This is a genomic window from Neorhizobium sp. P1_A6 (assembly GCF_056406795.1).
The window spans coordinates 222,161-276,155 of record NZ_JBFTZM010000007.1; the positions used below are offsets into that span (position 1 = coordinate 222,161).

Here is a 53,995-nt window from a genome sequence, read left to right on the forward strand (position 1 = left end):
TCGATTTCAATCTGACCGCGATTGCCGCGGTACTGACGATGGTCGGTTATTCGGTCAACGACAAGGTCGTCGTCTACGACCGCATGCGTGAAAACATGCGGCTCTACAAGTCGATGCCGCTGCGCGAACTGATCGACAAGTCGATCAACGAGACGCTGGCTCGAAGCCTCTACACCAACGCCACCGCCTTCCTGTCGCTTCTACCGATGGCGATCTGGGGTGGCAGCGCGGTCGAAAGCTTCGCGGTCCCGATGGCATTCGGTATTCTCGTTGCCGGCGCATCGTCTGTCTTCATCGCGGCCCCGATCCTGCTCTTCCTCGGCGACTGGCGTAAACGCCACGCCAAGGCGGTGGAGGCGGCTGCGGAAGAGGTCGAAAACGCCAAAAAGGCCTGATTGACGACCCAGCAATACAGGAAGGGCGGGTTTTCATCCGCCCTTCTTCATTTGGCTCCGCTATAGGTCGATCATGCTCGATTTTGCCGCCTATGCGGGACTGTTCTCCGCCGCCTTCATCGCCGCCACGATCTTTCCGATGCAATCGGAGGCGATCCTCGTCGGGTTGATTCTCTCCGACCGGTATTCGCTCATCGCCCTACTGCTGGTCGCGTCGGTCGGCAACACGGCGGGGGCCGCCGTGAACTGGCTGCTCGGGCGTGGTGTCGAACGTTTTCGCGACAGCCGATGGTTTCCGGTGACCCAGGAAAAACTGGACAAGGCACAGGCTTGGTACCAGAAATACGGAAAATGGTCGCTGCTGCTGAGCTGGCTGCCGATCGGCGGCGACGCAATCACGGTCGCGGCCGGCGTGCTCAAGGAACCTCTACCGACCTTCCTGATCCTGGTTTTTATCGGCAAGGCGGTCCGCTATGTGGTGCTCGCCGCCGCGACACTCAGCGTGGCCTGATCAGAGGTCCTGCCCCTCGTAGCCAAAATCGGCAAGTGTCTTCCAGAAATCGCCGAAGAACCGATGCGCGAAGGTTTCGAGCGAAGTGCCCGGCGGCTGTTCGTTCCACAGTTCYCCGCCTGCCCGCAAGGCGCCTATGACCACGGCGGCCAGCAGGCGCACGCGCAGCCTTTCTTCGTCGCTTCGGCTTCGAGCCTTCAGTGCCTCGGTGAGCTTCAGTTCGAGCTTGGCATATTTGAGCTGGTCTCGGGCTTTCAGCGCCGGCGTACTGCGGATCAGTTCGCCGAGCGCCATCGCTCTTTCGTCGGCTGCCGAGACGATGGCGCTGACGAGGCCGTGTTGCACGGTCTTGACCGCCGGCTCGTCCGCTGGCCTCGACGCGATCGCCGCCATCAGATGATCGGCAAAACCGTCCTGCCAGGCGAACACGACCTCTTCCTTGGACGGAAAATAGTCGAAGAAACTGCGTTTCGAGACCTCGGCGCGTTCGGCAATTTCCTCGACCGTCGTGGCATCGAAGCCGCGCTCGAGGAACAGGCTCATCGCCGCTTCCTCGATGCGTTCGCGGGTCTGCCGACGCTTGAGCTCCCGCCGGCCTGTCGTCGCGCCATCAATCGCCTTGGTCATTTCATCCGATTTTGTTCAGGCGCCCGCGTCGTCGGCTTGGACCGGGCTGCCTTCTGCCTCGGCACGATATCTGGAACGCTCCCGTGTCAGATCCAGCGGCTTGCGGCGGGAAATCCGGTAGACGGCGGCGGGCGGCAGGTTGCGCACGGTGTGGCCGATATGCACGGCCTTCAGACCCAGCCGGTCGAGGATCGGCCGCGGCACGGGGCAACGCGGGCCATAGGTGAACTGGTAGAAGGAACCGCCCGGACGGATATAGGTAAAGGCTCCGCCGAGGATCGCGGTAATCTTGCGCGGCGACATGGAGAGCAGCGGCAGGCCGCTGACGACCGCGCCGACCGGTTCGCCCTCGAAAATATCCTCATGGGCGAGCTTTGCCGCATCCATCTGCAGGATCCGCGCGTCTGGAAAACGCCGCTGCAGGCCGGGAACGAATTCCGGACCGTATTCGATCAGGGTGAGGTCGGATTGGGCAACGCCGCGCGCCAAAAGCGCACGGGTGAATACCCCGGTCCCCGGACCGAGTTCGATGACCGGGCCGTCCAGCGGCGCGATCTCCTGGGTCATCAGTCGCGCGAGCGAATCCCCGGAAGGCGCCAACGCCGCAACCCGCAATGGATTGCTGATCCAGGAACGGAAAAAATGCCAAAAATCCGAAAATGCCGCATCTGCTGTCATGGTCAGAGACTCACCGGTTTGAAAATGCGATCGAGTATTCCGCCGACCTTCACAGCCTGCATGGCAATTCCAAGGCATGGGAACCTCCGCTCAAGAAAAATACGCACATCGGCCGCAGAATTGTGCAGTGCGGCGGCTACACCGTCGTATTTAGAGGATTTTTGCATCGAGTGCAAGTTTTTACGATATTTTCGCCATACCCCTTTTTCCAGGCCGGAACGGGCTGAAACTTCCGCGTTTTTTGGGAACAACCGGCGCTTGTTCTCATTGAACACTCTTCCGGAGGGAATCGATAACATCAGGAGGAGTTTATGAAAAAGCCGGTCACTGAATCGGGCGAACAGAAGACGGAACTCCACCGGGTGATGGGACCCGGATTACTGCTGCTGTTTATCGTCGGGGATATTCTCGGGACGGGCATCTATGCCCTGACCGGCCAGGTGGCCAAGCAGGTCGGAGGGGTGGTCTGGCTGCCCTTTCTGATCGCCTTCGTCGTCGCCCTCCTCACCGCCTTCAGCTATCTCGAACTGGTCACCAAATATCCGCGCGCGGCCGGCGCAGCACTCTATACCCACAAGGCCTTCGGCATCCATTTCGTCACCTTCCTGGTGGCCTTTGCGGTGATGTCGTCGGGCATCACCTCGGCGGCGACCGCATCGCGGGCCTTTGCCTCCAACTTCGCGACCTCTCTCAGCCTCGATCTCGGCGCCTGGGGCGTACCGCTGATCGCGGTTGGTTTCATCGCGTTGGTCGCTGCCGTCAATTTCCGAGGGGTCGGCGAGAGCGTCAGGCTGAACGTTCTGTTGACCGTCGTCGAGCTGACCGGCCTGCTGATCATCATCGGCATCGGCTTCTGGGCGATCGCCGGCGGCCAGGGCGACGTTTCCCGCGCCTGGACATTCGCGACCCCGGAGAACAGCGGCGTCTTCTGGTCAGTCGTCGCGGCCACCACCCTCGCCTTTTTCGCCATGGTCGGCTTCGAGGATTCGGTCAACATGGCCGAGGAATGCAAGGAGCCGAGCCGGATGTTCCCGAAGGTGCTGCTAACCGGCCTTGCCCTCACCGGCGTCATCTACGTTCTGGTGGCCATCTCTGCGATCACGCTGGTACCGGCCAATGAACTCGGCCAGGGCGAGACCCCGCTGCTGAAGGTGGTGCAGGCCGGCGCGCCGGGCTTCCCGATTGGCATCTTCGCGATCATCACCATGTTCGCGGTGGCCAATTCCGCACTGATCAACATGATGATGGCGAGCCGCCTGATCTACGGCATGAGCCGCGAAGGGGTTCTGCCGCAGGTGCTCGGCAAGGTCCATTCGGGCCGTCGCACACCCTATATCGCGATCGGCTTCACGTCACTGCTGGCGGTCGCGCTGATCCTGTTTGCCGGCGGTGTTCCGGCGCTCGGCGGTACCACGGCGCTGCTGCTTCTCTGCGTCTTTGCGATCGTCAACGTCGCGGTGCTGGTGCTGCGCAAGGATACGGTCGAGAACAAGCATTTCCGCACGCCGACCATCCTGCCGGTACTCGGTGCGATCTCCTGCGCCTTCCTCGCCGGCCCCTGGACCGGCCGGGATCCGGTTCAGTATCTGATTGCCGCCTGCCTGCTCGGCCTCGGCGTCGTGCTTTGGTTCGCAACCGTCAGCATCATGAAGGCGTCGACCCAGCCTGTCTGATATTCACTCCTTGCGGCGGATCGACAGCCGTCCGTCTTCGCCGATATGCGGCACCACATCGAGATAGCCGGGTATTTTCGAATGCCCGGTTTCGATCGGATGGGAATGGGTGGCGGTGATCACCATCACGTCGGCGCCTGCCGCCTCGCCCGCCTGGATGCCGGCCGGCACATCCTCGAACACTAGCACCTCCGAGGGGCTGACGCCGAGCCGTTCCGAGCCAAGGATATAGCCCTGCGGATTGGGCTTGCCGACGGTGACGTCTTCGGCGGTCACCATGTAGCGCGGCTGCGGAATTCCGGCGGCGGCAAGCCGGACCTTGGCGAGTTCGATCGGCGACGACGTGACGATCGCCCAGCGTTCAGGCGGCAGCGCGGAGAGGAATTCCACCGCGCCCGGGATTGGCACCACGCCCTCGACATCCTCGATCTCGCCGCGCAGGATGCCTTCGGCTTCCGAGGCCGGATCGATGCCCGGCAGGTTCAGTGCGCTGATCGTGTCGATCCCGCGCTTGCCATGCATGGTCGGCAGGAATGCTTCCACATCGAAACCCATCTTTGCCGCCCAGCGTCCCCAGACGCGTTCGGCGGATGCGATCGAGTTCAGGATCGTGCCGTCCATGTCGAACAGGAAAGCAGCATAGGTTTTTTCGGGAAGGGAGATGTCGGCGGCGGGAAGAGGCACTGAAAGTTCCTTTAGCGTCGGATTCCGACTCGGGGAGATGGCCGGAAACTGCCCTCTTCCGAGTAAATGCAATGACGCAGGAAGGCAATTCCCGGCAAAGGCATGCGACCGCCTTCGGGCTATTTCGATCGCGAACGCAGGAATTGAGACAGAGCAACGCCGATCGCGATGCCCACGGCAACACCGATACCGATATTGTCGAAAACGACTGTCCCGAGCACCGTGCCCAGCCCGACGCCGACGGCTATTCCTGTCGCAATGGTCATGTCGGGACCATTGCGCGCCTAGATGGCGAGAGTTTGTCGCACATCCTTGTCTTCCCGCATCGAAGCGATAGAACTTGGCGACCAAGCCGGACAAGGAGGGTGTTTTGGCCAATATTTCTGTACGGCATGCGGACCTTGCCGATTGCGGCGTGCTGATCACCGGTGGCGGTTCTGGCATCGGCGCCGCCTTGGTGGAAGGTTTTGCGGCACAGGGTGCCAAGGTCGCGTTCATCGATATTGCCGACGAGCCGAGCCACGAATTGGTGGAACGTCTTTCCAAGACCGCCCCCCATCTGGTCCTCTACCTGAAAGCCGATCTGCGCAACGTCGCGGAAACGAAAGCCGCCGTCGACAGGGCCGCGCAGCAACTCGGATCGCTCTCGGTGCTGGTCAACAATGCCGGCTGGGACGACCGCCACGAGTTCGAGACGGTGACCGAGGAATACTGGGACAACGCCCAGGCCATCAACATCAAGCAGATGTTCTTCGTCACCCAGGCTGCTGTCCCACACCTGCGCAAGGCCGGCGGCGGCGCGATCGTCAATTTCTCCTCGATCGCCTATCTACTCAACATGGGCGGACTGCCCGCCTATGCGACCGCCAAGGCCGGGATCATCGGCCTGACCAAGAGCCTCGCCGGAAAGCTTGGAACAGAAAACATCCGCGTCAACGCCATCCTGCCCGGAATGATCGTCACCGAACGGCAGAAGAAACTCTGGCTGAATGACGACAGCATCACGGCGATGGTCGCCCGCCAGTCCCTGAAGCGGGTGCTGGTGGCTGAAGACCTTGTCGGCCCCTGCCTGTTCCTCGCCTCGAATGCATCCGCGGCCATGACGGCCCAGACCCTGATCATCGACGGCGGTGCTCTCTAACGCGTGTCGTACCTCTGCAAAACAAAGATCTAAAGACAAAAACCTAAAATGGTCGAGCGCATCCCAAAAGGATGCGTTCGACCATTTTAGACATAAGAATACCGCGCGGGTTCCCGGTGGAAAGAACCCGCGCGGCGCCGGAGGTAGACCTTACTCCGCTGGAGAGAGAGCGGGAGCCGCCTCCTCCGTACCGTGCTGCCGCAGAGGACGGCTGCCGGTTAGCAAACGTGCCAGCAGGTAGAAGACCGGCGTCATGAAGATGCCGAAGAAAGTCACCCCGATCATGCCGGAGAACACGGCGATACCCATGGCGGAGCGCATTTCCGCACCCGCACCGGTCGATACCACCAGCGGCACGACACCCATGATGAAGGCCATGGACGTCATCAGGATCGGACGCAGGCGCAGCCGGCTCGCCTCGACCGCTGCCTGGAACGGTGTCCTCCCCTGGAACTCCAGTTCTCGGGCGAACTCCACGATCAGGATCGCGTTTTTCGCCGAGAGACCCACCAGCACCACCAACCCGATCTGGGTGAAGATGTTGTTGTCTCCACCGGTGAGCCACACGCCCGTCAAGGCGGCAAGCACACCCATCGGCACGATCATGATGATCGCGATCGGCAGCGTCAGGCTCTCATACTGGGCGGCGAGCACGAGGTAGACGAGCAGCAGCGCCAGCGGGAAGACGACGATGCTCGAATTGCCGGCAAGGATCTGCTGATAGGTCAGGTCCGTCCACTCGAACTCGATGCCGGAAGGCAGCGTCTCGTCGAGGATTTTCGTAATCGCAGCCTCTGCCTGGCCAGACGAGAATCCCGGAGCCGGAGCGCCGTTGATATCGGAGGACAGGAAACCGTTGTAGCGGGTCGCCCGTTCCGGACCGGTCTGAGCATCCACCTTCAGCAGAGCCGAGAGCGGGATCATCTGGCCGGACTGCGAACGGACCTTCAATTGGCCGATGTCTTCCGCCTTGGCGCGGAACTTGGCGTCCGCCTGCACCCGGACGCTGTAGGTGCGGCCGAAGGCGTTGAAGTCGTTCACATAAAGCGAGCCGAGATAGATCTGCAGCGTTTCGAAGACGTCCGTCACCGAGACGCCGAGCTGTTCGGCCTTGGCGCGGTCGAGATCGGCATAGAGCTGCGGCACGTTAATCTGGAAACTCGAGAAGATGCCGGCAAGTTCAGGCGTCTGGTAGGCCTTGGCGATCACCGCCTTGGTGGCCTCGTCGAGCGCCTGGTTCCCAAGACCTGCACGGTCCTCGATCTGCAGCTTGAACCCGCCCGTCGTTCCGAGGCCGTTGACCGGCGGCGGCGGGAACATTGCGATATAGGCGTCCTGGATGGCGCCGAACTTCTGGTTCAGCTGCATGGCAATCGCGCCGCCCGAGAGCTCCGGCGTCTTGCGGTTTTCGAAGTCGTCGAGAACTGCGAAGACGATGCCGGCATTCGAGCCGATCGTGAAACCGTTGATCGACAGGCCCGGGAAAGCGATGGCATGTTCGACGCCAGGCTGTGCCAGGGTGATCTCGCTCATCCGCTTGATCACGTCTTCGGTGCGGTCCAACGTGGCGCCGTCCGGAAGCTGGGCAAAGCCGATCAGATACTGCTTGTCCTGTGCCGGCACGAAGCCGCCCGGCACCGCATTGAACATGCTGTAGGTCGCACCGACCAGAGCCAGATAGATGATCATCACCAGGCTCTTGCGCGAGAGCAACCCGCCGACCGTGCGGCCGTAGCCGTTGGAAGCCGCACCGAAGACGCGGTTGAAACCACGGAAGAACCAGCCGAAGATCGCATCCATGAACCGGGTCAGCCAATCCTTCTTGGCGTGATGGTCCTTGAGCAGCAAGGCAGCAAGTGCCGGCGACAGCGTCAGCGAGTTAATCGCCGAGATGACCGTCGAAATTGCGATCGTCAGCGCGAACTGCCGGTAGAACTGCCCGGAAAGCCCGCTGATGAAGGCGAGCGGCACGAAAACCGCGACCAGAACCAGCGCGATCGCGATAATCGGACCGGAGACTTCCTTCATCGCCTTGTAGGTCGCCTCACGCGGACTTAAGCCGCCCTCGATATTGCGCTCGACGTTTTCCACCACGACGATCGCATCGTCGACGACGATACCGATCGCCAGCACGAGGCCGAACAGTGTCAGCGCGTTGATTGAGAAGCCGAAGGCATACATGACCGCAAACGTGCCGATGATCGAGACGGGAACGGCGATCAGCGGAATGATCGAGGCACGCCAGGTCTGCAGGAAGATGATGACCACGAGCACGACGAGCGCGATGGCTTCGAGCAACGTGTCGATGACCTTCTCGATCGATGCGCGCACGAATTTGGTCGTATCGTAGACGATCTCGTATTTCACGCCCTGCGGCATCGCCAACTGCAGCTGGTCCATGGTCGCCTTGACGTTGTCGGCGATCTCGATCGCGTTGGAACCGGGTGCTTGAAGAACGGCAACGGCGACGGCCGGCTGACCATCAAGCAGCGAACGCAGGGTATAGTCTGCTGCGCCGAGCTCGATACGCGCGACATCCCGCAACCGGGTGATTTCACCGTTCTGACCGCTCTTCACGATGATATTGCCGAACTCTTCCGGGGTGCGCAGGCGCCCCTGGGCATTGACGTTGAGCTGCAGGTCGACACCCGGCTGGGTCGGCGAGGCACCGATAATGCCCGCCGCCGCCTGGACGTTCTGGCTACGGATGGCGTTCGAGATGTCGCTTGCGGCCATCGAATGCTCGGCAGCCTTCTGCGGATCGATCCACACGCGCATCGAATAGTCGCCGGCGCCGAACACCTGCACCTGGCCGACGCCCTGGATGCGGTTCAGCCGGTCCTTGACGTTGAGCGTTGCATAGTTGCGCAGGTAGGTGATGTCGTATCGGTCGGAGACGAGATTGACCACCATGATGAAGTCCGGCGAGCTCTTGACGGTCGTCAGACCGATCGAACGCACTTCTGCCGGCAGGCGCGGTTCGGCCTGGCTCACGCGGTTCTGAACGAGCTGCTGCGCTTTGTCCGGATCGGTGCCGAGCTTGAAGGTGACGGTCAGCGTCATCACGCCGTCGGAGGTCGCCTGGCTGGACATGTAGAGCATGTCCTCGACGCCGTTGATCTGCTCTTCGAGCGGCGTCGCGACCGTTTCGGCGATGACCGTCGGGTTGGCGCCAGGATAGACGGCACGCACGACGATCGAAGGCGGGACCACATTGGGATATTCGGAAATCGGCAACGACCGCATGCCGATCAGGCCCGCGACCACGATGAGGATCGACAGCACGGCCGCAAAGACCGGCCTGTCGACGAAAAACCTGGAAATATTCATGTCAAAGCCCTCTCTCCGGGGTTGAACAAGAGGCGAAACGGCCCCGGCTCGCGGCCGACAAGGCCGCAAGCTCCACGAACCGGAACTGGATGAGTGTGGGGAAGCGGCGGACTAGCCGCCGCTCAGAGCGTTACTTGTTGGCGACCTTCGCCTCGTCCTGCGGCTGGACCACAGCACCCGGACGGATGCGCTGCAGGCCGTTGACGACGATCCGGTCGCCCGGATTGAGGCCCTTCTCGACGATCCGCATGCCGTCGACCGCCGTGCCCAGCTCCACCTGCCGGTACGCAACGGTATTGGCCGCATCGACCACGAAGACGAACTTCTTGTCCTGATCGGTGCCGACAGCCTTTTCACTGACCATCAGGTGATCCTGGGCCTTGGGCTGGCCCATGCGAACCCGCACGAACTGGCCCGGGATCAGCTTGCCGCCCGGATTGTCGAAGACGGCGCGCACGCGGATCGTGCCGCTCGAGGCATTCACTTCGTTGTCGATAAGCTGCAGCTTGCCACGGATCGGCGTGCCGTTACCGGCGAGCGTGCTGACCTCGACCGGTACCTGTTCGATCGCCGGCACACCGTCGACGAGCGGAAGGTCGTTGAGCGTACGGGACACCAGTTCTTCGCCGGCGTCGAAGCTCGCATAGATCGGATCGGCCGAAACGAGTGTCGTCAATGGGGCGGAGGCGGAACCTGCCGCTACCAGGTTGCCGACCGTGATTTCCAACTTGCCGGCCCGGCCGGCGATCGGTGCCCGGATCTCGGTATAGTCGAGATTGAGCTGCGCCGTCTTCAGGGCCGCCTTGGCGGACTGGAGGTTGGCCAGCGCCTCACTCTGGGCGCTCTGGCGCTGGGCGAGATCGCTCTGAGAGATGGTGTTCTTGGAAGCGAGGTTCTTGCCGCGATCGAGTTCGGTATTGGCAAGCTCGACCTTCGCCTGTGCCGATGCCACCTGGCCTTCAGCCTGTGCGACCGCCGCCCGGTAGGGCTCCGGATCGATGCTGACGAGCAGGTCGCCCTGCTTCACCAGTCCGCCTTCGCGGAAATGCACCGCCTGGATGGTGCCGGTGACGCGCGGCCGGATCTGGACGCGGTCGACGGCTTCCAACCTTCCGGAAAATTCCTGCCAGGTGGAAACATTGCGTGGTTCGACAGTGGCAACCGTCACGGGAACGGCCGGAGCCGCAGCAGCCGTCGCAGGCGCGGCATGGGCGCCCTGCGGCAGATCGAGATAGACCGAGGCACCCGCAATCAACGCAGCGGTGCCCAATCCAGTGCCCCACAGGGCCCAGCTTTTGATCTTCGAGGTCATTGGTAGTCTCCTTACGGCCTTGGGAATTGGCCGTTATTTGCCTTCAAAATAAATCATGCTATTAAGTTAACTCTCGGACGAAGCTCGTGAATTCGGCACAAAGTGCTGTCATCCACTCGCCGTCGCCCTCTCTGTAAATGCCCGTCCAGCCGCAGCTGGCAGGGAAGATCTTCCGCCTGACCGAAACACCGGCCTCGCTCAGGCGCGTTGCATAACCTACCGTTTCATCGCGCAGCGGATCGTCTTCCGATGTCACGATGAGAGCCGGCGCGACACCCGAAAGCCGCGAACAGAGGCAGGGTGCCGCATAAGGATGCTGGAACCCGCAATGGGAGCCGAGATAATGGCTCCAGCCTTCCGCCCAACGTTCGCCCATGCCGATATCATCCGCCTTGCGAAACGATCGGGTGGCCATCATCGGGTCGATCATCGGCGACAGCAGGATCTGGCCGTTCAGCTCGCCGGGCATCAGGTCGCGCGCCTTCAGCGCAACGCCAGCCGCAACATTGCCGCCCGCCTCGTCGCCCGCGACAAAAAGCTGGGACTTGGCACTGCCGAACTGTTTGCGTCGGCCGGCAAGGCACTGGAGCGCTGCAAACGCGCATTCCATAGCCTGCGGAAACATGTTGTGCGAAACGCTGCTGTAATCGGCTTCCAGTACCACGGCGCCTGCTTCCGCCAGCGCCTTGGCGACCGGACGTTCGTTTTCGCCGCGCTCTTCATTGAGAAACGCACCGCCGCGCAAGTAAAGCACCAGCGGCGGAACCTTGCCCTTGGCAGCGCCTTCATAGACGCGCATGGGGACAGCCGGCTTGGCCGACTTGTCAAATGCGATATTTTCCCACTGCGCAATCATTGAAAAACCCTCGGGCAAACCCCTAGTAAAAGCGGGGTGCTTGCCGTCAATCTTGAACCTGATATTATTATTCGGGTGAAAACATACAAGTTAACGGCATTCGACAACACTATTCCATATTTCGGAACAATGTTGCGGCGCAGCAGGAATCAAGACAATGGATCAGCTTTCGGCAATGCGCGTATTCGTTCGCGTCGTGGAAACCGGTAATTTCACCCGGGCTGCGGCCACTCTCAATATGCCCAAAACGACGGTGACCAATCTCGTCCAGAGCCTCGAAGGCCATCTGCGCACGACGCTGCTCAACCGCACCACCCGCAAGGTGATGGTGACGACCGACGGCGCGCTCTATTATGAGCGCGCGATGCAGATAATTTCCGAACTCGACGAACTCGACGGCAGCATGTCGAATTCGCAGAGCCAGCCATCCGGCCGGTTGCGCGTGGAGATGGCCGGCGCCTTCGCCGATTTGCTGGTCATTCCGAATTTATGTGATTTCCATAAGCGTTTTCCGCAGATCAGGCTCGATATCGGCGTCGGCGACCGGCTGGTCGACTATATCGCCGAAAACGTCGACTGCGCCCTGCGCGCCGGCACCCCGACCGACCAGTCGCTGATTGCCCGCAAGGTCGGCGAGATCAGCATGTCGGCCTATGCAGCACCTCTCTACATCCGCAACTTCGGCGCCCCTGAACGCCCGCAGGACCTGCAGGAAGACCATTTGGCCGTCGGTTACCTGAACGCCCAGTCCAGCCGGGTGAGATCCATGGAATTCCGTCGCGACGACGAAAACCTGGAAATCACGCCCCGATACGTCGTCTCCGTCAACGATGCCCGGACCTATGTGAACGCAGCGATTTCCGGCATGGGCATCATCCAGTCGCCGCGCTTTATGGTGAAGGAGACGGTGGAGAAGGGCGAATTGGTCGAAGTTCTCTCCGACTGGCACTGCGCGTCGCTACCCCTCTACATCGTCTATCCGCAGACCCGCCACCTCTCCAACAAGGTGCGGGTCTTCGTCGATTGGCTCGCCAAGCTGGTTCAGAACCTCAAGGTCGAGGAAAGCCGCGAGCAGATGCGCAAGGCAAGCTAGGCCCGTTTTACCAACGAGGCACGAAAGCCCGAATGTCAGGCGACGTCTTGAGAACTGAGTATCACTGTCCCAGCGAGGCGTCGCCCGAAAAGGCAATGAATGCCACCCTTTCCGTCATCGTCTGCTGCCTAGGCCAAGAAATCATGCCGTCCGCGACGGAATTTATGCCTCGGTTCGTACGGGGGTGATAAAGCGGTCGGATGTTTGTTCGATGATTGGAATAGAGTCAGCATGACGCGTTGGGGACATGTCACAATCGCCGTTCTGGGCGGCATCGCCGCGGCCCTGCACGTCGGCAAGGTACCGCCAGCCATCCCCATGCTGCGCTCCGAACTCGGCATCGATCTCGTGGCTGCCGGCTGGCTAATGGGCTTGGCAAGCGCCCTCGGCGCCGCCTGCGGCATCCTGATCGGCCGTTTCACCGATTACCTGACCCATCGGCGCGCGATGATCCTCGGCCTCGCGTTGCTGATCGCAGGCAGCCTGATCGGAGCCCTCACCCATTCTGAAACGGTGATCTTCGCCAGCCGCGTGCTCGAAAGCGTCGGCCTCATCATGGTCTCGGTCGCAGCCCCCGGCCTGATTGCGGCCTCGGTCGAACCGCGCGACACCGGCCTTGCCTTCGCGCTCTGGGGTATCTGGATGCCGGTCGGCGTTGCGGTGATGATGATGATCTCGCCCTTCCTGCTGCCGAGCTTCGGCTGGCAGGGTTCCTGGATTTTCGCCGCCATGCTCAGCGTCATTCCGATGGTGGCCCTGCTGACGATGCGCCTTCCAAAACCACAAACTGCCGGACATCCGACGACGTCGCTGCTGACGGCCGTCAAGCTCACCGCGTCCCGGCCGATGTCTTGGATACTCTCCGGTATTTTCGCCGCCTACAGCGCCAGCTTCATGTCCGTCTTCGGTTTCCTGCCGACGCTGCTGATCGAGGAAATGGGAACCGGCCTCGCGGCTGCGTCCATCATGACCGCGCTGGCAGTGCTCGCGAACGGCGTCGGCAACATATTCGGCGGCGTCTTCGCGCGTTGGGGTGCCCCGCGCTGGGTGCTGATCGCCGGTCCCTGCGTAATGCTGACGCTGACCGCCTTCGTCGTCTTCGGCCATAGCTTTCCGCTCTGGATGCGCTACGGTGCCTCGGTGCTCTACGCGGTGTCGGGCGGCGTCCTGCCGGCGACCCTCATGGGCTCGTTGCCCGTCTATGCACCGCGCCGAGACCTCGTCGGAACATTCAGCGGCTTCGTCATGCAGGGCTCTAATATCGGCCAGGTCTTCGGACCAATGCTGCTCGCTTCGATCGTTGCAGCATCCGGCTGGCAGGGCGCACCGTTCTACATCGCCGCCGCAACAGGGCTCGGCCTGGTCCTGGCGCTCTGCCTGCGCCAGACCGAACGCCGCATGGCAACCACGAGACCGGAGGCCGCCGGAACGGCCTAAGACTTGCGGCAACGGCCCAACTAGCAAATCAATCGTCGCGAACTGGGCTGGATTTGCGGACTGGCGTGCAAAGTAAAATCGGCTAGTCTCTCCCCGGATCAGATAAGCGAGCCCGGCCATGCAACATCACGTCTCCGCCTCTTCCAAAACCTGCGCCTGGGGTTATTTCGACGCCGCCCGCGAGCCGGTGCTGACGATCGACAGCGGCGACACGGTGGTGATCGACACGGTCTCCGGCCCTGCGGAAGTTCTGCCGAAGGAAGGGTTCACCATCCTTCCCGAACATCTCGAAATTCACGAAAACTGCCGGCCGATCATGCAGGGCCATATCCTGACCGGCCCGGTCGCCGTGCGCGGCGCCAGGCCCGGCCAGGTGCTGGAGGTGAAGATCCTCGATGTCGAGCTGCGCCAGGACTGGGGCTATAACGTCATCCGCCCGCTCGCCGGCACGCTCCCTTATGATTTCGAGACACCGCGGATGATCACCATACCGCTCGACAAGCGGAGGAATGTCGGGCGCCTGCCCTGGGGGCTTGACCTGCCGCTGGCGCCCTTCTTCGGGGTCATGGGCGTCGCTCCGCCGCCGAACTGGGGCCGCATCACCTCGATCATGCCGCGTTCGCACGCCGGCAATATCGACAACAAGGAACTGGTCGCCGGCACCACGCTTTATCTGCCGATCTTCAACGAGGGCGCGCTGTTTTCCTGCGGAGACGGCCATGGTGCGCAGGGCGACGGCGAGGTCTGCATTACCGCCATCGAGACGGCGCTGCGCGGCACCTTCCGGCTTACCGTGCGCGACGATCTTGATTTCGTCTATCCACGGGCTGAAACGCCGACGCATTACATTACCATGGGCATGGATCCGGATCTCGACCAATGCGCTGTCATGGCGCTGCGCGACATGATCGTGCTGCTCGGCGAAAAAGGCGGCTTGTCGCGGGAAGATGCCTACACGCTCTGCAGCCTCGCCGGCGATCTGCGCATCACCCAGACCGTCAACGGCTGCAAGGGCGTGCATATGATGATGGCAAAGGCCCTCGTCGACCGCGCTATCTGAAGCTGGTGGTCAGCCGAAAGGCGATTGGCATTGGCGGCGCGGGCCGCCTGCCAGGGGTTGATAGCTGTTGTCCTCGGCCTGGTAGGACCGATATCGGGCAAAACACCATTCCTCATGGGATCCGGCAGGAGCGTCGGCCTCGATCGCCCGCGACTGTGCGTAGCCTACCGCTCCGTCATTCGCCCGTTGATTGGCGCGGGTAGCCGGTCTTTCTGGAAGCGGCTGCAATTCATCCTGCATCTGCAGAGCTTGCGGCTGATCAGGCATCGGTGCCGCGGCAACGGTCCCGGTCGCGGCAGCGCCCGGTGCCCGGCACTGCCGGCGGGAGCCGCCGCTGAAAGGCTGGTAACTGTTGTCTTCGGCTCGATAGGATTTGTATCGCGCGGAGCACCAGTCGGCCTGGGCGGGATCGAGCATGGCTTTCCTCTCGTCCTGCGACTGCGGCACTGTAGCCGGCTGCTGCGGATTGATGGACCCGGTCACTGTATTGTCGACGGCTACCCCCGTGGCGGTCTGCTGGACAGCGGGCGTTTCCCGCGTATCAGCTGCAACCGAAGCCGGAGGCGTCGCAGCGGGCGGGCGCTGATAATCCTGGCCGGCGGTGTCGACGGCCTTCGGTTTGGAGGTCCACAGGTCCGGCGTATCCATATTGGCGAACTTATGGGGTTCGGGCACGGCGATCACGTTCGCGGTAATGATCACGCCGCTCAGGAACACCAGAACGAGCAGGACAAGGCTGCCCAAAAGCAAGAGGATTGGCTTCATGACCGCGCTCCCATTTCGTCTTGCAGACCAAATGCCGATCAGGCGCCGGAGTTCCCGTCGAGGGAGCAAAAGAAACGGGATTGGGGATGAAAGTAGCCCTGCCGGCGGAGAGCGGCAACAAGTGCGGCCGTTGTTGCGTTTTGGCGGAAACGTAACAACGAGTTCGGAAAGGTTGATGCGCTGATAATCGTCGGGAAAGTTTTCTACGTATACGCGAAATTCTTCCGCAGCTTTTCCGGTCTATGGTCGCCCCCATCGACGACCATCTTCAATCCGGAAAACATTGCTATGCCACTTTTGTCCGCAGCCATTTTCTTATCCGCGACCATCCCTTCAATGCCGCCCGCACCGATCGGTGACGAGTACCCTTTGTTTAAGCAGACGACCACTGCGATCATCACCGAGGCCACCGATTACGGCGGGACAAAGTCCACGATGAAGGCGAAGGTCACACCGGAGTCGGCGAAATCGTGGTGTGGGAACTGGTATCCTGGAAAGAAGAACTGCGTATCCGACGCGCTTGAATCGTCCGCTGATCATGTCTACGAAGCCACCGCCAATTGCGAGACGGGCCATCTCTGGACTGATGGCAAGCATTACCTCTTCGACGGCCCCGAGACCAAAAACCAGAATTTTCAGGGGTATGTCGGCGTCAAAGACGCTGCGACAGGCAAGCGTCTCGGTATGTCGGATGCCGATCGAGGCCGTGAGTTCGGTGGCCTGTGGCTTACGCTATGTCCGATGGGATGGCCTTACAAAACCGTTCCGGTCGACCAGACGTTTAAGCTGGGCCCCAACGACGAAAAGTATGGAGAACACATCGGCCACAACAAGTCGGTGATGTTCAATCACCAGCGCCAGCACATCATCGTCTATGCAGAGCCCAAACAGTCTCTGGCCGGAACGGTCACGGAAGACACCGTGCTTGTCCGTGGCTGGGAGGTTCCGAACGAGTGGTTCTCGGGGATCGCCTACACCTATAAGAAAGGCTGCGCTCCGGCGCCGTACCTCGTCAGCGGCCATTACCAAGGCGGAAATTTGACGCTTTTGGGCAAGGCGCCTGTCAGGGAAGGCTGCAACGTCGTGGGATACAGCGACAAAGGTCCGAATACCAGGCTCGTTTTCGATCTGTCCGAGTGACGGATTGCAGTAAATTTCAACATTATACAACTATCAAGCCTGAAGGAATTCTCGGATGAAGAACGTTATCTTCGAGACCGGTGAGATCATCGAAGTCGGTGAAAACCGCTCATATGGAAATAGCCGGTTCTACACACACATCGAATTGCAGCGTGCCGATGGCTCCAAAGTCCGGCTGGACGATGTCGCAGTCTCGTTGATGGTCACTCCGAAGCTCTTGACGAGTGCAGTCGCTCTGAACCTCGCCAAGCCCCCGATCGCTACAATTGCTTTCGTGCATGAAAAGGGGCAGATGCTTGACAAGCCGGTCATCCTCGGCGGCAAGTCTACAGGTCACCACTTCAAGAACCTTGTTCTTGGCTATGCCAGTGAAAACACCTACGGGATTGAGCGCGGAGTTTCCGCAGGACTGCTGCTGTTCTCGAAGATTGCAACCGTGTTGCTTGCACTCTTATGCGTCTACATTTTCATGGCCGGCTGGTGGTTGATTGTCCTGGTCCTTCCGGCACTTGCGTTGATCGTGTCAGCTTTGTCGTGGCGTCAACTTATCCGCTTCCAGAAGATCTCCGACGTCATTAAATCCAGATTCGTTGAAATGGGGTACATCGACAGCACTACGACCGTATATTCGTAGGACGATCCCGCCGGGGTTTGCTCCGGACCCAGGAATCGCACTGCCGGCGGTTTGCAGTCGATACACGTTGCCGTGGATGACCGTTGGATCCAAAGCCTTGCCGCTGGGGCCTCCCGGCGACAAGGCACCAACTTCCCTGGGAAACTTCGATCACTGTTCTCCAGCGGCTGACGATGTCGCCTACTGCGAGCATTTCTCGCCAACGTCACCAAGGTCGTCGGCCGCTCTCGACTTTGCACCGAAGACCCTTAGCTCCACCGATGGGGTGTCTCAAAGGTGTTATCCATAGAAATTCGGGAGGCCAAATCTGCGCGTGTAGACGCTTCTGCATGCGATCTCTCAGAGGAGCCTCTGTGATCGCAGCGTCATCCTTAGACTTAAATATGATCTTTAATGTTGGCGCACAACGAATTGATATCGTTGAAGAAATGGTGGGTGATGTAGGGCTCGAACCTACGACCCGCTGATTAAGAGTCAGCTGCTCTACCAACTGAGCTAATCACCCAAGAACCATCTGTGCGAGGCGTGCTCGCCAGCGGTGTGAGGGCGTATAAAGGGGATCGTTCGGCTTGTCCAGCGGCTCGGTGAAAATTATTCGCCCGACCGGGCAAAAAATCCATGAGGTCGGATTTTGCGCCTGACGCAAACCTCTCCGCAGCTCGATAAGCGACGCAAAAACGAAAAATTTCAAAGTCTTAATGCGTCACAATATCGCAATCATCGACAAGCGGCGAAATTCAAAGATAGAGCATGCCTTCCGCGACCTTGATTGCCTGGCCGCCGATGCGGGCCCTGGCGATCTCCCCCTCCTTCACGTCGATATGCAGATGGATCAGGGACGGACGCCCCATCTCCACCCCCTGCTCCACCAGCACCGGGTGATGGCCGTCCGGCAGCGCATCGAAATGCCGGATTGCGCCGGAGAGTGCAGCGACCGCGGCACCCGTGGCTGGATCCTCGGAAATCCCCATGTCGGGCGAGAACATCCGGGCATGGAACTTTGCCTGATGGTTCACGCCGCTCCGGCAATAGACGTATGCCGATGCCAACGCGCCCTCGACGAACGGCGCCGCCTTTTCCCACAAGGCCGTGTCGAATTCGAGATTCTGGACCGTCGCCAGATTGTGCAGCGGGATCATCAGGAAAGGCACACCCGCGCTCCAGATGGAGGCGACATGGTTCTCGAAACCGATATCCGTCGATTTGACGCTAAGCGCATCGGCGAGCCCCTGCCGGTCGAGCGGCAGCTCGATCCGCACTGGCTTTCGCGGCAGGTCGAATTCGGCAAACCCCGCCTCGCCGGCACGAAACCGCACGGCGCAGCGCACCGGGCCGACATTTTCCTCCAGCACGCAGACAAGGTCCATGTCGAGCTGCCCACCAGACCCATGATTGAGTTCGGCAAGCGCCACTGCCGTTCCAACGGTCGGATGCCCGGCGAAAGGCAGTTCGCGGCCCGGCGTGAAGATGCGCAGACGGGCTGCATAAGCGGCATTCGCGGAAGACTGAACGAACACCGTCTCGGAGAGATTCATCTCCCTGGCAATCGCCTGCATTGTCTCGTCGGCAAGGTCGTCTCCGTCGACAATCACCGCCAGCGGATTGCCGGCAAGTCGTCTATCGGTGAAGACATCATAGATGCTGTAGCGACGGGCCAACCACACCTCCTCGTGTTTCGATGGCGCCAAACTGCCCGACCGGTCGGTTCAAAGCAACCCCTGTTCAGCGCATCGAATGGCCGAAAAACAGGTCGAGAATCGGGAACATCAACGGGCTGTAGGGATGCGCGCCGCGATCGGCCGAGCGGATCGCCACGGCTCCGGCAATCTCCTTTTCCTCGTCATGCACCATATGTTCGGCGATGCGTGCCAGCATCTCCTGCGCCGTAAGATCGAAGCGATAGAAGCGGAAACCGACGACCCGGTGCCCGCTGTAGCTGGCGAAGAGCTGCCGATCCGCCTTCGCCTCGGCGAGATCGAGGCCGGTTTCTTCCCGAACTTCACGGTACATATTGGCCTCGAGATCGAGCTTTCCGTCGACGATGTCCAGAAGATCGAGCGAACCGGCAGCGCAATAGACCTGACCCGGATTGGCGGTCCTTTCGCTCATCCGGACGGCGATGATTGCCCCATCGGACGAGACGGGCACGGCGAAGCCGAAGAGGTGAAAAGCGCCGGCCGGATCGGGCTGTTTCCGCCACCACAAGAGTGTCGAATAGGGGATGACATGCGCCTCGCCGATGATCACGCCGTCCCGGAACGAAAGCCTGTTCTGCAGCACCATCTGGCCGTTGAAGAGATGCGGATTGGCCGCTGATTCCCGCGGCCAGTTCTCCTCGATATCGTCCCGGTGCGCGAGATAGATCGGATGTGCTCCGGGCAGGACCGAAAGATCGAAAGCCTCGACCTCGAAGACGGTATTTTCAGGCGGCCAGCCGCTGATCGTCTGGATGGTCATCGAAGCTCCAGCGACATCACGACGGGGCAATGGTCCGATGCCTTCGGCCGATCCCAGCCGATGCGCGGAAACCGCTCGACCTCCTGTCCCGGCGGAAAGACGGTGCGATAAGGTTGGCCGCCGCGGATGATTTCCGGCACGCTATCGGCGTTGTGCTCGGCGAGCGCCGGCGACAACCAGATATAATCGAGCTGGCAGAGATGCTGCTCCTCCGGCCCGCGCGCATGATAAAGCGTCCAGCGATCCATCACGTCGCGGCGCGTAGTCGGGTTCACCACGAAGCCGTCGTCGGTGAAGACATTCAGCGCACTTGCCTCTTCGCGCCGGGGCTCGAATCGGTAGCCTTCGCGGCGGGTGCCGATCACCTGCACCTTTTCCTGATAATCGTTCATGTCGCCGCAGATGGCGAAGTTCTTGTCCGCCGTTCGGCCCTTACCGAAACGGCGCTCGACGATCTGGCGCACCGCTTTCGCCTCAGCGATGCGGATCGCCATCGTGCCCGTGCGGCCGTCCTGGCCGTCGCGGGCATTGCCCATGGATTTGAAGTGCACGACGAACAGCGAGAACGGCTTGCCCCCGATCGTCAGCTCCAATTCCAGGCAGTCGCGCTTGAAGATCTTGTCATGCGCCTGGTTGCTGAGCGCCAGTTCGTCGTTGAAGAGGCCGAGATCCTGATAGGTCAGCATCGCGTGACTGCGCACGTCCTGCACCTCGATTTTCTCGCCGCTGCGGGTCTCCTCGCGCATCAGCACGGCAACGTCGATGCCGCGCGAATCATTGCCCTCGACCAGATATTTCTGGCGATAGCCGTTGCCGACCATGCGGTAGAGATAGCCATATTCGAAGGCCTGCAGGGCCGGCATGCTGTCGACCTCCTGAAGGCAGAGGATGTCGGCATCCGCGTCGGCGATCGCCAGCGCCGAAAGCTGCCGCGTGTCGTCCGTCTCGGCGATCATGCGGGCCTGTTCGAGCTGCTGGTAGACCGCCTTGTCCTGCACGTCGTAGAGCCGCAGCACCCGGTCCTGCCGAAGCTGGTTGCGCCAGCCGGAGAAATCGAAGCGCGTCATCAGGTTTTCAATGTTGAAGGTGCCGAGACGTAGAGACATCGAATCCATCCTGCTGCTGCGGCCACCTTAACCGCCGATGTTCGTAATAAAAACGAATGAATCGAGAAATTTAAGTCGCCATTATCGGCAATCCGCAAAGTCGGTTGCGGAAATGCGGAACCAGTGCGACGTTCAGGCCAGCGGCATTACCTTGATCGGGTCGATCTGCCGCAGGGGGCTCTTGTACATGAAACGCATAATTATCGCATCTCTGTCCCTCTGTGCTCTGCTTGCCGGTGCGGGCCAATCGATGGCAGACAGCGTTGGTGCCATCGCCTATTCGCCGCGCACGGGAGCTCTGGGCTGGTCCTACGATCATGCAACCCGCCGAAGCGCCGAGCGAACCGCGCAGTCGAATTGCGACGCCAGCGATTGCCGGATCGCAATCTGGTTCGAGAACGGCTGCGGCGCTGTCGCCAAGGGTCCTGACGGCTGGGGCTCGGGCTGGGGTTACAACCGCAGGGAGGCCGAAAACCAGGCGATCGGCTCCTGCCGCCAGAACAGCCGCGGCTGCCGGGTCATCCGGTGGCAATGTTCCGGAGCCCGATAAGGCCGGCGGTTTAAAGACGCCAGGCCGAGCGGATGACGACGGCGAGCCTGTCCCCGGACTTTACCGGATGGCGGCTGAAGGCGCGCAGTGTCTGCCCATCCGGCAAGGCAAGGCGCAAGGCATAACGCTCGCCTTCGAACAGAACCGACAGCACCGTCACCGCGGCACCCCCGGCGGCGATCTCGACATCCTGCGGGCGCACGAGAATGTCGGCGCAAGTCCGTTCCGTGCGATCCGCCAGAATGTCCTGCATGGCCGGCCATTCGAGAAGCCGCCTGTCACCGGCAGGTGACGGCAGCGACAGGATCGACCCCTGCCCCACGAGACCGCCGACCAGCCGGCCCTCCGGCCGCGCATAGATCTCCTCCGGCGTCGCCACCTGCAGCAGCCGGCCCTCGGACATCACCGCGACATCAGTCGCTAGCGCCATCGCTTCCGCCTGGTCATGGGTGACATAGATCATCGTTGCGCCCGACCGGGCATGAAACTCGCGAAACGTCTCTTCCATTTCCTGGCGCAGGTGCCGGTCGAGATTGGCGAGCGGCTCGTCGAGCAGCACGACATCCGGCTCGGTGACGAGGCAGCGGGCGAGCGCCACGCGCTGCCGCTGCCCGCCGGAAAGATCGGCGGGGCGCCGGTCGGCATAGGTTTCGAGGTGGACGGCGGCAAGCGCCTCCTTGACCTTGCGGTCGCGCTTCTCGCCCGAAATGCCACGAACCTTGAGCGGATAACCGACATTCTCCGCGACGCTCATATGCGGCCAGAGCGCATAGGACTGGAAGACCATCGCCATGTTGCGATGTTCGGGCGGCACCATCTCGCCAGCATCCGCCAGAACTCGCTCGCCGAGCAGGATCGAGCCGTCGCTCGGCTGTTCGAAGCCGGCGATCATCCGGAGCACCGTCGTCTTGCCGCAGCCGGAAGGCCCCAGCAGCGCCAGGAAGCCCCCTTCCCGCACGGTCAGCGAGACGTCGTTGACGGCCGCCCGGCCGCCCAGATCGAATGTTTTCGAGAGGCGGTTAAGGATCAGCTTCGCCACGGGACCACACCTTTTGGCAGACGTTTCGCCATCAGTTCCAGCACGATCATCATCGCGATCACCATGACGACGACGAGGACGGAAAGTGCGGCGGCGACGTTGAAACTGCCGCTGTCATCGAGATTGTAGATCAGCACGCCGAGCGTCTGGGTGCCCGCCGACCAGAGGAGCGCCGAGACGGTCAGTTCGTTGCAGGCGATCAGGAAGACAAGGATCACCGAAGCGCCCGCAGCCGGTGCCACCAGGGGCACGAGAATATCGGCAAGACGGCGGGCAAAACCTGCTCCAGATAGCCTGGCTGCCTCCTCCAGGGAAGGATCGAGCTGGCGGAAAGCGCTGACCACCGGTTTCAGGCTGACGGCGAAGAAGCTGGAAAAATAGGCGATCAGGATGATCCAGATCGTCCCGTAGATCGAGATGCCGATCACCGGGATGGGCGCGGCGAACAGCAGGATGAAGGCAACCGCCAGCACGATGCCCGGCAGCGCATAGGGGATTTCCGCCAACGCCGAAATAAGCCCGGTAAAGCGGCTCTTGCTGCGCACCAAGAAATAGCCGGTCAGCACCGTCACCACCAGGAGACCGAAGGCCGTGGCAAGCGACAGCGAGAGGGAGTTGGTGAACGCAATGCGCGTCGCCGCCTGGCGCACGAGGATTTCCTCATAGGCCTTGATGGTGACGGTCGCGGGGCTGAGCGGCACGCCATAGGCCGGCGCCAGCGAACTTGCGACAAGCGCGATCAGCGGCATGGCGAGGATCAGGAAGATCGTCAGCCACAGCAGCAGTTCGGCAAGCCAGCGCCAGGCGCCGAGCCGGAACACCGCGACCTGTCCCGACAGGCCGATGACGCGATAGTCTCGGCCGCGCAGCACCCGTGCCTCGACCATCAACCCGACGACCGACAGGATGGCGATCAAGGCGGACAGGACGGAGATATCCGCGAACGTGCGAGGACCGAAAGCGGCGAATTTTGAATAGATCAGGGTCGGCAACGTGTAGATCCCGGCGGGAATGCCGAGGATCGCCGGAATCCCGAAATTGCCGACGCAGGAGACGAAAGCGATCGCTGCCCCCGCTGCAAAACCCGGCAGAGACAGCGGCAGGATGACATCCTTCAGGACTTGCCAGGACGACGCGCCGGAAAGCCTTGCCGCCTCTACACCATCGCGCGGCAGCGCCAGAAGCCCGGCCCGGAGCGACAGGTAGACGAGCGCCGCATTCTGCACGCCATAGAGAAGTGCGATACCGCCGATCGAATAGAGCGGCTGCGGCGATCCGAGCGGGGGCGCCAGCCCGATCGCTTTCAGGAGCGCGCTCGAAGGCCCTGTCATGCCGATCCAGGACAGCGCCGTCACCTGCGGCGGGATCATCGTCGGCAGCATGAACAGGAAACCGAGAAGAGCCTTGCCGCGGATGTCGAACAGCGTCAGCAGCAGCGCAAACCCACCACCGAGGACCACGGCCGCGATCATGCCGAAAAAGGAGGTCGACAACGTATCATAGACCGACCGCCACAGGCCCGGATCGGACAGCAACTCGCTCGCCCCGCCGTGGAAGGCTGACATGATACCGGTTGCGGCAAGCCGGCCGAGCGGCAGCACGCTCAGGCAGAAGATCACGGTTATGACAAAGGGAAACAGCCAGCGTGGCTGGCCGTTTCCCCGATTTCGGGTTTGTCTCATGAGGCGCTTATATCAGCCTTTGATGCCGAAAATATCCGCGAAACCCTTGACGTCCTTCTCGGAGTTCTTGAGCGCCTCGGGGGCATTGATCGGCAGAACCTTGATCGTCTCGCGAGCCGGGAAACCAGGCGGTACGGCCATGCCGTTGCGTGCCGGAATGTAGCCGAGCTTCAGGAAACCTTCCTGGCCCTTCTGGGAGAGCACGTAGTCGATGAACTTCTTGGCATTGTCCGCATGCTTGGTGGAGGAAAGGATCGCAGCCGGCTCCGTGACGGCAGACACGCCTTCCTTCGGGAACACGAACTCGACGGGAGCGCCCTTCGCCTTTTCGCGGATCGGTAGGTAATCGACCACGAAGCCATAGGCCTTCTCGCCCGAAGCGACGGATTTCAGGATCGCACCGTTGCCGCCCGCGGCAATCGCGCCGTTTGCCTTGAGGTTCTTGTAATAATCCCAGCCGAGGCCGGATACGCCGGCGAGCGTCTGTGCGTGGATGAGGGCTGCACCCGAAGCGAGCGGGCTCGGCATCGTCACGAGGCCCTTGGCCTCCGGCTTGGCAAGGTCCGCCCAGCTGGTCGGCTTCATTGCGGCCTGGGTGTTGTAGATGATGCCGGTGGTGATCAGCTTGGTCGAATAGTAGAAGCCGTCGGCGTCATAAAGCGCCTTGTCGTAATTGGCGGCTTCCGGCGACTTGTAGGCCATCAGCTGGCCGGCCTGCTTCATCCGCTCCAGCGTCACCGTGTCGGCGATCAAGAGGACGTCGGCCGCCGGATTGCCGGCCTGAATCTCGGCATTGAGCTTGGCCATGATCTGCGGCGTCCCGTCGCGCACCCACTGTACGTCGAGGCCCGGATTGGCAGCCTTGAAACCATCGACGGTCGCCTGCGCGTCCTCATTCGGCTGGCTGGTATAAAGCACGAGATCGGCGGCCTCGGCGGCGCCGGCAATCATGCCAAAAGCCACGAGGGCGGTGAAAGCGGAAAGAAGGTTCTTCATCGGAGCGTCCCTGTTCGAACATAAGCTGCGGACGATAAGCATTCCTGCTTGACAGCCATGTGACAGGCTGTGGAGCGACATCGCCTTAGGGCGTGTTTTACCAGCGGCTTACAAGATTCGAAGACTAAATTTACTGTGCTCAGATCATTCCCGCACAACGACGGCGCAAAACGCGGGCCTTCAATTGTTTCGCAACCTAATCCTGCCATCTCGTCCACCAGGGTATATTTCGGGGACACAAGATGAAAAGCCGGGCAAACTGGGGCGCGCAGCTGCGCTATGGGTTCGACAAGAGCATGGCGGGCGGCGCGATCGCGCTGATCGGCTGGCTGGCGCTGATATCGCTGGTGGTGATCATGATCGCCGGCGCTATTCTCGCCGTAACCGGCATCGCGCCGGAAGGTGCCGAGCCGCTCGGCTTCGTCGAAGGCACGTGGGAATCGCTGATGCGGACCTTCGACGCCGGCACCATGGGCGCCGACCAGGGTTGGAGCTTCCGCATCATAATGCTGCTGGTCACGATCGCCGGCATCTTCGTCTTCTCGGCACTTATCGGCGTCATCTCGTCAGGCTTGGAAGACAAGCTCGACGACCTGCGCAAGGGCCGTTCGCGGGTGCTCGAAACCGAGCACACGATCATCCTCAACTGGTCGCCCTCGATCTTCGACGTCATCTCGGAACTCGTCATCGCCAACCAGAGCCGCCGCAACCCTCGCATCGTCATCATGGCGAACAAGGACAAGGTGGAGATGGAAGACGAGATCGCCACCAAGGTCGTCGATCGCAAGAACACCAAGATCATCTGCCGCAGCGGTGATCCGACCGATCTCTACGATCTCGGCATCGTCAATCCGCAAACCTCGCGATCGATCATCGTGCTGTCACCGGAGGGTGAGGACGCGGACCCGCAGGTGATCAAGACGGTGCTTGCGCTGGTGAACGATCCCAACCGGCGGACAGAAAAATACATGATTGCCGCCGAAATCCGCGACGCCGACAACGCCGAAGTCGCAAGGATCGTCGGCGGTAGCGAAATGCAGCTGGTGCTCGCCGACGACCTGATCGCCCGCATCGTCGTCCATACCAGCCGCCAGGCGGGCTTGAGCGCCGTCTATTCCGAACTGCTCGATTTCGACGGCTGCGAGATCTACACGCTCGAACAGCCCGACCTCGTCGGAAAATCCTTCGGCAATGCGGTGCTGGCCTACGACAAGAGCACCCTGATCGGTCTCTGCGACAAGGACGGCGCCATTCATCTCAATCCCAATCCCAACCAGGTGATCGCCGCCGGTGATCGCGCGGTCATCATCGCCGAAGATGACGACTCGATCAAAACCTGGTCCGGCGACATGGGCATCGACAAGAATGCCATCAAGGCGATCGTCAAGCGAGCCAAGACCGCGGAGCGCACGCTGATCCTGGGCTGGAATCGCCGCGGCCCGATCATCGCGACCGAACTTGCCCGCTATGTGGCGCCCGGCTCGCGGCTGACGATCGCTGCCGACACGCCGGAATTCGAAGGGGAAGTCGCCTCACTGAACCTCGACAGGTCCGTGCTTGCCGCCGATCACCGGGTAATCGACACCAGCAGCCGCCCGGCGCTCGACGCGCTCGACATCCCGTCCTACGACCACGTCCTGGTTCTCGGCTACAGCGACAGCATGATGGCCCAATCGGCCGATACCCGCACGCTGATCACCCTTTTGCAGCTCCGCAAGATCGGCGAGACGGCCGGCAAGCATGTCAGCGTCGTCAGCGAGATGATCGACGTTCGCAACCGCGAGCTTGCGGAAGTGACCCGCGCCGAGGATTTCGTCGTCAGCAATAAGCTGGTCAGCCTGATGCTCGCTCAAGCCTCCGAAAACGAATCGATGGCGGCGATCTTCGAAGAGCTTCTGGACGAGGCCGGCTCCGAGATCTACATGCGGCCGATGAGTGATTATGTCGATATTTCGAAGCCCGTAAACTTCTTCACTGTAGCGCTGGCAGCCCTTCGCCGCGGCGAAATCGCCATCGGCCACCGCCGCCAGCGGCCGGGCGCCGCCGATGTCAGGAATCTCGGCGGCGTGGTCGTCAATCCGCCCCGCGCCGAAATGACCTCCTATGCGGACAGCGACATGCTCATCGTCCTCGCCGCCGACTAACAGGACAGTCGAAGAAGGTCGACCAACAAAAAAGCCTGCCGTTCATCCGCGGCAGGCTTTCTTTTCATGCTTAAATGCTTCGTCGGCTCAGGCGGCCGTCCGGATTGCGTTGGAGACCAGGCGGCCGAGCCGCTTGATACCCTCGTCGATCATCGCCTCGTCGGCGCAGGAGAAGCTCATGCGCAGCGTATTGGCGTTGCTGCCGTCCGCATAAAAAGCCTTGCCTGGAACGAAGGCGACCTTTTCCGTGGCGATAGATTTCGCCAGCAGCTCGGCACCGTCCATGCCTTCCGGCAGGGTTACCCACACGAACATGCCGCCTTCCGGGCGCGTCCAGGTGGCGGTCTTCGGCATGTACTTGTCGAGTGCCGCCAGCATCGCATCGCGGCGCTTGCTGTAGACAGCCCTGATCTTGGCGACCTGGGCGTCGAAACCGCGCGAGGCGACGTGCTCGATGGCGATCTGGTTGATCGTCGAGGAATGCAGGTCGGCCGCCTGCTTCATCAGCACCAGCTTGCGAATGACGGGCATCGCCGCGACGACGAAACCGACGCGCAGGCCCGGCGCCAGCGTCTTCGAAAAGCTGCCGCTGTAGATGGTGCGGGTGTTTTCGATGCCGCCCCGGCGGGCAATGTCGAGCGCCATGATCGGCGGAATGGCCTCGCCGTCATAGCGCAGGTGCTGGTAGGCGGCGTCCTCGAGGATTGCGATATCGAGTTCGTCGGCAAGCGCCAGCAGCTTTTCGCGGGCCGCCAGGTCGATCGTCTCGCCGGTCGGATTGGAAAAATCGGCAGACAGATAGGCGAACTTGACGCTACCGCCGGTCTTTGCCGCCGTGTCACGATAGGCTTCAGGCGTGCGGTTGCCGTTCAGCGACAGCTGGTCGTAATTCGGCTCGTAGGCATTAAAGGCCGAAAGCGCGCCGAGATAGGTCGGCCAGGTGACCAGCGCCGTGTCGTTCGGCGACAGGAACAGCTTGCCGAGATAATCGAGCGCCTGCTGCGAACCCGAGGTGATGAAGACGTTGTCGGGCGTGCAGTCGATACCGATCTTGGCAACGTCCCGGGCGATCCATTCCCGAAGCGGCTTGTAGCCTTCGCTGACGGAATACTGCAGCGCCGCGTTCACCTGTGCGCCGGAAAAAATGTCCGAATAGGCCTCCTTGAAAGCCACGTCCGGAAACAGCGCCGGATCCGGAATGCCGCCTGCGAAGGAGATGATATCGGGCTGGTCGAGCAGCTTCAGCAGTTCGCGGATTTCAGAGGCGCGCATGCGGCTGGAGCGCGTCGCAAAGATTTGTTCCCAATCAAGCACGGGATGTTTCCTCTTATTTCAATTTTCTTTGGCCAAACATTACACAAAGACCGATAGGTCAGCAAGACTGACCTATCGCGGTTGCTGCGATTTTTTTTGGACCATTGTGCTTTACCACGAACCGACCTATCTTACCAATGAGCGATCGATGTACTGGAGGTAAGATCATGGCGACGGCAACCTTATCCTCGAAATTCCAGATTTCCATACCCAAGGAAATCCGCGAAAAGCATAATTGGCAAGCTGGGCAGCAATTTGCCTTCATCCCGCAAGGCAAAGGGGTCATTCTCGTGCCGGTGCCGACCCGCGAGGAACTTTACGGCATGGCCAAAGGTGCCGACACCTCGAATTACCGCGACAGGAACGATCGATACTGATGGCTCGCGTCATCGACAGTTCGGCATGGATCGAGTGGCTTTCCAAGACCGCTACCGGCGTTCACATGAACGCCCAGATTCCTCAGATTTCCGAGTGTATAGTGCCGACAATCGTTCAGTTGGAGGTTTTCAAATGGCTGGAGCGAGAGCGCAACACGAGCGAGGCCCAAGGTTTCCTGGCCTATACGACGTTCGGGCAAGTCTTCGTCTTGGATACGAATGTAGCCAAGGAAGCTGCAAGGTTGTCAGCCGAATTCAAGCTTTCGACAGCCGATGCGATCATTTATGCGACCGCCCGTCTTAGCGATTCAGACCTTCTGACCTGCGACCGGCATTTCGAACATCTGCCGCATGTCACCTATGTTCAGAAATCGGGGGCGGAGCGTTAGCCCCACCCCCGAATTTGAAAGGCTTAGTTGACGCTCTTGTCGACCAGCTTGTTCTTGCCGATCCAGGGCATCATGCCGCGTAGCTTGGCGCCGACTTCCTCGATCTGGTGGCTGTCGTTCATACGGCGGATGCCCTTGAAGCGCGAGCCGCCCGCACGGTATTCCTGCATCCAGTCCGAAGTGAACTTGCCGGTCTGAATGTCCTTCAGGACCCGCTTCATCTCGGCCTTGGTTTCTTCGGTGATGATGCGCGGGCCGGTGACGTATTCGCCCCACTCGGCCGTGTTGGAGATCGAGTAGTTCATGTTGGCGATGCCGCCTTCATAGATCAGGTCGACGATCAGCTTCACTTCGTGCAGGCATTCGAAATAGGCCATTTCCGGCGCGTAGCCAGCTTCGGTCAGGGTTTCGAAACCGGCACGGATGAGTTCGACGAGACCGCCGCAGAGAACGACCTGTTCGCCGAAGAGATCGGTTTCGCATTCTTCGCGGAAGTTGGTTTCGATAATGCCCGAACGACCGCCGCCGACGCCGCAGGCGTAGGAGAGAGCGAGCTCAAGCGCGTTGCCCGAAGCGTTCTGGTGAACGGCAACGAGGCAGGGAACGCCGCCACCCTTCTGGTATTCGCCGCGAACGGTGTGGCCCGGGCCCTTCGGCGCGATCATGACCACGTCGACCGAGGTCTTCGGCTCGATGAGGCCAAAATGGATGTTGAGGCCGTGCGCAAAGGCGATTGCAGCGCCGTCGCGGATGTTGCCGGCAATTTCAGCCTTGTAGATGTCCGCCTGGAGCTCGTCCGGAGTCGCCATCATCATCAGGTCGGCCCACTTGGCGGCCTCGGCGACAGTCATCACCTTGAAGCCGTCGGCTTCGGCCTTCTTGATGGTCCCGGAACCGGCCTTCAGCGCGATCACGACGTTCTTGGCGCCCGAGTCCTTGAGGTTCAGCGCATGTGCGCGACCCTGGCTACCGTAGCCGATGATGGCAACGTTTTTGGACTTGATGAGGTTGATATCGGCATCCCGATCATAATAAACGCGCATCGTTTTTTCCTTCCCTATGCGTGAGGTCTGTTGATGATTGTTATCGTCCAGCGGAGACGCCGAGCACGTCCGCCGATTGTTTCTGCGTGCCGTGCAGCGTGAGGAACGAACCGACCGCCCTCTCCGCCTGGCGCGCATTGTCCTTGAGGCCGGGTTCGCCGAGCAGCATGCGCACATGCAGGTCGGAAACGATCAGGCCGTAAAGCGTGTGATAGGCGGCATCCGCATTGTCGAAGCGCAGCAGCCCTGCCCTTTTTCCCTGGTCGATCAGCGCCATGGCACGACGATCGATCTGTCGGCGGCCATGTTCGAGCAGAAGCTTCCCGAGCTTCGATCCTTCCCGGGTCGCCTGGCCGATCGCCAGCCGGTTGAGCGCCAGCGAAACGTCGCCGGCCAGAACCTCCAGAAGATCGCGGGCAAAAAGTTCGAGGTGGTCGCGCAGGAGATCAGCGGTCAGCCGCTCGCCAGAACGCTCAAAGGTGCGCACCTTGCTCGCCTGATGGGCGATCATTGCGGCCAGCAGGCCTTCGCGATCGCCAAACCACTTGTAGAGGCTTTCCTTGGAGCAATTGGCGGCACGGGCAAGACCAGAAGTCGTCAGCGCCTTCTCTCCGCCTTCCACGAGCAGCCGAAGCGCCTGTTCCAGAACGGCGTTCTGGCGCGGCGAAAATTCGGGCATGTCGGWGGCGTCGGCTCTCACGTTCTCAAATCCTTTTGCGTACCGTACGGTACGGTTCTGCTCGTATAAAGCATCCGCCGCCGCCGTCAAGCCCGTTCTTCGAGCTGCCGCACCGACAAGGCGCTGAAATTTCCCGGCTGATCCACGAGGGTTTAAGCCTCGCTATTCCGCGGCAGCCAGGATAGCGCCCACGTCACGCAGCGGCGACACGCCGTAGAGCCGGCTGTATTCGCGGCTGAACTGCGACGGGCTCTGGTAGCCGACCCGGTGGCCGGCGCTGCCGACATCGAGCCCCTCCAACAGCATCAGCCGCCGTGCCTCATGCAGGCGCAGCTTCTTCTGGAACTGCACCGGCGTCATCGCGGTCACCGACTTGAAATGGTGGTGCAGCGAAGACGGACTCATGCCCACATGGTCCGCCAGGTCCTCGATCCGCAGCGGCCGGTGGAAATTGGCGCGCAGCCAGGCGACGGCGCGGGCGATCCGGTTGCTGCGGCTTTCGGCGGTGGCGATATGAATGAGCCGTGGGCCATCCGGCCCCGAGAGGACACGATAGAGAATTTCCTGCTCGATCAGCGGCGCCATGGCCGCAATATCCGCAGGCCGATCGAGGAGCCGAAGCAGCCTTGTCGCGGCATCGAGAAGTTCCGGTGGCGCGACATTGGAGACGATGCCGCGCATGGCATCGGTGTCGGAACCAGGCCGGGGAACGTCTACCCGCTCCAGCAGCGCGGACAGGCGGTCCGTATCGATGGCAAGCGCGAAACATAAGTGCGGCACCTCCGGGCTTGCGACCGTGACGCGCGAGGTCACCGGCAATTCGATCGAGGTGAGAAGATAATCGCCGACGCCGTAGGCAATCATCTCGTCCCCCAGCTTGACGCTCTTGGTGCCTTGCAGGACCAAACCGATGCAGGGCCGGTAATCCATATAGAGCGGTGCGGTTGGGACCGTCCTCCGGCTGAGCATCAGATTTCCAACGGCCGTGAACACTTCCCCATCCTTCTGAACGTGCCGCGCGGCAATCGAGGCCGCCTCGTGATAGGGATTGAAGGGCAGTGTCATGGAGCCTCCGGGATGAGCAGATAAGCGCTTTTCCTATGCCGACTTGCCGATGAAACCAACAGGCGGGCAATCACTTTTGCAGGATCGTGCAAAAAGCTCGCAGGATCGCTCTAACGCCGTTGCTAGGTCCGGAGGCATAGTCCGCGCGTCCAATTCCCTCCCAACCAACAGATGAATGGAGCTCCCATGGCTATTGCAAAAGGCTATGCCGCGACCGACGCGTCGAAACCACTGACGCCCTTCACTTTCGAGCGCCGCGAACCCAATGACGACGACGTCGTCATCTCGGTGCAGTATTGCGGCGTCTGCCATTCGGACATCCACCAGGCCCGCAACGAATGGGGCAACTCCCGCTTTCCGATGGTGCCGGGCCATGAAGTGGCCGGCGTCGTTTCGGCCGTCGGCTCCACGGTCACCAAGTTCAAGGTCGGCGACCGTGTCGGTGTCGGCTGCTTCGTGAATTCCTGCATTGGCTGCGCCACCCGTGATCTCGACTACGAACATTTCCTGCCGGGCCTCACCCAGACCTATAACGACGTCGAGGCCGACGGCACGACGCCGACCTATGGCGGTTATTCGGACCAGATCGTCGTCAAGGAAGGTTATGTCCTCTCCTTCCCGGACAATATTCCGCTCGACGCCGGCGCCCCGCTGCTTTGCGCCGGGATCACGCTCTATTCGCCGCTGCGCCACTGGAAGGCCGGTCCCGGCATGAAGGTCGCGATCGTCGGCATGGGCGGCCTTGGCCATATGGGCGTCAAGCTCGGTGCGGCCATGGGGGCCGATATCACCGTGCTCAGCCAGACGCTGTCGAAAAAGGAAGACGGCCTGAGGCTCGGCGCCAAGGAGTATTACGCCACCAGCGACGCCGAGACCTTCACCAAGCTCGCCGGCACGTTCGACCTGATCATCTGCACGGTCGGCACGACGATCGACTGGAACGCCTATCTCGGCCTCCTGAAGTTCGACGGCTCGATGGTGCTGGTCGGCGTTCCGGAACATGCGGTCCCGGTCCATGCCTTCTCGGTCATCGGCGGCCGCAAGAGCCTCTCCGGCTCGATGATCGGCTCTATCAAGGAAACCCAGGAAATGCTGGATTTCTGCGGCGAGCACGGCATCACGTCCGAGATCGAGAAGATCAATATCCAGGATATCAACGAAGCCTATGAACGCGTCATCAAGAGCGACGTGCGCTACCGCTTCGTCATCGACATCGCCTCGCTGGCGGCTTGACCACCACCGCGCCAATAAACTACAGGGCGGCTTCCGGGCCGCCCTGCCAGCCTGCGATGTACTGACCGCAAAGACTAACCTCCGGCCGAACTCAAAGACGGTCCGCGCCGCACCAATTCGTCGAAAAGATTATTGACGGCATGCGGATCGGCCGCATCAACGATCCTCAGCCCGTTTTCCCGAGCCGCTTTGTGCATTTCCGCATTGTCGTGAACGGAACGCTCAATAAACGCGTCGAACATAGCTCGATCGCCCTCCCCGGCCTGCAGATATCCCGCCTCGGCTCGCATTCTCTCCCGCAGGAAATCTGTATCGGCATGGAGACATATCCCGACAAGCGTCTCCGAAACGAGCGGCGCGATGAATTCAGGCCGTAGTGCCGATCCTTCCAGCACAAATGGTTTTCGAGCTTCTATCTCGCCGTCGATCATTCGCTTCAGGCCGGGCCACATGTTTTCGTGATGCACCCTCAGGAACCAGTAGATCGTCTCCGGCGAAAGGCGCCTATAATACTCGGCCACAGGTGGACGGACGCTCGGCCACGGCCGCCCTGGATGCCGCCCGAGACTATCGGTCGATACCATGTTCAAGTTGAGAGTCTCGGCCAGACGTTTTGCCAGCGTCGTTTTGCCGACATGCGAGCTTCCAGCGATCAATATGCCTGACAAGCCTTGATCCATAGCGGGCTCGATCAGGCGAGTTCGCTCTCGTCGTATTTCACCCGCGCGGCCTTCACCGACGGATGATTGGCTTCCGCCCATTGCAGCACCTTGGAAAGCGGCTCGAAGAGCGAGCGTCCGAGATCAGTCATCCGGTATTCGACGCTCGGTGGTTTGGTCGGAAACACTTCGCGTTCGATATAACCGTCGCGCTGCAGGTCGCGCAGCGTCTGGGTCAGCATTCGCTGAGAAATATCCGGCACCAGCCGGCGAAGCTCGCCGAAGCGATAGGGCTGGCGCGCCAGGGCCCCGAGAAGCAGCGTCGACCATTTGCCGGCAATCCGGTCGATAACGTCCCGGACCGGACAATTATCCATGTTCCATCCGGACGTATCGCATTCCTTGCCGTCCAGCATCGGCTTACGGCTTGCATTGAGGGCCATGGAGGTGGTTCCCTTGAAGTAACGATCTCCCTGGAAACTGCCTCCTTTACAGATCGAAGTCAATTCCTATTCTAGTGCTAGTCTCTTTTTGAGACCAACAATATTCGCCGCGCCGACAGGCCGGCCATTGCCAGGAAAGAAACCGCATGACCAAACTTCTCGTCACCGGCGCCGCCGGCCATCTGGGCCGCGCAGTGCTACGTCACCTGCTGGAGACATCCAAGGTCGCTGCCGCCGACATCGTCGCCGCCAGCCGTGATCCGAACAAGCTCGCCGACCTTGCCGCCAGCGGCCTGGAAACCCGCGCAGCCGATTTCGACGACGAAGCCGGGCTCGTGAAGGCATTCACCGGTGTCGACCGCGTGCTGATCATTTCCACCGACGAACTGGCAACGCTCGGCAAGCGCATCACGCAGCATAGGAACGCCGTTTCCGCCGCCGCAAAGGCCGGCGTCAAACACATCGTCTATACGTCCATGCCGAACCCGGACAAGTCGCTGGTCACCTTCGCACCGGATCATCTCGGCACCGAAGAGGCTATCAAGGCGAGCGGCGTCGCTTACACGATCCTGCGCAATTCCTGGTATCACGACAATTATCTGATGGGCATGCCGCACAATCTTCAGGTCGGCAAATGGTACACGTCCGTGGGCGCCGGCAAGATCACAACGATCAGCCGCGACGACTGCGCCCGTGCCGCAGCCGCAGCCCTTGCCAATCCGCCGGCCGGCAGCCGCACTTTTACCCTCACCGGCTCGGAATCCCTGACGGCCGCAGAAATCGCCGCCCGCGCATCCGCGGCCACCGGCAAGCCGCTTGAGGTCGTTGATGTCACCGACGAGCAGCTGACCCAAGGCCTTACCGGCGCCGGCCTGCCCGCCTTCGTCGCGACTATGCTGGTCTCGGCGGATGCCAATATCCGCGCCGGCAATTTCGAACAGGTGACGAGCGACTATGAGACGCTGACCGGCCAGAAGCCGCAGACGCTCGCTGCCTATTTCGACACCCAGAAGGCGGCCCTCGCCGCTTAGCATCTCGGTGGATTGCGGCTCTCCGAATTTCGCGATAATGAGATGGAGTTACCAAATTCCATCTCGTTTGGAGAAAAAATGCGCAGGATCGGCTTGATTGGCGGAATGAGTTTCGAAAGCACTGCCGTGTATTATCGGCTGATCAACGAGATGGTGCGCGACCGCCTCGGTGATTTTGCGTCGGCCGATCTCCTGCTCCATTCCGTCAATTTTGCCGAGATCGTCGACATGCAGAAGGCCGGCCGCTGGGATCTGGCGGCCGAGCATCTTGCGGGCAGCGCGCGCAGGCTGAAGGCGGCCGGCGCGGAATGCGCGCTGATCTGCACCAACACCATGCATCTCGTCGCCCCGCAGGTACAGACCGCGATCGACATACCCCTCATCCATATCATCGACGAGACCGCCAAGACGTTGAAATCGCAAGGCCTGAAGCGGCCGCTCCTGCTCGCCACACGCTACACGATGGAACACGGTTTCTATACCGATCACATGAACGGGCTCGGTATCGACGTCATGGTGCCGGATGCGGACGATCGCACCGATATCCATAACATCATCTTCAACGAACTCTGCGCCGGCACGGTTCTCGATACCTCCCGCACCCGGGCCATCGCCATGATCGAAAGGGCGAAGGCTGAAGGCGCCGACAGCATCATCCTCGGCTGCACGGAAATCTGCCTCCTGCTCGATCCGGCAGGCCTGCCCCTGCCCGGCGTCGATTCCACCGCCATCCACGCCAAGGCCGCAGTCGATTTCGCACTCGGCCAGCCGGCGGCCAAACAGGCTGCAGCGTAAATTTATTTGACTCAGTCCAATAAATACCTGACAGAGTCTCCCTAAAGGAGAATCTGCCGATGACCGATCCTGCCGTTCTGGATGCCGTCCGGGCCTTCAATCGTTTCTACACCAACAAGCTCGGCGTTCTCGCCAAGGGCTATCTCGACACCGATTACACGCTGACCGAGGCGCGTATCCTCTATGAGATGGGCGCCCGCAAACGGGTTTCGGCGACCGAGCTCAACCGCGATCTCGGCCTCGATCCGGCCTATCTCAGCCGGCTCCTCAAAAAATTCCGCGAGGCGGGCTTCATCGACAGCGAGCCGGATCCCGACGACAAACGCAGCCAGATCCTCATCGTCACCGACAAGGGACAGGCCGAATACGAGACGCTCGGCGAACGTTCGCGCCAGCAGATTGCCAGGGATCTCAGGGAGGTGGACGCGTTCGGCCACGAAAGACTGATCGGCTCGATGCAGGTGATCCGCAATATTCTCGACCCGCAGTCGACCGCGCCGACACCGCCGGTCGTCATCCGTCCGCACCGTGTCGGTGACATGGGCTGGCTGATCGAAGCCCAGGCGGTCGCTTATGCGCGGGAATACGGCTGGAACGACAAGTTCGAAGGGTTGGTTGCCGAGGTCGCCGGCAAGTTCATCGCCAACTTCAACCCCGTACGAGAACGCTGCTGGATCGCCGAACGCGACGGCAAACGTGTCGGCTCGGTAGTCGTGGCGGATGGCGGCGGCGAGACAGCCAAGCTGCGCCTTCTCTACCTTGACCCCGCCGCCCGCGGCCTTGGCCTCGGCCGGACGCTCGTCGAACAATGCATCAAGTTCTCGACGCTCGCCGGTTACAAAAAGCTGTTGCTATGGACTAATGACTGCCTGAGTGCGGCAATCCGCATCTATCAAACGGCCGGCTTCAAGCTCGTCGCGGAGGAAAAGCACAGCCTGTTCGGACCGGAATGTAACGGCCAGACCTGGGAGCTCGAGCTCTGCGAGGCAAAACTGTCGTCGAATTAGACAATCTGGCCGCAGGCGCGGCGGAAGCGGCGCACGGTTTCCGCCATGCCGTATTCGAGCGCATCCGCCGTCAGGCCATGCCCGATGGAGACTTCCGCCATCTTCGGAATGCGCTTCACCAACGCCGGCAGGTTGGCGACGGTCAGGTCGTGACCGCCATTGACGCCGAGCCCTTCGGCAAGTGCCGCATCCGCCGTCCGCCCGAGTTTTTCAAGGATTTCGGCCCCAAGCACCGGATTGTCGAAACAGCCGCCATAGGGGCCCGTATAGAGTTCGATACGGTCAGCGCCCGTCGCTCTGGCGAGGTTCACCGCCTCGGCATCGCCGTCGCCATCGGCAAACAGCGACACCCGCATGCCGCCCTTCTTGAGCCGCGCCACGATCGGCTTCAGCATCTCGCCCGTAGCACGGAAATCGAATCCGTGGTCGGAGGTCGCCTGGGTCGGATCGTCCGGCACCAAGGTCACCTGCTCCGGCTGGGTCGCCTCGCACAGCGCCAGGAAATCCTCGCTCGGATATCCTTCGATATTGAACTCGGCATCCGGGAATTCGTCGTCGATCAGCGCCCGAAGAACCGGCAGGTCGGTGAAGCGGATATGGCGCTGGTCGGGGCGCGGATGCACCGTCAGGCCTGAAGCGCCCGCCTGCAGCGCGATCCGCCCCAGCGCTTCGACGCTCGGCCAGGGAAGATCGCGGCGGTTGCGCAGCATGGCGATGGCATTGAGGTTCACGGAAAGCTTGGTCGGCATGGCAATACCCGGTTTTGAAAGGTCGATCTGCTTTTAGGCCATGCGCCTTCGCAATGCCACCGGGTTTGGGAAAATGCACTTATAAAGAGTTTTGATCGACGAGAATTCACGAGGCAACGGGGGCTACCATTTCCTAAAGTTTTAGCTAATCTATATCTAACAGAGTTCGCCGGGCAGGCCAAAAGACGGCGGAATACGGTTTGAACAGCGAATTCTGCCACTCATTTCAATCGGGTCCGCATTTTCAGTACCGAGGTTCCATCCGAGAGGTCCGACGCGATGTCGCAACCTTTAGGTGCACATTCGACCACACCGCCGATTTCAGGCGCAAGGGGACTCGATGCGAAGCGATACCATGCAGGCCATGACCGAAAATGCGCCGCCGGCGCGAGCAGCCCATTATTTTCCTCCTCTTCCCCAGGTCTCCCTTCCGTTTGAAATGCCGAGCCAGCCCGTGGCGATCGCCGAAATGGCGGATCTCTTCGGCGTCACCCACCGCACCCTTCACTTCTATGAGGAAAAGGGCCTGATCACCGCCCGCCGCTCCGGCAGCATGCGGGTCTATGACAGGGTCCAGATCCATCGCATGGCGGTCATCAATGCCTGCCGCGAGATCGGCATTCCGGTGGCGGTCATCCAAGAACTGATGGAAGAGCTTGCCGGTGCGACGTCGGAGACCGAAGCCAACGAGATGTTCCACAACATGCTGGCCCGGCGCAAACGGGAACTCACGTCCGACATTTCCAATATCCGCCGGCAGATGCAGCAGATCGAAAACCTGCTGGTGGCCGAGGAAGAAGAGCAGGCGCTCGCCGGCCCCAAGCCGATGTCCCTGATTCTGAGCGACATCGAGAAACGCTGCCTGGGATTGATGGCCGAGGGTTATTCGGCACCACGGCTCGCCCGCGCGCTCAACCTCGAATTCGAGGACCTGCGCCGGATGGAGGATGACATCATCCAGAAATTCCAGGCGACCAACCGCTTCCAGGCGGTCGCAAAGGCGATGCTGCTGGGTTTCGTGCCGAACTGACCGGCTTCTTTAGCGGACGATAGTCAGTGTCTCTGCCGCTCGGGTGATCGCGGTGTAAAGCCAGCGCTCCCGACTATCGCGAAACGCCCAGCTCTCGTCGAACAACACGACATTGTTCCATTGCGACCCCTGCGCCTTGTGCACAGTCAGCGCATATCCGTAATCGAACTCGTCGTAACGCTTGCGGGTCGCCCAGGGGATTTCCCCTTCCTGCTCTTCGAAGGCCTGTTTCAGAAGCTTGATCTTGGCAGCCCCACGATCCATGTCGTCGTCTTCCGGCCGGATCATCAGGTTGATGCCGGGCTTCACGGTTTCGCGCGACGAACTCATCACCTGCCAGAGCGAGCCGTTGAGCAGGCCCTTGGCCGGGTCGTTCCTGAGGCAGACAAGCTTGTCGCCCGATTGCGGATAGTCGGCGGTAAAACCTTTCAGTTCCCGGAGCCGCTGATTGTAGCGCTTGCGGGTCTTGTTGGTGCCGACCAGAACCTGGTCCGCCTCCATCACCAAAGGCTGGGTCACCTCGTTGCGGGAAATTACCTTGGCGGTGCCGTAATCGCCATACATGATCTCCTTGCCTTCGCGCACGTCCATCGCCAGCTTGATGATCGGGTTGTCGCGCGCCTGGCGGTGGATATCCGTCAGCAGGCAATCGGGTTCCTGTTCGGTGAAGAACCCGCCGCCGGAAACCGGCGGCAGCTGGCCGGGATCGCCGAGCACCAGGATCGGCGTCCCGAAACTCATCAGGTCCTTGCCGAGCGCCTCGTCCACCATCGAACATTCATCGATGATGATCAGCGCGGCCTTGGCGACCGGGCTCTGGCGGTTGATCGAGAACATCGGCGAGATCGACGTCTTGCCGGCATCGTCCTCGACCGCCTCCTCGCCGCGCGGCCGGTAGATCAGCGAATGGATGGTTTTCGCGTTTCGCGCCCCGCGCGAACGAAGAACCTGCGCCGCCTTACCGGTGAAGGCTGCGAACAGCACCTCGCCATCGACATTTTCGGCGAAATGTTTGGCAAGCGTGGTCTTGCCGGTGCCCGCATAACCGAACAGCCGAAAGACCTGGCTGCGGCCCTCTTTCAGCCATTGTGAAACGGCCTTGAGGGCCTCGTCCTGTTGCGGTGCAAATTGCATGGCGGGACTTGGCAGGATTCTGCGTCCAAGCGCAACCGAAAAAGAACGAAAGATGAATCAAAGGCCGGGATGAGCGCCGTCGCCGGTCTTCGGAAGACGAACATAGCCTTCCTCTCGTTTATCCGCCCGAGCAGGATTGCCGCTGTTCAGCTTTCATCATCGCCCCCTATGATCGCGGCATGAAGATCCTGATTCTCGGCGCAACCGGCTTTATCGGCTCGGCAATCCTGCAAAGGCTTGCCGCTGAGGGCCATCGGATAACCGGTCTCGGGCGAGACCCGGACAAAGCCCGCCGGAAATGGCCGGCGGCTGAGTGGATAAAGGCCGATCTCGCGCAACTGTCTGCCGCCGCATGGCGTCCGCTGATCGAGGATCAGGATGTCGTCGTCAATTGCGCTGGCGCCCTCCAGGACAGTCTTTCGGATGATCTTGGCGCCACCCAGGAAAAGGCGATGCTGTCGCTCTACGAGGCGGCACGGGCGCTCGGCGGCAGGCATATCGTGCAGATCTCCGCCCGCACGGACGGCGCAGCCGCTTGCCTGCGCTTCCTCGCCACCAAACGCCGCGCCGACGAGGCGCTCGCGGCAAGCGGCCTGCCTTTCGTCATCCTGCGGCCGGCGCTCGTCATCGGCCGCAATGCCCATGGCGGCACAGCACTTCTCCGGGCGCTCGCAAGCTTTCCCGGCCTGCTGCCGCTCATCCATGCCGAAAGCCCGGTAGAAACCGTCTCACTCGATGATGTCGCCGCTGCCGTTTCCCTTGCGGCCGACGGCAGCATCCCGGCCGGCAGCGATCTCGATCTCGCCGCCGACAGAACCCTGACCCTGTCCGACCTCGTGAAGCTTCATCGCACCTGGCTCGGCCTGCCTGCAGCCGCCGTCATTGCATTGCCAGCAGCGCTTGCGAAACCCGTCACCTGGACCGCCGACATCGCCGGACGACTCGGCTGGCGTTCTCCGCTTCGCTCGACGGCGATGACGGTGATGTCGGAAGGCGTCAGGAGCCTGAGGCCGAAACCGGCCGGCCTCGTCCTGGCAGATGCGGCAGAGACCCTGCCGCCCATCCGAGCGGCGTCCAGGACCTCTGGTTCGCGCGGCTGTATCTCCTGAAGCCAGTCATCATCCTCACGCTGTCGTTGTTCTGGCTGTTGTCCGGCCTGATCCCGCTGCTCGATGTGGGGGCCGCGGCCGCCCATTTCCCACCCGCCATGCCAGTCTCCTTCACGGTGGCAGTGACGGTCGCGACCTGCCTCCTCGATATCTTGCTCGGATCTGCCGTCCTCATCCGTTCCCATGCCGGCAAGGCGATGCTCGGGATGATCCTCACCAGCCTCGCTTACTTGGCAGGCGGCTCAATCCTCGCGCCGCAACTCTGGCTCGATCCGCTTGGTCCCCTCGTGAAAGTCCTACCGTCGATCGTCCTCACCCTCGTCTCACTCGCCATTCTGGACGAACGCTGATGGACGCTGAAAGCCTGTTGCGGCTCCTGCATGTGATCGGCGCCACGGTGCTGCTCGGAACCGGCGCCGGCATCGCCTTTTTCATGGTCGTCGCCCGGCGGACGGAAGATCCGAAACTGATCGCCCACACCGCCGGTACGGTCGTGCTGGCAGATACCGTCTTCACCGCAACCGCCGTTATCCTGCAGCCGGTCACCGGCTACCTGCTGGCAAGGAGCATCGGCTGGTCGCTGACGGATGGCTGGGTCGCCCTGTCGCTCATTCTCTACGTGGTGACAGGACTGTTCTGGCTGCCGGTCGTCTGGATCCAGATCAGGCTGCGCGACATCGCCCGCGTCGCCTGCGAAGATTCCGCACCGCTGCCGCCGGAATGGTACCGGCTCTACCGGATCTGGTTTGCCTGCGGCTTCCCAGCCTTCCTCGCGGTCATCGCCATCTTCTGGCTGATGCTGACGAAGCCGGATATCCCGCTGTTCTGAACCCTCAGTGCTGCCGCTCGACCAGTTTCGCCAGCTGCTCGATTACCGTGCCCCAACCGTCGAAAAAGCCCAGTTCGTCATGCATCTTGCGGTCCTCCGGGCTCTTGTGCATGACATACGCCAGATATTCTGTGCCCTGCGGATGATCCTTAAAGGTGACGATCGCCGTCATGAACGGCTGTTCGGCCGGCCGCCAGCCGCCGATCAGCGCATTGGTGAAGACGATCCTCTCCTGGTCGTCGGTTGCCAGAAAACAGGCACTTAGATGCGGACCGAACTCGCCGCCGTTCTCGCTCATCTGCGTTTCGAAGGCCCCGCCCGGGCGAATGTCCATCGCCGCGACCCTGCAGAGCGCCGGCGCCGGGATCCACCACTGCTCGAAACACGCCTTGTCCGTCCAGGCATTCCACACAGCCGAGCGCGGCGCCTTGATCAACCGCGAAATGGTGAGGTCGAGATCCGGATTGAACGTCTGCGTCATCTGCCTGTCTCCCGTTTCTGTTCGTGCCGAAGGAGTTCCTGTTTCGCCAGAACCAATTGCTCCAGCCTGTCGGTACGGGCTTCCCAGATCGCTCGCTGTTCCGAAAGCCAGTTCTCCAGCATCGCGAACCGTGCCCGCTCCAGCGTGCATGTCCGCACCCGGCCCCGCTTCTGCGTCCGGATCAGGCCGCTCACCTCCAGGAAACGCACATGTTTTATGAACGAGGGCAGCGCCATGTCGAACGGTTCCGCGAGATCGCTTATGCTGGCCGATCCGTGACCGAGCCGCCCCAGAACCGCCCGCCGGGTCGGATCTGCAAGCGCCTGGAACAAGCCGTCGAGTTCGCTTGAATAGTTTTCCATAAGGCTAAGTATCATATCGAAATACTTAGCTCAATAGCTAAGCGAAATTTTCTCGAAAAAATCTTCGGCACCGACGGAATAAATCCGCCCCTGCCGGTGTCTTGACTTCGGTGGCCGATGTGAGGCCGCCATTCAAAACCAGGGAGACGATCCATGAAGACCTTCATTCTCGTGCCTTTCGCGCTCGCCGCGCTGACCTCGGTGGCCTTTGCCGCCGGCCCGTTCAAGACCGTCAAGACCTCGACCAAGGGCGATGTCCTTGCCGGTGAAAAGGGCATGACGCTCTACACCTTCAAGAACGACAAGCCGGGCACCTCCAATTGCTACGACAAGTGCGCCACCAACTGGCCGCCGGTCATGGCCGCTTCCGATGCGACGGCTGATGGTGCATACTCCATCGTGACCCGCAAGGACGGGGCCAAGCAGTGGGCGAAGGACGGTATGCCGCTTTATTACTGGGTCAAGGACACCAAGGAAGGCGACACCACCGGTGACGGCGTGAACGGCGTTTGGGATGTCGCAAAGCCCTGATCAATCCACTTCCGGAGCGGCGCGTGAGGCACAGGCTCCCGCGCCGCTTTCCTTCGAGACGCAGATCCTAGCCCTCCTGCCCTCGCTCAGGCGCTATTCGCGCAGCCTGACGCGCTCGGACACGGAGAGCGAGGACCTGCTACAGGATTGCGTCGAGAAGGCGCTGGTCAGCCGCGGCCAATGGCGCGGCGCGAATTTCAAATCCTGGACCTACAGGATCATGACCAATCTTCACCTCAACGCGCGACGGTCGATCGCGCGGCGTCCGTCCGTCGGCATCGAGGAGGCCGAGAGCTTGGCTGCGAGCACGAGCGCCGACGATCCCTTGGAAAAGAACCGCCTCGTCCAGGCACTGGAGACGCTGCCGAAGGATGCGCGCGCGGTGCTGATGCTGGTGGTCGTCGAAGGTTATGCCTATCAGGAAGTCGCCGACATGCTCGAAATTCCGGTCGGCACCGTCATGTCGCGCCTGTCGCGGGCGCGCCAGGCTTTGCGGGAAAAAATGCGGGAGGAAAACGTCATACCATTGCGGAGACCACGATGACCGAAGCCGGATCCGGATCCGTATCCGAAGCGGAACTGCACGCCTATGCCGACGGCTTCCTCGACGAGGCTGACCGTGCCCGTGTGCAGAATTTTCTGGCCGAAAACCCGGACGCCGCGCAGATGGTGGCAGACTGGCAAGAGCAGAACGACGAATTGCGCGCCGTCTTCGCCGGTCACGAACGATCGAAACCGACCGATATCCAGCTTCTCACCGGTGGCCTGGCGCGCACCGGTATCTGGCCGTCCCGCCGCTTGGCTCTGGCAGCCGCCGCAGTTCTGATCTTCGCAGCCGGCGCGCTCGGCGGCCATTATGGCCCGCTTCTGTTCGAACGCCCGGATATCCAGCTTGCCGAGGCCGAAATCCTGCCCCGCGAGGCCCGCAACGCCTTCCTCGTTTATGCAAGCGAAGTGCGCCACCCGGTGGAGGTGTTTGCCAACGAGGAGACGCATCTTGCGAACTGGCTCGGCAAGCGGCTGTCGATTGCCAATCTCAAAGTTCCGAACCTTCAACCGATGGGCTTCAAGCTGGTCGGCGGCCGCCTGCTGCCGGTCGGCGGCAAGCCGGGCGCGCTGTTCATGTACGAGGACCAGACGGGCCAGCGCCTGACCGTGCTCGTCGGCCGCAACAAGGAAAACCGCTCCACCAGTTTTCGCTTCGCCTCCGCCAGCACGGTCGAGACCTTCTACTGGATCGACGGCGAGCTCGGATACGCCGTCACCGGCGAAATCTCCCGCGATATGCTGCGCCGGGTCGCCGAGGAATGTTACCGCCAGTTTCCGAGCTGATCTTCAGCGCAGCGGATCGTTGGCAAGCTCGATCGGCCGGCCGTGCGGCGTCGCCTCGGCGGCCCGCTGCCAACTCTGCTGCAGGCTGAGGATCGTTTCGCCGTCCGCGACACCTTTGCCGATCAGCAGCCCGGAGAGTGCCGCCACCCAGCAGTCGAAATAGTCGCTGCCGTCATCGGCTCTGCCAGGCTTGTGGACCTCGCCCGAAAGCGCTTCGGCCCATTCGCTCCAGCTGAATAGGCCGCGCTCGTGCAGATGCACCGTCATCGCGAAAGCTTCCGCGGCCCAGGGCTCCGGAAACACCGGATCACCCTCTGGTGACTTCGGCAATCCGGGCGACTGCGCCAACGCCGATGGGATTTCACACGCGCTCAAGATAGCTCTCCCAGGCATCGATCGAGACCGTCAGCGTCGGGTCGGCGCCCTCGCCCCAGATTTCTGGCCCGTCGAACACGACCGTATAGACCCATTGCGGGTTCTCGCCCTTGCCATGCGCATTGTCGTCGGGAAACACGAAGGAGCCCTGCACGGCCTCGACGACACCGGTCTTGGCGCGGGCATAACGCGGCAGCCGCGTATGGGTCTCGGGATTGAAATTGCGGGTCCGCACCCGGTCACCCGGCTGGAACTGTGGTTCAGTCTCGACAGGCCGGTCGCACGGTCCGCCCTTGGCAAGCACGCCCGCCACCATCTCCGCCTTGAGAATGCGTTTTGGCGTCGCCGGCTCTGCCTGCTTGCGACCCGCATCGATTTCCGCCCGCCCCGCAAAACCATGGCGTTCGAGCAACACTTCCAGCGCCCGTATCCAGATCTCGTAATAACTCGCACCCAGATACGCCGCCGGCGGAATGTTTTCGCGCGCATGCCGGCTTTCGTCGATCGTCCAGGCACCGAGAGCGCCACCGGACAGCGTCAGTCCCAGCGCCCGCTTCTCCCACTCGGCATGGAAATACGGCTCGTCCTTTTCCGGCGCCACCAGCCCGAAACCCATCTGGCCGCCAAGATCGTGAGGTCCGTTCATGGGCGCGCTCCGGCGACTGCCGTGCCGATCATCGCATCGCGGCTGACGAGATCGGCAAGCTGTTCCTCGCTCAAGCCGTCCGTGCCCTCCGGTCGCTCGGGGATCACCAGATAGCGCAGTTCCGCCGTCGAATCCCAGACGCGGATCTTCTTGGTCTCCGGCAGCGTCAGCCCAAATTCCGCAAGCACGCCGCGCGGATCGATGACCGCCCGCGAGCGATAGGCCGGCGCCTTATACCAGACCGGCGGTAGGCCCAGCACCGCCCACGGGTAACAGGAGCAGAGCGTGCAGACGACGAGGTTGTGCGTCTCCGGCGTATTGAACACCGCCCGCATATGCTCGCCCTGCCGACCGGTGTAACCGAGGCTCGCGATTGCCGAGGTCGCGTCCGTTCTCAGCCATTCGGCGAAATCCGGATCGCTCCAGGCCTTGGCGACCACCCTGGCGCCGTTGCGCGGGCCGATCTTGGTCTCATAGGTGTCGACGATCGCATCGATCGCCTTCGGATCGATCAGCCCTTTTTCGGTCAGCACGGTCTCCAGTGCTTTCACCCGCGCCTGCATGTCGCTATAGCGGTTGTCGTGCTGGTGGTCGTGCCCATGATGGTGGTCATGCCCATGGTCGTGATCGTGATCGTGGTCGTGATGATCTGCGGACATGGTTGTCTCCCTCACTTCAGCATTGGCCAGAGACTGGCGACAAGCAAGAGTGCCATGGTGATGTTGAACCATTTCAGCCGCGCCGGCACCGACAGCCATTCGCGCAGCGCCGAACCGAAGCCGGCCCAGGTCGAAACGCTCGGTACGTTGACCGCGGCGAACGCCAGCCCGACGAGCATCACGGTCGGCAGGTAATATTCCGGGTTCGTATAGGTCGCCATGGCGGTGACCGCCATGACCCAGGCCTTGGGATTGACCCATTGGAAGGCTGCCGCGCCAATAAACGTCATTGGTGCGGCACCCGTCTTGCCATCCGACAGGCTGCGTGACGTGCCGATCTTCCAGGCGACGCAGAGCAGATAGGCGCCGCCGGCAAATTTCAGGGTCGTATAAACGACCGGCACCGAATGCAGCAGCGCCCCGAGGCCAAGGCCGACCGCGATCAGCAGCGACAGAAAACCGATACCGATGCCGAGCATATGGGGAATTGTCCGCGTGAAGCCGAAATTCACACCCGATGCGAACAGCATCATGTTGTTCGGCCCCGGCGTGATCGAGGTGGTGAAGGCGAACAGGACGAGGGCCAGAAAGGTCTCCAGCGACATATTTTCTCCTAACGCCAATCCGCCCCGGTTACCTCGACCATCTCGTTTCCCGGACGGCCTGCCTTCCGGTGATAGGATCGTTGGCGGCGATCTTCAAGCGGAACTTGGCAACTTCAATCGACGCCATATTTCGATAAGATACCCATCTCCAGAAGCAACTGACCGAGGCCTTTCATGTCCGACATTCCGACAGTCATCCTGCCCTCCGGCATTTCGGTCCCGGCACTCGGCCTCGGCACATGGCAGATGGGCGAGGACGGCCGTAAGGCCAAGTTAGAGATCGAAAGCCTGAAGCGAGGCCTTGATCTTGGCCTGACGCTGATCGACACGGCAGAAATGTATGGCGAGGGCGGTGCCGAGAAGATCACGGCACAAGCGATCGCCGGCCGGCGGGATCAGGTGTTTCTGGTCAGCAAGGTCTATCCCTGGAACGCCAGCCGCAAGGGTGTCATCGCGGCCTGCGAACGCAGCCTCGACCGGCTGAAGACCGACCGACTCGACCTCTATCTCCTGCATTGGCGCGGCGAACATCCGCTGACCGAAACCATTGCCGGCTTCGAGGAGCTGCGCCGGACCGGCAAGATCGGCGCCTGGGGCGTCTCCAATTTCGATCTCGACGATATGGAGGAGCTGATGGAGGTGCYGGATGGCGGAAACTGCGCCGCCAACCAGGTGCTCTACAATCTCTCCCGCCGCGGCATCGAATACGATCTTCTGCCCTGGTGCCAGGAGCGCGGCATTCCGGTCATGGCCTATTCGCCGATCGAACAGGGCCGGCTTGCCAGAAGCGGCGAACTGATCCGCATCGCCAAGGCCTATCAGGCAACGCCGGCACAGGTGGCGCTCGCCTTCCTGCTGGAACGCGACGGCGTCATCGCCATCCCCAAATCCGCCAATCCCGACCGCGTCACGGAAAACGCCGAGGCGGTCGATCTGGATCTCAGCGAGGCGGACTGGACGGCGCTCGACGCCGCCTTCCCGCCGCCGTCGCGCAAGGCGCCATTGGCGATGATCTAGCGGAGATTGAGCGTCGTGCGTTCCGCTATGGGCACGCCGATCGTCCGGAAGAAGAATGCAACCACTCCACAACACTACCCACCGATGCCGGGCATCAGCGCCGGCTCAAGCCAGTCAATGCCGAAAGAGCCACGGCTGGGGCGGCCGGACATAAAAATAGTGCAGATGCGGGTGCCGGACGGAGGGAGCCAGCCCTTCTGGACAAAATTGCGCCGGTAAGCGACGACTTTCATCGTCAAAAAATCGGTCCACTCTGGGGGTCTAAACCCGTATCTTCCATCAATCCAAAAAAACCAAAGACCGGATGAGTACTTCTGGCGGTCATTTTAAATTTCACGATATGATGGAGGCCCGGATCGACCACATCCGAGAAGAGTTTAGTATCCAAATCTTCCGTATTTAACTCGACGACGAATCCATCGTAGTCTAATTCTTTTATATCCGCCAAAAAATTATGAGATTGCGACGGAAATACCTTCTTAAAGTTCTTATTATAAAATGGCTGGAAGTATCTTATAAGAGCAGCCTCTACGATCTGAGTCATCTGCTTGTCATCTATCGGTTCTTCTAAGACCCTCTCCCTCCTCTCATCATCGCGATCGTCCGCAATAAGATTTTTGTCAGAACCGTTAAACATCATAAATACCTGATCGTTTCCAGTATACTGAAAACCATAAACAATGACGTCGGTCGCTGGTGCAGCGACCGCATTTTCCGCCACAATTCGTTGAAGGGTTTCATGACTTTTCAAACGGTCAGCTATATTCCGACCACCTGATTTTCCATAAGCTTGACCGATGTAGATTACCTCGTGATCGAGAATCGGCAGATAAGCTCGAGATTTCATCAGGAATATAGGGAAGTCGCCGCTGAGCTCGCCATTCACGAAAGCCATCTCGAAATTGCGACCTGCCCCATCAGGCGTATCAAACGCTGTCACTCCATATTCACTAGGAAAATAAATCCGTCTGATTTCGCTCTGAAATTCGTGACCAACACGATATTCGATGAAGGTGGCATCACCTTCTCGGCCGAACGAATTCGGTACCATTCGCGCTCGTGGAGATCGAGCAATGATGTAGATGTGATAGAGATCAATGTTCTCGACCTTCGATACATCATCGATTTTATGAGGAGGCAAGACGAAGCAACTCGACGAGCAGAATCCCGCAGAGAATGTCGTTACAAAACCCTGCTCGTCAGCCATGTTTACATCCCCTGCGGACCGCGGTTCATCGCCGCGATCCCGGTGCGGCAGACTTCAACCAGGCCAAGCGGCTTCATGATCGCCACGAACTGGTCGATCTTCGAGGATTTGCCTGTGATTTCCAGGATGAAATGCTCGACGGTCGCGTCAACGACCTTGGCGTGAAAGGCATCTGCAAGCCGCAGCGTTTCGGCACGGTGGTCACCTTGGCCGACAACCTTGACCAGCGCCACCTCGCGCTCGATTGGCCGTTCCTGGCCAAGCGCATAGGCGCGAACCGTCAGGTCGACGACCCGGTGCACAGGCACGATGCGTTCGAGCTGCGCCTTGATCTGTTCGAGCACCGTCGGGGTGCCGCGCGTGACGATCGTAATGCGGGATAGGTGAGCTTCATGTTCCGTTTCCGAAACCGTCAGGCTCTCGATATTGTAGCCGCGGCCGGAAAACAGGCCGATCACCCGTGCAAGAACGCCGGGTTCGTTGGCGACGAGAACCGAAAGCGTGTGGCTCTCGGCTTTCGCCGTCTCAGGGGCGATGAAGTAGGCGGAGCCGGTCGGTTGCTGATGCGCATTCATTATCTTAGGTCCATTTCCTCAGAAATTTGTTGAAGGATGTGCCGCCCGTCTCAGACGAGCTGGCGACCCTTGGCATCGATGGCATTGGCAACCGCTTCGTCGGTGGCTTCGTCCGGCAGCAGCATCTCGTTATGTGCCTTGCCCGAAGGGATCATCGGGAAGCAGTTGGCGAGATTGGCGACGCGGCAATCGAAGATCACCGGCTTCTTGACGGCGATCATTTCCTCGATCTTGTCATCGAGCTCCTTCGGATCGTCGCAGTAGATGCCGACGGCGCCATAGGCTTCCGCGAGCTTGACGAAGTCCGGCATCGCTTCCGTATAGGAGTTCGACAAGCGGTTACCGTGCAGCAGCTGCTGCCACTGACGGACCATGCCCATGTACTGGTTGTTCAGAATAAAGATCTTGACCGGCAGGTTATGCTGGATGGCGCAGGACATTTCCTGGATGCACATCTGGATCGACGCGTCGCCGGCAACGTCGATGACGAGGGCATCCGGATGTGCCACCTGAACGCCGATCGCCGCCGGCAGGCCGTAACCCATGGTGCCGAGGCCGCCCGAGGTCATCCAGCGGTTCGGCTCCTCGAACTCGAGGAACTGTGCCGCCCACATCTGGTGCTGGCCAACTTCCGTGGTGATGTAGGTGTCATGCCCCCTGGTCGCCTCGAAAAGGCGCTGCAGCGCATATTGCGGCATAATGACATCGTTGGAATGCTTGTAGGAGAAACTCTTGCGAGCCCGCCAGCGGCCGATCTGGCTCCACCATTCCTCGGTCTGCGCCTTGGCCGGCTTCTTCGGCAGAGCGCGCCACAGGCGTATCATGTCTGCGAGAACGCTGCCGACATCGCCGAGGATCGGAATGTCGACATGCACGTTCTTGTTGATCGAGGACGGATCGATATCGATATGGACCTTGCGCGAATTCGGCGAGAACGCGTTGAGGCGGCCGGTAATACGGTCGTCGAAACGGGCGCCGATGCAGACCATGACGTCGCAGTCATGCATCGCCATGTTCGCCTCGTAGGAGCCGTGCATGCCGAGCATGCCGAGCCAGTTCTTTCCGGAAGCCGGATAGGTACCGAGCCCCATCAGCGTCGAAGTGATCGGGAAATCGCTGAGCTCGACCAGCTCGCGCAGCAGCCGCGAGGCCTCCGGGCCGGAATTGACGACGCCGCCGCCGGTATAGAGAATCGGCCGGCGCGCCGAGGCCATCAGCTCGATGGCCGCCTGGATGGCATTGATGTCGCCCTGGGTGCGCGGTTGATAACTGGTGTTCTGGGCGATCTCCGGCTTCGGCGTATAGGTGCCGGTCGCAAACTGGACGTCCTTCGGGATATCGACGACGACCGGGCCCGGCCGCCCGGTCTGGGCGATGCGGAAAGCCTCGTGGATGATGCCGGCCAGGTCGTTGACGTCCTTGACCAGCCAGTTGTGCTTGGTGCAGGGCCGGGTGATGCCGACGGTGTCGCATTCCTGGAAGGCGTCCGAGCCGATCAGCGTCGTCGGGACCTGCCCGGACAGGCAGACCAGCGGAACCGAATCCATCAGGGCATCCTGCAGCGGAGTGACTGCATTGGTGGCGCCTGGACCGGAGGTCACCAGCATGACCCCGACCTTGCCGGTTGAGCGGGCATAACCTTCGGCCGCATGGCCGGCGCCCTGCTCGTGGCGAACGAGAATGTGCTGAATGTCGTCCTGCTGGAAGATCTCGTCATAGATCGGCAGGACGGCGCCGCCCGGATATCCGAAGATATGTTCGACGCCATTCTCCTTCAGAGCCCTCAGGACGATCTCCGCACCAGTCATCCGGTTATCTGGCGTCTGATTATTTGTATCCGTCATTGTCTTGGTCCATTCGCTGCTGGATTTTTTACCGGCGGCTCCTCCGAGCCGGATTGAAGGCATAAAAAAAGGCCCCTTGGAGGAGCCTGTCTTTCCGCGCATGGGTGGCTGTCGCCGGACGGTTACACCGTCCTGCCCATACGCGTTCCCACCACAATAAGAGCGATCGAGATCTTCATGGCGCGAAGTGTTAGCCAGATAAATGTCGTTCGTCAACGTGGGCATGCGCCAAAAATCGTCATCAGTTTGATTTTGCTGCTCCGTTTCCACGCATTCGGCCGCGCGCTTTCCTACACGAGTTGTTAAGGCCGGCACAATATACTCCTCCTGTTTGGAGGGTAGCGACCCGACGGACGAGCCCTGAGCTGATCCGCCACCCCCAATAATAGGGGCCCGAGTTTGTTGAACAACGATCTGCAACGTTCCGCATCCGCAGGAGAGCAGGATCGTCGCGACATCCAGAGACCCGGCAATCGCATGCTTGGCCGCGTCGTCGCCTGCACCGGCTCGCACGCCACCATTTCCGCCGTTGCCGAACACGGCGAGACCGATCTTACCGAACTGTGGTCCGTCGGCCGGCTGATCTCCATCAGCGTCGGCGAAAACCGTGTCGTGGCACTTGCCTATGCAATGCAGACCGGTGGCAAGGAGTGGAGCGAAAACGGCAACACCAGTTTCCACATCGAGGCCGAGCTGCTTGGCGAGGTGCGCAAGGGACCTGATGGTCGCGACGAGTTCACCGGCGGCATATCGTGTTATCCCTATCTCGGCGCGGTGGCGCACCGCATTCGTGCCGCCGACCTTTCCCGCATTTATGATACCGGCAAGAACGAAACCTGCGTGGTCGGCAAGCTGACGCAGGACGACACGATCGACGCGACGATCCATATCCCGTCGATGCTGTCGAAACACTTCGCCATCGTCGGCTCGACCGGCGTCGGCAAGTCGACCGCCGTCTCCCTGCTCCTCCACAAGGCGATCGAGACCGACCCGAAGCTGCGCGTCCTCATTCTCGATCCGCACAACGAATTTGCCGCGGCCTTTCCGGATCACGCCGTCGTCATCGATACCGAAACGCTCGACCTGCCCTTCTGGCTGATGAGGCTCGAAGAGTTTTCCGAAGTGGTTTTTCGCGGCCGTCCGGCCGTTGCGGAAGAACTGGACATCCTGCGCGACCTCATCCCGGAGGCGAAACGCGCCTTTCGCGGCAACGAGACGTCGCTGATGCGCCGCTCGACAGAAAAAAGCTCGGTCACTGCCGATACGCCGGTTCCCTACCGCATGGCGGACCTGCTGGCCCTGATCGACGAACGGATCGGCCGCCTCGAAGGCCGCGGCGAAAAACCCTTCCTGCGGTCGTTGAAGATGCGCATCCTGTCGGCGATCAACGACCCGCGCTATCACTTCATGTTCTCCAACAATACGATCAACGACACGATCATGGAGACGATCGCCTATATCTTCCGCATTCCCGGCGACGACCGGCCGATCTCGACCTTCCAGCTCGCCGGCATTCCCTCTGAAGTCGTCAATTCCATCGCCTCGGTCCTCTGCCGCATGGCGTTCGAGTTGGCGCTCTGGAGCAATGGCGCCATCCACATGCTCGTCGTTTGCGAAGAAGCCCACCGTTATGTGCCGGCCGACCGTGAACTGGGTTTTTTCCCGACAAGGCAGGCCATCTCGCGCATCGCCAAGGAAGGCCGCAAATACGGCGTCTCGCTCGGCGTCATCACCCAGCGTCCCGGCGAACTCGACCAGACGATCCTGTCGCAGTGCTCGACCGTGTTCGCGATGCGACTGTCCAACGACCGCGACCAGGAAATCATCAAATCGGCGATCCCGAATTCGTCGATCTCGACGACCAGCTTTCTGTCGTCGATCGGTAATGGCGAGGCGATCGCTTTCGGCGAGGCGATCTCCGTGCCGATGCGCATGCGGTTTTCCCGCGTCGAAAAGAAATACCTGCCCAAGGCCAATGGCGTCGCCGACAAGGGTACGGAGGACACGCCGGATACGGTCGATCTGCGCACCGTGATCGCCCGCATGCGCGCCGTCAGCGGCCCGGATATTTCCGCCTTCCAGCAAAGCTACGCCACGGCGACGGCGCCCTTCCCGGAAGGCGCTTCCGATACCGAGGAGGACGCCGATGACGATTTCCCGCCGGC

56 protein-coding genes, 1 tRNA gene and 1 pseudogene (2 of these 58 cut by a window edge) are annotated in these 53,995 nt (G+C 61.1%); 25 read left to right on the forward strand and 33 right to left on the reverse strand.

Going from position 1 to position 53,995, the window contains the following annotated elements:
* Both secD and AC1D3C_RS16630 read left to right on the forward strand, forming a co-directional pair.
* A protein-coding gene (secD, locus tag AC1D3C_RS16625) for a protein translocase subunit SecD (protein ID WP_477483651.1) crosses the window boundary here: on the forward strand, positions 1-395 show its 3' end. Its footprint begins 2,125 nt before the window's first position; 395 of the gene's 2,520 nt are visible here — the last part of the coding sequence; its start codon lies off the left edge, out of view; its stop codon occupies positions 393-395.
* A gap of 73 nt (positions 396-468) precedes the next feature.
* On the forward strand, positions 469-906 hold the full coding sequence (locus tag AC1D3C_RS16630) for a YqaA family protein (protein WP_477483652.1): 438 nt from the start codon (positions 469-471) through the stop codon (positions 904-906).
* Here the strand turns inward: AC1D3C_RS16630 and AC1D3C_RS16635 are convergent, their stop codons facing one another.
* The 3 genes from AC1D3C_RS16635 to AC1D3C_RS16645 are packed head-to-tail and all read right to left on the reverse strand — an operon-like array spanning position 907 to position 2,486.
* Positions 907-1,533, reverse strand: a complete 627-nt coding sequence (locus tag AC1D3C_RS16635; RefSeq protein ID WP_038543338.1) for a TetR family transcriptional regulator — start codon at positions 1,531-1,533, stop codon at positions 907-909.
* A gap of 15 nt (positions 1,534-1,548) precedes the next feature.
* Positions 1,549-2,211, reverse strand: a complete 663-nt coding sequence (locus tag AC1D3C_RS16640; protein WP_038543340.1) for a class I SAM-dependent methyltransferase — start codon at positions 2,209-2,211, stop codon at positions 1,549-1,551.
* A 2-nt stretch (positions 2,212-2,213) separates the two neighbouring features.
* Entirely contained in the window at positions 2,214-2,486 is a 273-nt protein-coding gene (locus tag AC1D3C_RS16645) for a hypothetical protein (RefSeq protein WP_477483653.1), read from the reverse strand.
* A 36-nt stretch (positions 2,487-2,522) separates the two neighbouring features.
* Between AC1D3C_RS16645 and AC1D3C_RS16650 the strand changes: the two genes are divergently transcribed.
* Complete coding sequence (locus tag AC1D3C_RS16650) at positions 2,523-3,884, forward strand: APC family permease (RefSeq protein ID WP_477483654.1); 1,362 nt, start codon at positions 2,523-2,525, stop codon at positions 3,882-3,884.
* 3 nt (positions 3,885-3,887) lie between these two features.
* Here AC1D3C_RS16650 and AC1D3C_RS16655 read toward each other — a convergent pair whose 3' ends face one another.
* Together AC1D3C_RS16655 and AC1D3C_RS16660 are read right to left on the reverse strand one after the other, a co-directional pair.
* A complete protein-coding gene (locus AC1D3C_RS16655) occupies positions 3,888-4,568 on the reverse strand; it encodes an HAD family hydrolase (protein WP_477483655.1) in 681 nt (226 codons plus the stop codon).
* Positions 4,569-4,687: 119 nt separating this feature from the next.
* Positions 4,688-4,834 (reverse strand): glycine zipper domain-containing protein, encoded by a 147-nt coding sequence (locus tag AC1D3C_RS16660; protein WP_173426748.1) that lies wholly within the window; start codon positions 4,832-4,834, stop codon positions 4,688-4,690.
* A gap of 104 nt (positions 4,835-4,938) precedes the next feature.
* On the opposite strand from AC1D3C_RS16660, the gene AC1D3C_RS16665 reads away from it, so the two are divergent.
* Positions 4,939-5,709, forward strand: a complete 771-nt coding sequence (locus tag AC1D3C_RS16665) for an SDR family NAD(P)-dependent oxidoreductase (protein WP_477483656.1) — start codon at positions 4,939-4,941, stop codon at positions 5,707-5,709.
* Positions 5,710-5,859: 150 nt separating this feature from the next.
* Here the strand turns inward: AC1D3C_RS16665 and AC1D3C_RS16670 are convergent, their stop codons facing one another.
* The 3 genes from AC1D3C_RS16670 to AC1D3C_RS16680 form a co-directional block, all read right to left on the reverse strand.
* A complete protein-coding gene (locus tag AC1D3C_RS16670) occupies positions 5,860-9,039 on the reverse strand; it encodes an efflux RND transporter permease subunit (RefSeq protein WP_247135624.1) in 3,180 nt (1,059 codons plus the stop codon).
* A 130-nt stretch (positions 9,040-9,169) separates the two neighbouring features.
* Positions 9,170-10,351: an efflux RND transporter periplasmic adaptor subunit gene (locus AC1D3C_RS16675; RefSeq protein ID WP_038543349.1), complete on the reverse strand. Its 1,182-nt coding sequence runs from the start codon at positions 10,349-10,351 to the stop codon at positions 9,170-9,172.
* Positions 10,352-10,412: 61 nt separating this feature from the next.
* On the reverse strand, positions 10,413-11,207 hold the full coding sequence (locus AC1D3C_RS16680; RefSeq protein WP_247135622.1) for an alpha/beta hydrolase fold domain-containing protein: 795 nt from the start codon (positions 11,205-11,207) through the stop codon (positions 10,413-10,415).
* Positions 11,208-11,364: 157 nt separating this feature from the next.
* Here AC1D3C_RS16680 and AC1D3C_RS16685 point away from each other — a divergent pair, with 157 nt between their 5' ends.
* The 3 genes from AC1D3C_RS16685 (at position 11,365) to AC1D3C_RS16695 (ending at position 14,797) form a co-directional block, all read left to right on the forward strand.
* Positions 11,365-12,300, forward strand: coding sequence for a LysR family transcriptional regulator (locus AC1D3C_RS16685; protein WP_477483657.1), 936 nt, complete (start codon positions 11,365-11,367; stop codon positions 12,298-12,300).
* A 231-nt stretch (positions 12,301-12,531) separates the two neighbouring features.
* Entirely contained in the window at positions 12,532-13,737 is a 1,206-nt protein-coding gene (locus tag AC1D3C_RS16690; RefSeq protein ID WP_477483658.1) for an MFS transporter, read from the forward strand.
* 118 nt (positions 13,738-13,855) lie between these two features.
* Positions 13,856-14,797, forward strand: coding sequence for an acetamidase/formamidase family protein (locus tag AC1D3C_RS16695; protein WP_477483659.1), 942 nt, complete (start codon positions 13,856-13,858; stop codon positions 14,795-14,797).
* Positions 14,798-14,806: 9 nt separating this feature from the next.
* On the opposite strand, the gene AC1D3C_RS16700 is transcribed toward AC1D3C_RS16695, so the two are convergent.
* Positions 14,807-15,562, reverse strand: a complete 756-nt coding sequence (locus tag AC1D3C_RS16700) for a BA14K family protein (RefSeq protein WP_477483660.1) — start codon at positions 15,560-15,562, stop codon at positions 14,807-14,809.
* Between the two features lie 288 nt (positions 15,563-15,850).
* Between AC1D3C_RS16700 and AC1D3C_RS16705 the strand changes: the two genes are divergently transcribed.
* Entirely contained in the window at positions 15,851-16,702 is an 852-nt protein-coding gene (locus tag AC1D3C_RS16705) for a hypothetical protein (protein WP_477483661.1), read from the forward strand.
* A gap of 55 nt (positions 16,703-16,757) precedes the next feature.
* A complete protein-coding gene (locus AC1D3C_RS16710) occupies positions 16,758-17,336 on the forward strand; it encodes a hypothetical protein (RefSeq protein WP_038543358.1) in 579 nt (192 codons plus the stop codon).
* 429 nt (positions 17,337-17,765) lie between these two features.
* Here the strand turns inward: AC1D3C_RS16710 and AC1D3C_RS16715 are convergent.
* The 4 genes from AC1D3C_RS16715 to AC1D3C_RS16730 all read right to left on the reverse strand — a co-directional run bounded on the left by AC1D3C_RS16715 (position 17,766) and on the right by AC1D3C_RS16730 (position 20,899).
* Positions 17,766-17,841: transfer RNA gene (locus AC1D3C_RS16715), tRNA-Lys, on the reverse strand.
* A 232-nt stretch (positions 17,842-18,073) separates the two neighbouring features.
* Positions 18,074-18,994: a PhzF family phenazine biosynthesis protein gene (locus AC1D3C_RS16720; protein ID WP_477483662.1), complete on the reverse strand. Its 921-nt coding sequence runs from the start codon at positions 18,992-18,994 to the stop codon at positions 18,074-18,076.
* 64 nt (positions 18,995-19,058) lie between these two features.
* Entirely contained in the window at positions 19,059-19,793 is a 735-nt protein-coding gene (locus AC1D3C_RS16725) for an NUDIX hydrolase (protein ID WP_477483663.1), read from the reverse strand.
* Positions 19,790-20,899 carry an endonuclease/exonuclease/phosphatase family protein gene (locus tag AC1D3C_RS16730; RefSeq protein ID WP_477483664.1) on the reverse strand — a complete coding sequence of 370 codons (1,110 nt, stop codon included), beginning with the start codon at positions 20,897-20,899 and terminating at the stop codon, positions 19,790-19,792. Before AC1D3C_RS16730 ends, AC1D3C_RS16725 begins: the two co-directional genes overlap by 4 nt.
* 187 nt (positions 20,900-21,086) lie before the next feature.
* Between AC1D3C_RS16730 and AC1D3C_RS16735 the strand changes: the two genes are divergently transcribed.
* A complete protein-coding gene (locus tag AC1D3C_RS16735; RefSeq protein WP_477483665.1) occupies positions 21,087-21,449 on the forward strand; it encodes a DUF4189 domain-containing protein in 363 nt (120 codons plus the stop codon).
* Between the two features lie 10 nt (positions 21,450-21,459).
* Here AC1D3C_RS16735 and AC1D3C_RS16740 read toward each other — a convergent pair whose 3' ends face one another.
* From AC1D3C_RS16740 to AC1D3C_RS16750, 3 genes are read right to left on the reverse strand one after another with little or no spacing between them, the layout of a single operon-like run.
* Positions 21,460-22,488 (reverse strand): ABC transporter ATP-binding protein, encoded by a 1,029-nt coding sequence (locus tag AC1D3C_RS16740; RefSeq protein ID WP_477483666.1) that lies wholly within the window; start codon positions 22,486-22,488, stop codon positions 21,460-21,462.
* Positions 22,476-24,170: an ABC transporter permease gene (locus tag AC1D3C_RS16745; RefSeq protein ID WP_477483667.1), complete on the reverse strand. Its 1,695-nt coding sequence runs from the start codon at positions 24,168-24,170 to the stop codon at positions 22,476-22,478. Before AC1D3C_RS16745 ends, AC1D3C_RS16740 begins: the two co-directional genes overlap by 13 nt.
* 12 nt (positions 24,171-24,182) lie before the next feature.
* On the reverse strand, positions 24,183-25,166 hold the full coding sequence (locus AC1D3C_RS16750; RefSeq protein ID WP_477483668.1) for an ABC transporter substrate-binding protein: 984 nt from the start codon (positions 25,164-25,166) through the stop codon (positions 24,183-24,185).
* A 242-nt stretch (positions 25,167-25,408) separates the two neighbouring features.
* On the opposite strand from AC1D3C_RS16750, the gene AC1D3C_RS16755 reads away from it, so the two are divergent.
* On the forward strand, positions 25,409-27,310 hold the full coding sequence (locus AC1D3C_RS16755) for a CASTOR/POLLUX-related putative ion channel (protein ID WP_477483669.1): 1,902 nt from the start codon (positions 25,409-25,411) through the stop codon (positions 27,308-27,310).
* An 87-nt stretch (positions 27,311-27,397) separates the two neighbouring features.
* On the opposite strand, the gene AC1D3C_RS16760 is transcribed toward AC1D3C_RS16755, so the two are convergent.
* Positions 27,398-28,624: an aminotransferase-like domain-containing protein gene (locus AC1D3C_RS16760; RefSeq protein ID WP_477483670.1), complete on the reverse strand. Its 1,227-nt coding sequence runs from the start codon at positions 28,622-28,624 to the stop codon at positions 27,398-27,400.
* Positions 28,625-28,791: 167 nt separating this feature from the next.
* Between AC1D3C_RS16760 and AC1D3C_RS16765 the strand changes: the two genes are divergently transcribed.
* Both AC1D3C_RS16765 and AC1D3C_RS16770 read left to right on the forward strand, forming a co-directional pair.
* The gene (locus AC1D3C_RS16765; RefSeq protein WP_046640381.1) at positions 28,792-29,001 is read left to right on the forward strand and encodes an AbrB/MazE/SpoVT family DNA-binding domain-containing protein; all 210 of its coding nucleotides are present in this window, start codon (positions 28,792-28,794) and stop codon (positions 28,999-29,001) included.
* Positions 29,001-29,390, forward strand: coding sequence for a type II toxin-antitoxin system VapC family toxin (locus AC1D3C_RS16770; protein ID WP_247135608.1), 390 nt, complete (start codon positions 29,001-29,003; stop codon positions 29,388-29,390). Before AC1D3C_RS16765 ends, AC1D3C_RS16770 begins: the two co-directional genes overlap by 1 nt.
* Before the next feature lie 23 nt (positions 29,391-29,413).
* On the opposite strand, the gene ilvC is transcribed toward AC1D3C_RS16770, so the two are convergent.
* The 3 genes from ilvC to AC1D3C_RS16785 all read right to left on the reverse strand — a co-directional run bounded on the left by ilvC (position 29,414) and on the right by AC1D3C_RS16785 (position 32,177).
* A complete protein-coding gene (ilvC, locus tag AC1D3C_RS16775; protein ID WP_037082110.1) occupies positions 29,414-30,433 on the reverse strand; it encodes a ketol-acid reductoisomerase in 1,020 nt (339 codons plus the stop codon).
* A 40-nt stretch (positions 30,434-30,473) separates the two neighbouring features.
* Positions 30,474-31,112 carry a TetR/AcrR family transcriptional regulator gene (locus AC1D3C_RS16780; protein ID WP_250810670.1) on the reverse strand — a complete coding sequence of 213 codons (639 nt, stop codon included), beginning with the start codon at positions 31,110-31,112 and terminating at the stop codon, positions 30,474-30,476.
* Between the two features lie 162 nt (positions 31,113-31,274).
* A complete protein-coding gene (locus tag AC1D3C_RS16785; RefSeq protein WP_477483671.1) occupies positions 31,275-32,177 on the reverse strand; it encodes an AraC family transcriptional regulator in 903 nt (300 codons plus the stop codon).
* Between the two features lie 186 nt (positions 32,178-32,363).
* Between AC1D3C_RS16785 and AC1D3C_RS16790 the strand changes: the two genes are divergently transcribed.
* A complete protein-coding gene (locus AC1D3C_RS16790) occupies positions 32,364-33,410 on the forward strand; it encodes an NAD(P)-dependent alcohol dehydrogenase (RefSeq protein WP_477483672.1) in 1,047 nt (348 codons plus the stop codon).
* 74 nt (positions 33,411-33,484) lie between these two features.
* Here the strand turns inward: AC1D3C_RS16790 and AC1D3C_RS16795 are convergent, their stop codons facing one another.
* On the reverse strand, positions 33,485-34,090 hold the full coding sequence (locus AC1D3C_RS16795) for a hypothetical protein (RefSeq protein WP_247034132.1): 606 nt from the start codon (positions 34,088-34,090) through the stop codon (positions 33,485-33,487).
* 11 nt (positions 34,091-34,101) lie between these two features.
* A complete protein-coding gene (locus AC1D3C_RS16800; RefSeq protein WP_405029331.1) occupies positions 34,102-34,485 on the reverse strand; it encodes a winged helix-turn-helix transcriptional regulator in 384 nt (127 codons plus the stop codon).
* Positions 34,486-34,658: 173 nt separating this feature from the next.
* On the opposite strand from AC1D3C_RS16800, the gene AC1D3C_RS16805 reads away from it, so the two are divergent.
* The 3 genes from AC1D3C_RS16805 to AC1D3C_RS16815 all read left to right on the forward strand — a co-directional run bounded on the left by AC1D3C_RS16805 (position 34,659) and on the right by AC1D3C_RS16815 (position 37,345).
* Complete coding sequence (locus AC1D3C_RS16805) at positions 34,659-35,543, forward strand: SDR family oxidoreductase (RefSeq protein ID WP_477483673.1); 885 nt, start codon at positions 34,659-34,661, stop codon at positions 35,541-35,543.
* Between the two features lie 78 nt (positions 35,544-35,621).
* Positions 35,622-36,338, forward strand: a complete 717-nt coding sequence (locus AC1D3C_RS16810; protein ID WP_477483674.1) for an aspartate/glutamate racemase family protein — start codon at positions 35,622-35,624, stop codon at positions 36,336-36,338.
* A 59-nt stretch (positions 36,339-36,397) separates the two neighbouring features.
* Entirely contained in the window at positions 36,398-37,345 is a 948-nt protein-coding gene (locus tag AC1D3C_RS16815) for a bifunctional helix-turn-helix transcriptional regulator/GNAT family N-acetyltransferase (RefSeq protein WP_477483675.1), read from the forward strand.
* On the opposite strand, the gene AC1D3C_RS16820 is transcribed toward AC1D3C_RS16815, so the two are convergent.
* Positions 37,342-38,094, reverse strand: coding sequence for a pyridoxine 5'-phosphate synthase (locus AC1D3C_RS16820; RefSeq protein ID WP_477483676.1), 753 nt, complete (start codon positions 38,092-38,094; stop codon positions 37,342-37,344). The two genes, AC1D3C_RS16815 and AC1D3C_RS16820, sit on opposite strands and share 4 nt — an antisense overlap.
* Positions 38,095-38,434: 340 nt before the next feature.
* Here AC1D3C_RS16820 and AC1D3C_RS16825 point away from each other — a divergent pair, with 340 nt between their 5' ends.
* Complete coding sequence (locus tag AC1D3C_RS16825) at positions 38,435-39,124, forward strand: MerR family transcriptional regulator (protein WP_477483677.1); 690 nt, start codon at positions 38,435-38,437, stop codon at positions 39,122-39,124.
* A 9-nt stretch (positions 39,125-39,133) separates the two neighbouring features.
* On the opposite strand, the gene AC1D3C_RS16830 is transcribed toward AC1D3C_RS16825, so the two are convergent.
* Entirely contained in the window at positions 39,134-40,258 is a 1,125-nt protein-coding gene (locus AC1D3C_RS16830; protein WP_477483678.1) for an ATP-dependent DNA helicase, read from the reverse strand.
* A gap of 179 nt (positions 40,259-40,437) precedes the next feature.
* On the opposite strand from AC1D3C_RS16830, the pseudogene AC1D3C_RS16835 reads away from it, so the two are divergent.
* Positions 40,438-41,717, forward strand: a pseudogene (locus AC1D3C_RS16835) (NAD(P)H-binding protein).
* Complete coding sequence (locus tag AC1D3C_RS16840) at positions 41,717-42,196, forward strand: DUF2269 family protein (RefSeq protein WP_477483679.1); 480 nt, start codon at positions 41,717-41,719, stop codon at positions 42,194-42,196. Before AC1D3C_RS16835 ends, AC1D3C_RS16840 begins: the two are co-directional and overlap by 1 nt.
* A gap of 4 nt (positions 42,197-42,200) precedes the next feature.
* On the opposite strand, the gene AC1D3C_RS16845 is transcribed toward AC1D3C_RS16840, so the two are convergent.
* Together AC1D3C_RS16845 and AC1D3C_RS16850 are read right to left on the reverse strand one after the other, a co-directional pair.
* Entirely contained in the window at positions 42,201-42,677 is a 477-nt protein-coding gene (locus AC1D3C_RS16845) for an SRPBCC family protein (protein ID WP_477483680.1), read from the reverse strand.
* Positions 42,674-43,039, reverse strand: coding sequence for an ArsR/SmtB family transcription factor (locus AC1D3C_RS16850; RefSeq protein WP_477483681.1), 366 nt, complete (start codon positions 43,037-43,039; stop codon positions 42,674-42,676). Before AC1D3C_RS16850 ends, AC1D3C_RS16845 begins: the two co-directional genes overlap by 4 nt.
* A gap of 153 nt (positions 43,040-43,192) precedes the next feature.
* On the opposite strand from AC1D3C_RS16850, the gene AC1D3C_RS16855 reads away from it, so the two are divergent.
* From AC1D3C_RS16855 to AC1D3C_RS16865, 3 genes are read left to right on the forward strand one after another with little or no spacing between them, the layout of a single operon-like run.
* A complete protein-coding gene (locus tag AC1D3C_RS16855; RefSeq protein WP_477483682.1) occupies positions 43,193-43,570 on the forward strand; it encodes a COG4315 family predicted lipoprotein in 378 nt (125 codons plus the stop codon).
* Positions 43,554-44,114, forward strand: coding sequence for an RNA polymerase sigma factor (locus tag AC1D3C_RS16860; protein WP_477483683.1), 561 nt, complete (start codon positions 43,554-43,556; stop codon positions 44,112-44,114). The genes AC1D3C_RS16855 and AC1D3C_RS16860 overlap by 17 nt, the downstream gene beginning before the upstream one ends.
* Positions 44,111-44,902, forward strand: coding sequence for an anti-sigma factor family protein (locus AC1D3C_RS16865; protein WP_477483684.1), 792 nt, complete (start codon positions 44,111-44,113; stop codon positions 44,900-44,902). Before AC1D3C_RS16860 ends, AC1D3C_RS16865 begins: the two co-directional genes overlap by 4 nt.
* A gap of 3 nt (positions 44,903-44,905) precedes the next feature.
* On the opposite strand, the gene AC1D3C_RS16870 is transcribed toward AC1D3C_RS16865, so the two are convergent.
* The 4 genes from AC1D3C_RS16870 to AC1D3C_RS16885 are packed head-to-tail and all read right to left on the reverse strand — an operon-like array spanning position 44,906 to position 47,187.
* Positions 44,906-45,277, reverse strand: coding sequence for a nitrile hydratase accessory protein (locus AC1D3C_RS16870; RefSeq protein WP_477483685.1), 372 nt, complete (start codon positions 45,275-45,277; stop codon positions 44,906-44,908).
* The gene (gene nthB, locus AC1D3C_RS16875) at positions 45,264-45,923 is read right to left on the reverse strand and encodes a nitrile hydratase subunit beta (RefSeq protein WP_477483686.1); all 660 of its coding nucleotides are present in this window, start codon (positions 45,921-45,923) and stop codon (positions 45,264-45,266) included. The genes AC1D3C_RS16870 and nthB overlap by 14 nt, the downstream gene beginning before the upstream one ends.
* Positions 45,920-46,582, reverse strand: a complete 663-nt coding sequence (nthA, locus tag AC1D3C_RS16880) for a nitrile hydratase subunit alpha (RefSeq protein WP_477483687.1) — start codon at positions 46,580-46,582, stop codon at positions 45,920-45,922. The genes nthB and nthA overlap by 4 nt, the downstream gene beginning before the upstream one ends.
* 11 nt (positions 46,583-46,593) lie before the next feature.
* Positions 46,594-47,187 carry a LysE family translocator gene (locus tag AC1D3C_RS16885; RefSeq protein WP_477483688.1) on the reverse strand — a complete coding sequence of 198 codons (594 nt, stop codon included), beginning with the start codon at positions 47,185-47,187 and terminating at the stop codon, positions 46,594-46,596.
* Positions 47,188-47,361: 174 nt separating this feature from the next.
* Here AC1D3C_RS16885 and AC1D3C_RS16890 point away from each other — a divergent pair, with 174 nt between their 5' ends.
* On the forward strand, positions 47,362-48,204 hold the full coding sequence (locus AC1D3C_RS16890; protein WP_477483689.1) for an aldo/keto reductase: 843 nt from the start codon (positions 47,362-47,364) through the stop codon (positions 48,202-48,204).
* Between the two features lie 235 nt (positions 48,205-48,439).
* Here AC1D3C_RS16890 and AC1D3C_RS16895 read toward each other — a convergent pair whose 3' ends face one another.
* Genes AC1D3C_RS16895 through AC1D3C_RS16905 form a run of 3 tightly spaced genes read right to left on the reverse strand, consistent with a single transcriptional unit; the run spans position 48,440 to position 51,830 of the window.
* On the reverse strand, positions 48,440-49,411 hold the full coding sequence (locus tag AC1D3C_RS16895) for a hypothetical protein (RefSeq protein WP_477483690.1): 972 nt from the start codon (positions 49,409-49,411) through the stop codon (positions 48,440-48,442).
* A gap of 2 nt (positions 49,412-49,413) precedes the next feature.
* Positions 49,414-49,986, reverse strand: coding sequence for an acetolactate synthase small subunit (gene ilvN / locus AC1D3C_RS16900; RefSeq protein ID WP_038543428.1), 573 nt, complete (start codon positions 49,984-49,986; stop codon positions 49,414-49,416).
* 50 nt (positions 49,987-50,036) lie between these two features.
* Positions 50,037-51,830, reverse strand: coding sequence for an acetolactate synthase 3 large subunit (locus AC1D3C_RS16905; RefSeq protein WP_477483691.1), 1,794 nt, complete (start codon positions 51,828-51,830; stop codon positions 50,037-50,039).
* Positions 51,831-52,229: 399 nt separating this feature from the next.
* Between AC1D3C_RS16905 and AC1D3C_RS16910 the strand changes: the two genes are divergently transcribed.
* Positions 52,230-53,995, forward strand: partial view of a helicase HerA domain-containing protein gene (locus AC1D3C_RS16910; protein ID WP_477483692.1) — the 5' portion only. It continues 352 nt past the right edge of the window; the window shows 1,766 of its 2,118 coding nt (coding positions 1-1,766); its start codon is at positions 52,230-52,232; its stop codon lies beyond the right edge, outside the window.

What these genes read in the sequence shown, in the direction of transcription:
- AC1D3C_RS16690 (WP_477483658.1), top strand. Translation starts at nt 12,532, where the DNA reads ATGACGCGTTGGGGACATGTCACAATCGCCGTTCTGGGCGGCATCGCC.
- AC1D3C_RS16845 (WP_477483680.1), bottom strand. Translation starts at nt 42,677, where the DNA reads ATGACGCAGACGTTCAATCCGGATCTCGACCTCACCATTTCGCGGTTG.
- AC1D3C_RS16725 (WP_477483663.1), bottom strand. Translation starts at nt 19,793, where the DNA reads ATGACCATCCAGACGATCAGCGGCTGGCCGCCTGAAAATACCGTCTTC.
- AC1D3C_RS16785 (WP_477483671.1), bottom strand. Translation starts at nt 32,177, where the DNA reads ATGACACTGCCCTTCAATCCCTATCACGAGGCGGCCTCGATTGCCGCG.
- AC1D3C_RS16830 (WP_477483678.1), bottom strand. Translation starts at nt 40,258, where the DNA reads ATGCAATTTGCACCGCAACAGGACGAGGCCCTCAAGGCCGTTTCACAA.
- AC1D3C_RS16765 (WP_046640381.1), top strand. Translation starts at nt 28,792, where the DNA reads ATGGCGACGGCAACCTTATCCTCGAAATTCCAGATTTCCATACCCAAG.
- AC1D3C_RS16885 (WP_477483688.1), bottom strand. Translation starts at nt 47,187, where the DNA reads ATGTCGCTGGAGACCTTTCTGGCCCTCGTCCTGTTCGCCTTCACCACC.
- AC1D3C_RS16630 (WP_477483652.1), top strand. Translation starts at nt 469, where the DNA reads ATGCTCGATTTTGCCGCCTATGCGGGACTGTTCTCCGCCGCCTTCATC.
- AC1D3C_RS16710 (WP_038543358.1), top strand. Translation starts at nt 16,758, where the DNA reads ATGAAGAACGTTATCTTCGAGACCGGTGAGATCATCGAAGTCGGTGAA.
- AC1D3C_RS16685 (WP_477483657.1), top strand. Translation starts at nt 11,365, where the DNA reads ATGGATCAGCTTTCGGCAATGCGCGTATTCGTTCGCGTCGTGGAAACC.
- ilvC (WP_037082110.1), bottom strand. Translation starts at nt 30,433, where the DNA reads ATGCGCGTTTATTATGATCGGGATGCCGATATCAACCTCATCAAGTCC.
- AC1D3C_RS16675 (WP_038543349.1), bottom strand. Translation starts at nt 10,351, where the DNA reads ATGACCTCGAAGATCAAAAGCTGGGCCCTGTGGGGCACTGGATTGGGC.
- AC1D3C_RS16805 (WP_477483673.1), top strand. Translation starts at nt 34,659, where the DNA reads ATGACCAAACTTCTCGTCACCGGCGCCGCCGGCCATCTGGGCCGCGCA.
- AC1D3C_RS16825 (WP_477483677.1), top strand. Translation starts at nt 38,435, where the DNA reads ATGCGAAGCGATACCATGCAGGCCATGACCGAAAATGCGCCGCCGGCG.
- AC1D3C_RS16640 (WP_038543340.1), bottom strand. Translation starts at nt 2,211, where the DNA reads ATGACAGCAGATGCGGCATTTTCGGATTTTTGGCATTTTTTCCGTTCC.
- AC1D3C_RS16905 (WP_477483691.1), bottom strand. Translation starts at nt 51,830, where the DNA reads ATGACGGATACAAATAATCAGACGCCAGATAACCGGATGACTGGTGCG.
- AC1D3C_RS16895 (WP_477483690.1), bottom strand. Translation starts at nt 49,411, where the DNA reads ATGGCTGACGAGCAGGGTTTTGTAACGACATTCTCTGCGGGATTCTGC.
- AC1D3C_RS16660 (WP_173426748.1), bottom strand. Translation starts at nt 4,834, where the DNA reads ATGACCATTGCGACAGGAATAGCCGTCGGCGTCGGGCTGGGCACGGTG.
- AC1D3C_RS16735 (WP_477483665.1), top strand. Translation starts at nt 21,087, where the DNA reads ATGAAACGCATAATTATCGCATCTCTGTCCCTCTGTGCTCTGCTTGCC.
- AC1D3C_RS16670 (WP_247135624.1), bottom strand. Translation starts at nt 9,039, where the DNA reads ATGAATATTTCCAGGTTTTTCGTCGACAGGCCGGTCTTTGCGGCCGTG.
- AC1D3C_RS16780 (WP_250810670.1), bottom strand. Translation starts at nt 31,112, where the DNA reads ATGCCCGAATTTTCGCCGCGCCAGAACGCCGTTCTGGAACAGGCGCTT.
- AC1D3C_RS16730 (WP_477483664.1), bottom strand. Translation starts at nt 20,899, where the DNA reads ATGTCTCTACGTCTCGGCACCTTCAACATTGAAAACCTGATGACGCGC.
- AC1D3C_RS16700 (WP_477483660.1), bottom strand. Translation starts at nt 15,562, where the DNA reads ATGAAGCCAATCCTCTTGCTTTTGGGCAGCCTTGTCCTGCTCGTTCTG.
- AC1D3C_RS16810 (WP_477483674.1), top strand. Translation starts at nt 35,622, where the DNA reads ATGCGCAGGATCGGCTTGATTGGCGGAATGAGTTTCGAAAGCACTGCC.
- AC1D3C_RS16840 (WP_477483679.1), top strand. Translation starts at nt 41,717, where the DNA reads ATGGACGCTGAAAGCCTGTTGCGGCTCCTGCATGTGATCGGCGCCACG.
- AC1D3C_RS16680 (WP_247135622.1), bottom strand. Translation starts at nt 11,207, where the DNA reads ATGATTGCGCAGTGGGAAAATATCGCATTTGACAAGTCGGCCAAGCCG.
- AC1D3C_RS16755 (WP_477483669.1), top strand. Translation starts at nt 25,409, where the DNA reads ATGAAAAGCCGGGCAAACTGGGGCGCGCAGCTGCGCTATGGGTTCGAC.
- nthB (WP_477483686.1), bottom strand. Translation starts at nt 45,923, where the DNA reads ATGAACGGACCTCACGATCTTGGCGGCCAGATGGGTTTCGGGCTGGTG.
- AC1D3C_RS16855 (WP_477483682.1), top strand. Translation starts at nt 43,193, where the DNA reads ATGAAGACCTTCATTCTCGTGCCTTTCGCGCTCGCCGCGCTGACCTCG.
- AC1D3C_RS16800 (WP_405029331.1), bottom strand. Translation starts at nt 34,485, where the DNA reads ATGCTGGACGGCAAGGAATGCGATACGTCCGGATGGAACATGGATAAT.
- AC1D3C_RS16820 (WP_477483676.1), bottom strand. Translation starts at nt 38,094, where the DNA reads ATGCCGACCAAGCTTTCCGTGAACCTCAATGCCATCGCCATGCTGCGC.
- AC1D3C_RS16860 (WP_477483683.1), top strand. Translation starts at nt 43,554, where the DNA reads ATGTCGCAAAGCCCTGATCAATCCACTTCCGGAGCGGCGCGTGAGGCA.
- AC1D3C_RS16865 (WP_477483684.1), top strand. Translation starts at nt 44,111, where the DNA reads ATGACCGAAGCCGGATCCGGATCCGTATCCGAAGCGGAACTGCACGCC.
- AC1D3C_RS16850 (WP_477483681.1), bottom strand. Translation starts at nt 43,039, where the DNA reads ATGGAAAACTATTCAAGCGAACTCGACGGCTTGTTCCAGGCGCTTGCA.
- AC1D3C_RS16705 (WP_477483661.1), top strand. Translation starts at nt 15,851, where the DNA reads ATGCCACTTTTGTCCGCAGCCATTTTCTTATCCGCGACCATCCCTTCA.
- AC1D3C_RS16745 (WP_477483667.1), bottom strand. Translation starts at nt 24,170, where the DNA reads ATGAGACAAACCCGAAATCGGGGAAACGGCCAGCCACGCTGGCTGTTT.
- AC1D3C_RS16770 (WP_247135608.1), top strand. Translation starts at nt 29,001, where the DNA reads ATGGCTCGCGTCATCGACAGTTCGGCATGGATCGAGTGGCTTTCCAAG.
- AC1D3C_RS16795 (WP_247034132.1), bottom strand. Translation starts at nt 34,090, where the DNA reads ATGGATCAAGGCTTGTCAGGCATATTGATCGCTGGAAGCTCGCATGTC.
- AC1D3C_RS16695 (WP_477483659.1), top strand. Translation starts at nt 13,856, where the DNA reads ATGCAACATCACGTCTCCGCCTCTTCCAAAACCTGCGCCTGGGGTTAT.
- AC1D3C_RS16790 (WP_477483672.1), top strand. Translation starts at nt 32,364, where the DNA reads ATGGCTATTGCAAAAGGCTATGCCGCGACCGACGCGTCGAAACCACTG.
- AC1D3C_RS16750 (WP_477483668.1), bottom strand. Translation starts at nt 25,166, where the DNA reads ATGAAGAACCTTCTTTCCGCTTTCACCGCCCTCGTGGCTTTTGGCATG.
- AC1D3C_RS16815 (WP_477483675.1), top strand. Translation starts at nt 36,398, where the DNA reads ATGACCGATCCTGCCGTTCTGGATGCCGTCCGGGCCTTCAATCGTTTC.
- ilvN (WP_038543428.1), bottom strand. Translation starts at nt 49,986, where the DNA reads ATGAATGCGCATCAGCAACCGACCGGCTCCGCCTACTTCATCGCCCCT.
- AC1D3C_RS16650 (WP_477483654.1), top strand. Translation starts at nt 2,523, where the DNA reads ATGAAAAAGCCGGTCACTGAATCGGGCGAACAGAAGACGGAACTCCAC.
- nthA (WP_477483687.1), bottom strand. Translation starts at nt 46,582, where the DNA reads ATGTCCGCAGATCATCACGACCACGATCACGATCACGACCATGGGCAT.